The 57,671-nt window shown below is 60.0% G+C and carries 42 protein-coding genes and 10 pseudogenes (2 of these 52 running past the window's edge); 22 read left to right on the plus strand and 30 right to left on the minus strand.

The features are described from left to right. The 6 genes and pseudogenes from LJU32_05675 to LJU32_05700 form a co-directional block, all read left to right on the plus strand. Positions 1–243 (plus strand): annotated as a pseudogene (locus LJU32_05675) (sigma 54-interacting transcriptional regulator); it begins 688 nt to the left of the window's first position. Positions 244–410: 167 nt separating this feature from the next. Further along, positions 411–1,208 (plus strand): MetQ/NlpA family ABC transporter substrate-binding protein, encoded by a 798-nt coding sequence (locus LJU32_05680; GenBank protein WKV89820.1) that lies wholly within the window; start codon positions 411–413, stop codon positions 1,206–1,208. A 590-nt stretch (positions 1,209–1,798) separates the two neighbouring features. Next, positions 1,799–2,464 (plus strand): amino acid ABC transporter permease, encoded by a 666-nt coding sequence (locus LJU32_05685; protein WKV91044.1) that lies wholly within the window; start codon positions 1,799–1,801, stop codon positions 2,462–2,464. Further along, positions 2,445–3,104, plus strand: a complete 660-nt coding sequence (locus LJU32_05690) for an amino acid ABC transporter permease (protein WKV89821.1) — start codon at positions 2,445–2,447, stop codon at positions 3,102–3,104. Before LJU32_05685 ends, LJU32_05690 begins: the two co-directional genes overlap by 20 nt. Further along, a pseudogene (locus LJU32_05695) lies at positions 3,101–3,882 on the plus strand (amino acid ABC transporter ATP-binding protein). Before LJU32_05690 ends, LJU32_05695 begins: the two are co-directional and overlap by 4 nt. Next, on the plus strand, positions 3,879–4,751 hold the full coding sequence (locus tag LJU32_05700; protein ID WKV89822.1) for a transporter substrate-binding domain-containing protein: 873 nt from the start codon (positions 3,879–3,881) through the stop codon (positions 4,749–4,751). The pseudogene LJU32_05695 and the gene LJU32_05700 overlap by 4 nt, the downstream one beginning before the upstream one ends. A gap of 47 nt (positions 4,752–4,798) precedes the next feature. Here LJU32_05700 and LJU32_05705 read toward each other — a convergent pair whose 3' ends face one another. After that, on the minus strand, positions 4,799–5,959 hold the full coding sequence (locus LJU32_05705) for an AAA family ATPase (protein ID WKV89823.1): 1,161 nt from the start codon (positions 5,957–5,959) through the stop codon (positions 4,799–4,801). Positions 5,960–6,082: 123 nt separating this feature from the next. Between LJU32_05705 and LJU32_05710 the strand changes: the two are divergent. The 4 genes and pseudogenes from LJU32_05710 to LJU32_05725 all read left to right on the plus strand — a co-directional run bounded on the left by LJU32_05710 (position 6,083) and on the right by LJU32_05725 (position 13,645). Then, a pseudogene (locus tag LJU32_05710) lies at positions 6,083–7,185 on the plus strand (efflux RND transporter periplasmic adaptor subunit). Beyond that, positions 7,182–8,246, plus strand: coding sequence for an efflux RND transporter periplasmic adaptor subunit (locus LJU32_05715; protein ID WKV89824.1), 1,065 nt, complete (start codon positions 7,182–7,184; stop codon positions 8,244–8,246). Before LJU32_05710 ends, LJU32_05715 begins: the two are co-directional and overlap by 4 nt. Next, positions 8,243–11,304 (plus strand): annotated as a pseudogene (locus LJU32_05720) (efflux RND transporter permease subunit). The gene LJU32_05715 and the pseudogene LJU32_05720 overlap by 4 nt, the downstream one beginning before the upstream one ends. Before the next feature lie 88 nt (positions 11,305–11,392). After that, positions 11,393–13,645, plus strand: a complete 2,253-nt coding sequence (locus tag LJU32_05725) for a glycoside hydrolase (protein ID WKV89825.1) — start codon at positions 11,393–11,395, stop codon at positions 13,643–13,645. A gap of 1 nt (position 13,646) precedes the next feature. Here LJU32_05725 and LJU32_05730 read toward each other — a convergent pair whose 3' ends face one another. From LJU32_05730 to LJU32_05790, 13 genes and pseudogenes are all read right to left on the minus strand, one after another. After that, positions 13,647–14,273, minus strand: coding sequence for a class I SAM-dependent methyltransferase (locus tag LJU32_05730; GenBank protein WKV89826.1), 627 nt, complete (start codon positions 14,271–14,273; stop codon positions 13,647–13,649). A 105-nt stretch (positions 14,274–14,378) separates the two neighbouring features. Then, a complete protein-coding gene (locus tag LJU32_05735) occupies positions 14,379–14,672 on the minus strand; it encodes a hypothetical protein (protein WKV89827.1) in 294 nt (97 codons plus the stop codon). Between the two features lie 474 nt (positions 14,673–15,146). Continuing rightward, positions 15,147–15,790: pseudogene (locus LJU32_05740) on the minus strand (ABC transporter permease). Then, a complete protein-coding gene (locus LJU32_05745; protein WKV89828.1) occupies positions 15,780–16,901 on the minus strand; it encodes an ATP-binding cassette domain-containing protein in 1,122 nt (373 codons plus the stop codon). The pseudogene LJU32_05740 and the gene LJU32_05745 overlap by 11 nt, the downstream one beginning before the upstream one ends. A gap of 2 nt (positions 16,902–16,903) precedes the next feature. After that, a complete protein-coding gene (locus LJU32_05750) occupies positions 16,904–17,764 on the minus strand; it encodes a MetQ/NlpA family ABC transporter substrate-binding protein (protein ID WKV89829.1) in 861 nt (286 codons plus the stop codon). A gap of 74 nt (positions 17,765–17,838) precedes the next feature. Then, a complete protein-coding gene (locus LJU32_05755) occupies positions 17,839–19,197 on the minus strand; it encodes an LLM class flavin-dependent oxidoreductase (protein ID WKV89830.1) in 1,359 nt (452 codons plus the stop codon). After that, entirely contained in the window at positions 19,197–20,390 is a 1,194-nt protein-coding gene (locus LJU32_05760) for an SfnB family sulfur acquisition oxidoreductase (GenBank protein ID WKV89831.1), read from the minus strand. The genes LJU32_05755 and LJU32_05760 overlap by 1 nt, the downstream gene beginning before the upstream one ends. A 25-nt stretch (positions 20,391–20,415) precedes the next feature. Then, positions 20,416–21,656: pseudogene (locus LJU32_05765) on the minus strand (SfnB family sulfur acquisition oxidoreductase). Positions 21,657–21,917: 261 nt separating this feature from the next. Further along, on the minus strand, positions 21,918–22,682 hold the full coding sequence (locus LJU32_05770) for a hypothetical protein (GenBank protein WKV89832.1): 765 nt from the start codon (positions 22,680–22,682) through the stop codon (positions 21,918–21,920). Between the two features lie 457 nt (positions 22,683–23,139). Then, positions 23,140–23,889 carry an L-cystine ABC transporter ATP-binding protein YecC gene (gene yecC / locus LJU32_05775; protein WKV89833.1) on the minus strand — a complete coding sequence of 250 codons (750 nt, stop codon included), beginning with the start codon at positions 23,887–23,889 and terminating at the stop codon, positions 23,140–23,142. A gap of 4 nt (positions 23,890–23,893) precedes the next feature. Continuing rightward, entirely contained in the window at positions 23,894–24,559 is a 666-nt protein-coding gene (gene tcyL / locus LJU32_05780) for a cystine ABC transporter permease (protein WKV89834.1), read from the minus strand. Then, positions 24,559–25,359, minus strand: a complete 801-nt coding sequence (tcyJ, locus tag LJU32_05785; GenBank protein WKV89835.1) for a cystine ABC transporter substrate-binding protein — start codon at positions 25,357–25,359, stop codon at positions 24,559–24,561. The genes tcyL and tcyJ overlap by 1 nt, the downstream gene beginning before the upstream one ends. A 347-nt stretch (positions 25,360–25,706) precedes the next feature. After that, positions 25,707–26,705, minus strand: a complete 999-nt coding sequence (locus LJU32_05790; protein ID WKV89836.1) for a D-cysteine desulfhydrase — start codon at positions 26,703–26,705, stop codon at positions 25,707–25,709. Positions 26,706–26,895: 190 nt separating this feature from the next. Between LJU32_05790 and LJU32_05795 the strand changes: the two genes are divergently transcribed. Continuing rightward, positions 26,896–27,822: a serine acetyltransferase gene (locus tag LJU32_05795; protein WKV89837.1), complete on the plus strand. Its 927-nt coding sequence runs from the start codon at positions 26,896–26,898 to the stop codon at positions 27,820–27,822. A gap of 398 nt (positions 27,823–28,220) precedes the next feature. Beyond that, positions 28,221–30,182 carry a choline transporter BetT gene (gene betT / locus LJU32_05800; GenBank protein ID WKV91045.1) on the plus strand — a complete coding sequence of 654 codons (1,962 nt, stop codon included), beginning with the start codon at positions 28,221–28,223 and terminating at the stop codon, positions 30,180–30,182. Between the two features lie 26 nt (positions 30,183–30,208). Here betT and LJU32_05805 read toward each other — a convergent pair whose 3' ends face one another. Further along, positions 30,209–30,469 carry a hypothetical protein gene (locus tag LJU32_05805; protein ID WKV89838.1) on the minus strand — a complete coding sequence of 87 codons (261 nt, stop codon included), beginning with the start codon at positions 30,467–30,469 and terminating at the stop codon, positions 30,209–30,211. Positions 30,470–30,650: 181 nt separating this feature from the next. Further along, the gene (locus tag LJU32_05810) at positions 30,651–31,688 is read right to left on the minus strand and encodes a LacI family DNA-binding transcriptional regulator (protein ID WKV89839.1); all 1,038 of its coding nucleotides are present in this window, start codon (positions 31,686–31,688) and stop codon (positions 30,651–30,653) included. Between the two features lie 205 nt (positions 31,689–31,893). On the opposite strand from LJU32_05810, the pseudogene LJU32_05815 reads away from it, so the two are divergent. The 3 genes and pseudogenes from LJU32_05815 (at position 31,894) to mgrA (ending at position 36,669) form a co-directional block, all read left to right on the plus strand. Then, positions 31,894–34,118 (plus strand): annotated as a pseudogene (locus LJU32_05815) (TonB-dependent receptor). Position 34,119: 1 nt separating this feature from the next. Beyond that, a complete protein-coding gene (locus tag LJU32_05820; protein WKV89840.1) occupies positions 34,120–35,439 on the plus strand; it encodes an LLM class flavin-dependent oxidoreductase in 1,320 nt (439 codons plus the stop codon). A 192-nt stretch (positions 35,440–35,631) separates the two neighbouring features. Continuing rightward, positions 35,632–36,669: an L-glyceraldehyde 3-phosphate reductase gene (gene mgrA, locus LJU32_05825; protein ID WKV89841.1), complete on the plus strand. Its 1,038-nt coding sequence runs from the start codon at positions 35,632–35,634 to the stop codon at positions 36,667–36,669. 129 nt (positions 36,670–36,798) lie between these two features. On the opposite strand, the gene tauD is transcribed toward mgrA, so the two are convergent. From tauD to LJU32_05860, 7 genes are all read right to left on the minus strand, one after another. After that, positions 36,799–37,641: a taurine dioxygenase gene (gene tauD / locus LJU32_05830; GenBank protein WKV89842.1), complete on the minus strand. Its 843-nt coding sequence runs from the start codon at positions 37,639–37,641 to the stop codon at positions 36,799–36,801. A gap of 144 nt (positions 37,642–37,785) precedes the next feature. After that, a complete protein-coding gene (gene tauC / locus LJU32_05835) occupies positions 37,786–38,619 on the minus strand; it encodes a taurine ABC transporter permease TauC (GenBank protein ID WKV89843.1) in 834 nt (277 codons plus the stop codon). After that, positions 38,616–39,410 carry a taurine ABC transporter ATP-binding subunit gene (gene tauB / locus LJU32_05840; GenBank protein ID WKV89844.1) on the minus strand — a complete coding sequence of 265 codons (795 nt, stop codon included), beginning with the start codon at positions 39,408–39,410 and terminating at the stop codon, positions 38,616–38,618. The genes tauC and tauB overlap by 4 nt, the downstream gene beginning before the upstream one ends. Before the next feature lie 16 nt (positions 39,411–39,426). Continuing rightward, a complete protein-coding gene (gene tauA / locus LJU32_05845; GenBank protein ID WKV89845.1) occupies positions 39,427–40,404 on the minus strand; it encodes a taurine ABC transporter substrate-binding protein in 978 nt (325 codons plus the stop codon). A gap of 257 nt (positions 40,405–40,661) precedes the next feature. Continuing rightward, a complete protein-coding gene (gshA, locus tag LJU32_05850) occupies positions 40,662–42,245 on the minus strand; it encodes a glutamate--cysteine ligase (GenBank protein ID WKV89846.1) in 1,584 nt (527 codons plus the stop codon). Positions 42,246–42,491: 246 nt separating this feature from the next. After that, positions 42,492–42,875 (minus strand): PaaI family thioesterase, encoded by a 384-nt coding sequence (locus LJU32_05855; protein WKV89847.1) that lies wholly within the window; start codon positions 42,873–42,875, stop codon positions 42,492–42,494. Then, a complete protein-coding gene (locus tag LJU32_05860; GenBank protein ID WKV89848.1) occupies positions 42,875–45,199 on the minus strand; it encodes an RNA-binding transcriptional accessory protein in 2,325 nt (774 codons plus the stop codon). The genes LJU32_05855 and LJU32_05860 overlap by 1 nt, the downstream gene beginning before the upstream one ends. A gap of 358 nt (positions 45,200–45,557) precedes the next feature. Between LJU32_05860 and ompR the strand changes: the two genes are divergently transcribed. Together ompR and LJU32_05870 are read left to right on the plus strand one after the other, a co-directional pair. Next, the gene (gene ompR, locus LJU32_05865; protein WKV89849.1) at positions 45,558–46,298 is read left to right on the plus strand and encodes a two-component system response regulator OmpR; all 741 of its coding nucleotides are present in this window, start codon (positions 45,558–45,560) and stop codon (positions 46,296–46,298) included. Positions 46,299–46,412: 114 nt separating this feature from the next. Further along, a pseudogene (locus LJU32_05870) lies at positions 46,413–47,724 on the plus strand (HAMP domain-containing protein). 91 nt (positions 47,725–47,815) lie between these two features. On the opposite strand, the gene rimK reads toward LJU32_05870, so the two are convergent. The 3 genes and pseudogenes from rimK to LJU32_05885 form a co-directional block, all read right to left on the minus strand. After that, entirely contained in the window at positions 47,816–48,721 is a 906-nt protein-coding gene (gene rimK / locus LJU32_05875) for a 30S ribosomal protein S6--L-glutamate ligase (protein WKV89850.1), read from the minus strand. After that, on the minus strand, positions 48,718–49,179 hold the full coding sequence (locus LJU32_05880) for an ATP-dependent zinc protease (protein WKV91046.1): 462 nt from the start codon (positions 49,177–49,179) through the stop codon (positions 48,718–48,720). The genes rimK and LJU32_05880 overlap by 4 nt, the downstream gene beginning before the upstream one ends. 33 nt (positions 49,180–49,212) lie before the next feature. Further along, positions 49,213–49,991 (minus strand): annotated as a pseudogene (locus LJU32_05885) (EAL domain-containing protein). Positions 49,992–50,107: 116 nt separating this feature from the next. Between LJU32_05885 and LJU32_05890 the strand changes: the two are divergent. Then, positions 50,108–50,515: an RNA-binding protein gene (locus LJU32_05890; GenBank protein ID WKV89851.1), complete on the plus strand. Its 408-nt coding sequence runs from the start codon at positions 50,108–50,110 to the stop codon at positions 50,513–50,515. Positions 50,516–50,612: 97 nt separating this feature from the next. Here LJU32_05890 and LJU32_05895 read toward each other — a convergent pair whose 3' ends face one another. Next, positions 50,613–51,413, minus strand: a complete 801-nt coding sequence (locus tag LJU32_05895) for a phosphatase PAP2 family protein (GenBank protein ID WKV89852.1) — start codon at positions 51,411–51,413, stop codon at positions 50,613–50,615. 106 nt (positions 51,414–51,519) lie between these two features. On the opposite strand from LJU32_05895, the gene hslO reads away from it, so the two are divergent. The 3 genes from hslO to LJU32_05910 all read left to right on the plus strand — a co-directional run bounded on the left by hslO (position 51,520) and on the right by LJU32_05910 (position 54,350). Beyond that, entirely contained in the window at positions 51,520–52,422 is a 903-nt protein-coding gene (gene hslO / locus LJU32_05900) for an Hsp33 family molecular chaperone HslO (GenBank protein WKV89853.1), read from the plus strand. A gap of 181 nt (positions 52,423–52,603) precedes the next feature. Then, positions 52,604–54,145, plus strand: coding sequence for a phosphoenolpyruvate carboxykinase (locus LJU32_05905; GenBank protein ID WKV89854.1), 1,542 nt, complete (start codon positions 52,604–52,606; stop codon positions 54,143–54,145). A gap of 13 nt (positions 54,146–54,158) precedes the next feature. After that, complete coding sequence (locus tag LJU32_05910) at positions 54,159–54,350, plus strand: hypothetical protein (protein ID WKV91228.1); 192 nt, start codon at positions 54,159–54,161, stop codon at positions 54,348–54,350. Here the strand turns inward: LJU32_05910 and LJU32_05915 are convergent. The 3 genes and pseudogenes from LJU32_05915 to LJU32_05925 all read right to left on the minus strand — a co-directional run bounded on the left by LJU32_05915 (position 54,322) and on the right by LJU32_05925 (position 56,506). Further along, a pseudogene (locus LJU32_05915) lies at positions 54,322–54,593 on the minus strand (type II toxin-antitoxin system RelE/ParE family toxin). The gene LJU32_05910 and the pseudogene LJU32_05915 sit on opposite strands and share 29 nt — an antisense overlap. After that, a complete protein-coding gene (locus tag LJU32_05920) occupies positions 54,593–55,168 on the minus strand; it encodes a hypothetical protein (GenBank protein ID WKV89855.1) in 576 nt (191 codons plus the stop codon). The pseudogene LJU32_05915 and the gene LJU32_05920 overlap by 1 nt, the downstream one beginning before the upstream one ends. A 195-nt stretch (positions 55,169–55,363) precedes the next feature. Beyond that, positions 55,364–56,506 (minus strand): hypothetical protein, encoded by a 1,143-nt coding sequence (locus LJU32_05925; GenBank protein WKV89856.1) that lies wholly within the window; start codon positions 56,504–56,506, stop codon positions 55,364–55,366. Positions 56,507–56,805: 299 nt separating this feature from the next. Here LJU32_05925 and LJU32_05930 point away from each other — a divergent pair, with 299 nt between their 5' ends. After that, positions 56,806–57,671 carry the 5' portion of a RecQ family ATP-dependent DNA helicase gene (locus LJU32_05930; GenBank protein WKV89857.1) on the plus strand. The gene runs 1,069 nt beyond the window's last position, so only the first 866 of its 1,935 coding nucleotides appear in the window; it begins with the start codon at positions 56,806–56,808; the stop codon falls past the right edge of the window.

Here is a 57,671-nt window from a genome sequence, read left to right on the forward strand (position 1 = left end):
GCGCAGCATGTACTCGAACAGCACAGCTGGCCTGGCAACACCCGCGAGCTGGAAAACGTCATTCACTTCGCCCTGCTGGTCAGCACCGGTGACGAGATTCTGCCGGAACACCTGAACCTGCCCGACGCGTCTGCGCCGCAGGTTCAGATCGAACGTCTGGTAAGGCAGACCCACATCGGCGGCAGCGGTGCAGAGCGTAAGGCATTGAAAGAATGGCTGATTCAGTTGAGCGAGGCGGTGTGAGCCGTTTTCCTCAACATGAACAAAATGGAATATGAAGCTGAATAAACGTTATTGTCCGGGAATAAAAAATCCGGGTATTGTCCGCCTCACGCCAGCGATATCACTTCACTGGCACACGTATTAATGCCGTCGTCGATGACGACCGTGATTTTCGATAAGGACACTGCATGAAAAAGGTTCTGTTGTTTACCGCATTGGCGGCTGCGCTCACGGCTTCTTTCGCCAACGCTGGCGAGAAACTGGTGGTTGCCGCAACGCCGGTGCCTCACGCTGAAATCCTCGAGCTGATCAAGCCGACCCTGGCCAAAGAAGGCGTGGACCTGGAAATCAAAGTCTTCACCGACTACGTGCAGCCTAACGTACAGGTTGGCGAGAAGCGTCTGGACGCCAACTACTTCCAGACCAAGCCGTATCTGGACAGCTTCAACCAGGGTAAATACAAGGACGACAAGGCGAAGTATCTGGTGACCGTGCAGGGCGTTCACGTTGAACCGTTCGGTGGCTACTCGAGCAAGTACAAGACTCTGGCTGAGCTGCCGGACGGCGCGACCATCGCCATCCCCAACGAAGGCAGCAACAGCGGCCGCGCCCTGATCCTGCTGCAAAAGGCCGGCCTGATCGAACTGAAAGATCCGAAGAACGCTCTGGCAACGCCGAAAGACATCGCCAAGAACCCGCACAACTTCAAGTTCAAGGAACTGGAATCGGCCCTGCTGCCGCGCGTGCTGAAAGAAGTTGATCTGGACATGATCAACACCAACTACGCGCTGGAAGCCAAGCTGAACCCGACCAAGGATGCGCTGGTGATCGAAGGCGCCGACTCGCCGTACGTGAACTTCCTGGTGGCCCGTGAGGACAACAAGAACAGCGACGCGATCCAGAAACTGGCCAAGGCCCTGACCAGCCCGGAAGTCAAAGCGTTCATCGAGAAGAAGTACAGCGGCGCGGTGCTGCCGGCATTCTGATCTGACTTGAGTGAACCTGCTTCAGAGTTAAAAACGCCGATGGCCAGTGATGGGCATCGGCGTTTTTGTGTGTGCGTTTCAAGCCGTTGAAAAGATCGTTCCCACGCTTTGCGTGGGAATGCCTCATCGGACGCTCCGCGTTCGGCCCTTAATGGGACGCGGAGCGTCCCGGGCTGCACTCCCACGCGGAGCGGGGAACCATCAATCTTGCCGTTACCTCAGGCCACCTGCGCTTTCAACGCCCGGCGCAACGCCCTGAGCAATTTCACGATGTCCTGCGGATCCAGCCGCTGCGGCACTTTTACGTCCATGTCTTTCTTCCTTGTGATGAATGGGCCGGAGAGTCTGGCCAAAAGCTGCGGTTCCTTGGAGGTCTTTCGTGAAAAAAGATCCGTCCTACAGCGCAAAGAAAAATAGCCGTCTTATTCCTTCCCGGCAAACCCACAGGATAGTTTTTTGGGTGATATCAATATGCTTTAACGGTATTTAAATTCTTGTTTTTATACCTATAAAGTCAGTGCCTGCCGGACAGGTACCCGCTGTCCATGGATTGCATCACCGCCGCTTACCCTGCGGCGTCAGGACGCTTCATGATTTTCGACTACGCCTTTATCCTCAGCACTCTGCCGGCCTTTCTCAAAGCCGTCGGCGTGACGCTGCAGGTCGGACTGATCGCCATCGGCACTTCGCTGCTGGTCGCGCTGCTCAACGCGACGATTCTGGTGTTTCGCACGCCATACCTGCAGAAAATGGTCGGCCTTTATGTAGAGCTGGCGCGCAACACGCCGTTGCTGATTCAGCTGTTCTTCGTCTACTTCGCGTTGCCGGCAGTGGGGATCCAGGTTTCCGGTTTCACTGCCGCAATCATCACCATGACTTTCCTTGGCGGCGCCTATCTCACCGAAGTGCTGCGCGCCGGCGTCGATGCGGTGCCCCAGGCGCAACTGGAATCCGGACGGTCGATTGGCCTGTCTCACGGCCAGTTGCTGCGCTACGTGATCCTGCCGCAGGCGGGGATCCTCAGCTTGCCGTCGCTGTTCGCCAATTTCATTTTCCTGCTCAAGGAAACCACCGTGGTCTCGGCGGTAGCGGTGCCGGAAATCCTCTACACCACCAAGAGCTATATCGCGCTCTACTACAAAACCTACGAAATGCTCGCCGTGCTGACGCTGATCTGCGTGCTGCTGTTCTTGCCGCTGTCGCTGTTGCTCAGCCGTCTTGAAAGGAGGCTCCAGCATGGCCAGTTCGGGTCTTGAGTTGCTCTGGGTGTCGTTGCCGCAGCTGGCAAAAGGCGCCGGGCAAACCTTGTCGATCTCGTTTCTGAGCATCGCCATCAGCACCGTCGGCGGTGTGCTCTACGGTGTCCTGCGCACGTTGAACGTAACGTGGCTGAACGCGATTTTGCGCATCTATCTGGAGCTGTTCCGGGCGATACCGGTACTGGTCTGGTTGTACCTGCTGTTCTTCGGTCTGCCGATTTTCTTTGGCCTGAGCCTGCCGAGCTTCTGGTGCGCGGTACTGGTGCTGTCGCTGTGGGGCGCCAGCGAGGTTGGCGAGGTAGCGCGTGGTGCGCTGCATTCGTTGCCGCGCGGACAGCGTGAAGCGGGGCTGTCGATCGGCCTCAATGCAGCGCAACTGTATGGCTACGTGCTGCTGCCGCAAGCACTCAAGCGCATGACGCCGCCGACCATCAACGTCTATACGCGGATCATCAAGACCAGTTCGCTGGCGGTGCTGATCGGCGTGGTCGATGTGATCAAGGTCGGCCAACAGATCATCGAGCGCACCTACGAATCAGTACTGATTTACGGCGCGCTGTTCCTGTTTTTCTTTTTCATCTGCTACCCGCTCTCGGCCGCTTCGCGCGTGCTGGAGCGACGCTGGACGCAAGCATGAGTGCACTGATCGAGTTTCACGGTTTCAACAAATTCTATGGCGCCCAGCAGGTGCTCAATGGCGTCGATCTGCAAGTACAGAGCGGCGAAGTGGTGGTCATTCTCGGACCCAGCGGTTGCGGCAAAAGCACCTTGCTGCGTTGCCTCAATGGCCTGGAAGAGGCCCACAGCGGCAGCTTGAAGTTCATCGGGCGCGAACTGTTGGACACTGCCATCGACTGGCGCGAAATCCGTCAGCAGATCGGCATGGTCTTCCAGAGCTATCACCTGTTCCCGCACATGAGCGTCCTGGACAATCTGCTGCTCGGCCCGCTCAAGGTGCAGAAGCGCCAGCGCCGCGAAGCACAACAGCAGGCCGAAGCCTTGCTTGAACGTGTCGGCCTGCTGAACAAGCGCGATGCTTTCCCGCGTCAGCTCTCCGGCGGCCAGCAGCAACGCATCGCCATTGTTCGGTCGCTGTGCATGAACCCCGCGTCATGCTCTTCGACGAAGTCACCGCCGCCCTCGACCCGGAAATGGTCAAGGAAGTACTGCAAGTCATTCAGGGTCTGGCCCGCGAAGGCATGACCTTATTGATCGTCACCCACGAAATGGCCTTCGCCCGCGCGGTGGCCGACCGCATCGTGTTCATGGATGCCGGACGCATCCTCGAACAGTCCCCACCCGAGATTTTCTTTACGAACCCGCAAACCGCACGCGCGCAGCAGTTTCTGGAGAAGTTCTCCTTCGTTGCCACATCGCCAGAAACGAATCCGAAAAAGGAACTGGAACTGCTATGAAAACTGCCGCTTTGTTATTGCCCCTGCTTAGCCTCGCCTTGCTTGCCGGTTGCGGTAAAACCGAAGAGCCACCCAAGCCGAAGGTCGCCAGCGAAAGCGCCGCACCCGCCGGTTATCTGGACAAGATCAAGGCCCGCGACAAATTGATCGTTGGTGTATTTACCGACAAGCCCCCGTTCGGTTTCGTCGATGAGGCCGGGCGCTACGTTGGCTTCGACACCGACATTGGCCGGCGCTTCGCCAAAGATCTGCTCGGCGATGAAAACAAGGTCGAGTTTGTTGCCGTAGAGCCGGCCAGTCGCATTCCGTTTTTGCAGAGCGACAAGGTCGACCTGATCCTCGCCAACATGACCGTCACCCCGGAGCGCAAGGAAGCGGTGGAATTCACCAACCCGAACCTCAAGGTCGCCGTGCAGGCACTGGTGCCGCAGGGCAGTTCGGTGAAGAAACTCGATGATCTGGCGACGCGCACCACGATTGTCACCACCGGCACCACCGCGGATATCTGGCTGACCAAAAACCATCCGGACTGGAAACTGCTCAAGTTCGAAAAGAACTCCGAGTCGCTGCAAGCCTTGGCCAATGGTCGTGGCGATGCCTATGCGCAGGACAATCTCGTGCTGTTCAGCTGGGCCAAGCAGAACCCGGGGTATCGCGTGCTTGAAGAAAAGCTCGGAGCCGAGGCGCCGATTGCGCCGGCCGTGAAAAAGGGCAATCTCGAGTTGCGTGACTGGGTCAACAGCGAGCTGGCCAAATTGGGCGAGGAGAAATACCTGCTCAAGCTGTATGACCAATATGTGCGCAAAGAGCTGAGCGATGACACCCGCCCTGAGAGTGTGATTGTTGAAGGGGGCAAGTGGCAGGGGTGATTGCCTGTTGATCGTTCCCACGCAGGGCGTGGGAACGATCGAATGGGCTAGTCTGGCCAATGCCACGCCGGCTCATCCAGCACCCGCTGCCCGACAATCCCGGTCTGCCCCAGCGTCTTCTCCAGCACGATGCAATTGCATTCCGGGTCTTCCTGCAACGCCGAGATCAATCGCCGCGCGTGCGACACCACCCACACCTGACACTGCTCCGAAGCGCGGATGATCAGCCGTGCCAGCGCCGGCAGCAGGTCCGGGTGCAGGCTGGTTTCCGGTTCGTTGAGCACCATCAGCGATGGCGGTCGTGGGGTCAGCAGGGCGGCGATCAGCAGCAGATAACGCAAGGTGCCGTCCGACAGTTCTGCCGCTGACAGCGGTCGCAACAAGCCTTCCTGATAAAACTCGATAGCGAAACGGCCGCCGGCCAACGGCGCAATGTTCAGGCGCGTGCCGGGAAAGGCATCGCTGACCGCTGCGGTGAGTGCTTGCGGATCGCCAATCTCGATAATCGTTTGCAAGGCTGCCGCCAGATCGCGGCCGTCGTGGTGCAGCACGGGCGTGCGTGTGCCCAGTTGCGGCTGACGCACCGGCGCGTCGGCATCGCTGCGAAAGTGATCATAAAAGCGCCAGCGCCGGATGAATTCGCGCATCTGGAACACTTCCGGCGAGCTGCGCAGATTGCCGACCTGATCGAACAGGCTGTCGAAGTTCGGCGTGTGTTGCGCCAGCACATCCCACGCGCGACCTTCGCGGGCGCGGATCATCGGGCCGTTGCGGTCGACCAGCAGGCTCGCCGGGCGAAACACCGGGCCGGCCCAGATGCATTCACGTTTGATTTCCGGGTCGAGGGCAAAGCATGAAGTGCTCGGCTCCGGCAGACCCAGGCCGATGGCGTAGCTGAAGTCCTCGCCGGCGAATCCCAGGCGCAACCTTTTCACGCCATGGCGCACGGTCGGCTCGATCGCCACCTCACCGTTGCGCATGCGTCGACTGATGGTTTCCGGTCCGGCCCAGAACGTGGAGTCCAGCCCGCCTTCACGCGCCAGCGCGTTGACCACGCCGCCCTGCGCGGTTTCGGCCAGCAGGCGCAAGGCGCGGTAGAGGTTGGACTTGCCGCTGCCGTTGGGCCCGGTAATCAGGTTCAGGCGCCCGAGCGGAATCACCAGTTTGTTGATCGAGCGGTAATTGGCCACGGCCAAGGTATGAAGCATGGAATTCCTCTCTTCGGCAGCTTCCACACGGAAATGTTGTGATCGCTCAGGCGAACGTTGAACCCTGTTCTAAGCTCACAGTCGTATCGTCACTTGCACGTTCGTACACAGGAAGGAGTCTGCATGGCAAGTCCCGGAATGAAAACAGCGGTCATGCTGAGTCTGTTCACTTTGCTCACCGCTTGCGGCGACAAGAAACCTGCTCAGGAATACCTGCCGCGGGTTTTTGTCCAAGAGGTCGAGCCGGCCAACTACGCCGCCGCGGTGACCCTCACCGGTGATGTGCAAGCGCGAGTGCAGACGCAGTTGTCGTTCCGCGTCGGCGGCAAGATCATCCAGCGCATGATCGACGTCGGCGACCGCGTCACCGCCAAACAGGTGCTGGCCAAACTCGATCCGAAAGATCTGCAGACCAACGTCGATTCCGCTCAAGCCCAGGTCGTCGCTGAACAGGCCCGCGTAAAACAAGCGGCGGCCGCTTTCGTGCGTCAGCAAAAACTCTTGCCCAAGGGCTACACCAGCCAGAGCGAATACGATTCGGCGCAAGCGGCGCTACGCAGCAGCCAGAGCGCATTGAGCGCGGCGCAGGCGCAATTGGCCAACGCCAGGGACCAGCTCAGCTACACCTCGCTGATCGCCGATGCGCCGGGCGTGATCACCGAACGCCAGGCCGAAGTCGGCCAGGTGGTGCAGGCCACCGCGCCGATTTTCAGCCTCGCCCGTGATGGCGACCGCGACGCGGTGTTCAATGTCTACGAATCGCTGCTGGCCGAGCGTCCGTCCGATCGTTCGATCGTGGTCAGCCTGCTCGACAATCCCGAGATCAAAACCACCGGCACCGTGCGTGAGATCACGCCATCGGTGTCGGCGCAATCGGGCACCGTGCAGGTCAAGGTCAGCCTCGACAAGCTGCCGCCGGGCATGCAGCTCGGTTCGGTGGTCAGTGCCACCGCCAAGGGCACCGGCAAATCGGCGGTGGAACTGCCCTGGTCGGCGCTGACAAAAACATCAGCGACCCGGCGGTGTGGCTGGTCGATGACAAAGGCGAAGCGCAGTTGCATACGGTCACGGTCGGTCGCTATCTGACCGGCAAAGTGATCATCAGCGAAGGCCTCAAGGGCGGCGAGAAAGTCATCGTCGCCGGCGGTCAGTTGCTGCACCCCGGCATGAAAGTCGAGATTGCCGAAAACACCTACAAGGATCTGCAACCGGGAGCGCAGCCATGAAGCGCCTCGGCCTGTTGTGCATGGCGCTGCTGCTGGGCGCCTGCTCGGAAAAGGAAACACCGCCGGAACCGGTACGCCCGGTGCTGTCGGTCACGGTCAAAGCGCTGAATGAAGAAAGCCTCGGGCGCTTCGCCGGGAGCATTCAGGCGCGCTATGAAAGCAACACCGGTTTCCGCGTCGGCGGACGCATCGCCAGCCGTAACGTCGATGTCGGCGCCGAGGTGCAGAAGGGCACCCTGCTCGCCACCCTCGATCCGTCCGACCAGCAGAACCAGTTGCGTTCGGCCCAAGGCGATCTGGCGAGGATCCAGGCGCAACTGATCAACGCCCAGGCCAATGCACGTCGGCAGCAAGCGCTGTTTGATCGCGGCGTCGGTGCGCAGGCGCAACTGGACGTTGCCAACACGGACCTGAAAACCACCCAGGCTTCGCTCGATCAGGCTCGGGCGGCGGTCAGCCAGAGCAAGGATCAACTGAGCTACACCGAGCTACGCTCTGATCACAAAGCCGTGGTCACCGCGTGGAACGCCGAGGCCGGGCAAGTGGTGACGGCCGGGCAACAAGTGGTGACGCTGGCGCAACCGGACATCAAGGAAGCGGTGATCGATTTGCCCGATACCCTGGTCGATCAGTTGCCCAGCGACGTGGTGTTCTCGGTGGCTGCGCAACTCGACCCGAGCATCAACACCACGGCAATCATCCGCGAGATCGAACCCCAGGCTCAAAGCGCCACGCGCACCCGCCGCGCACGCCTGACCCTGTCGGATACGCCGGACGGTTTCCGCCTCGGTACCGCGATCAGCGTGACCCTCAGCTCGGCGATCAAGCCGCGTATCGAACTGCCGCTCACTGCGTTGCAGGAAGTCGATGGCAAAACCCGGATCTGGGTGATCGACACGCAGAACAAAACCGTCAACCCCCGCGACGTCAGCGTGGTCAGCCGTGGCGACAACAGCGTGGTGCTGGCCGGCGGTGTGCAAAACGGCGAGCGCGTGGTCAGCGCCGGCGTCAACAGTCTCAAACCCGGACAATCGGTAAAACTTGACGAGGACAGTCAATGAAAGGCTCTTTCAACCTCTCCGAATGGGCCCTCAAGCACCAGTCTTTCGTGTGGTACCTGATGTTTGTCGGGTTGCTGATGGGTGTTTTCTCCTACTTCAATCTGGGCCGCGAAGAAGACCCGTCGTTCACCATCAAGACCATGGTGATCCAGACCAAATGGCCGGGCGCGACACAGGAAGAAACCCTCAAGCAGGTCACCGACCGCATCGAGAAAAAACTCGAAGAGCTCGATTCCCTCGACTACGTGAAAAGCTACACGCGCCCCGGCGAATCAACGGTGTACGTGTACCTGCGCGACACCACCAGCGCCAAGGACATCCCGGAAATCTGGTACCAGGTGCGCAAGAAGATCGACGATATTCGCGGCCAGTTTCCTCAGGGTATTCAGGGGCCGGGATTCAACGATGAATTCGGTGACGTGTACGGCTCGGTCTACGCCTTCACCGCCGACGGCCTGACCATGCGCCAGTTGCGCGATTATGTGGAGCAGGCGCGCGCAGAAATCCGCAACGTGCCGGGGCTGGGCAAGATCGAAATGGTCGGCCAGCAGGACGAAACGATTTACCTGAATTTCTCCACGCGCAAACTCGCAGCGCTGGGTATCGACCAGCGCCAGGTGGTGCAGAGCCTGCAATCGCAGAACGCCGTGACCCCGGCCGGGGTGATCGAGGCGGGGCCGGAGCGGATTTCCGTGCGCACGTCGGGTCAGTTCGAATCGGAGAAAGATCTGGCCGAGGTCAACCTCAAGCTCAACGACCGCTTCTATCGTCTGGCCGACATCGCTGATATCAGCCGTGGCTATGTCGACCCGGCGACACCGGAATTTCGTTTCGACGGCAAACCGGCGATCGGCCTGGCGATTGCCATGCAGAAGGGCGGCAACGTTCAGGAATTCGGCAAAGCACTGCACGAGCGCATCGACCAGCTCACCGCTGACCTGCCGGTCGGCGTCGGTGTGCACACCGTTTCCGATCAGGCGGTGGTGGTGGAAGAGGCCGTCGGCGGTTTCACCAGCGCGCTGTTCGAAGCGGTCATCATCGTGCTGGTGGTGAGTTTCATCAGCCTCGGCGTGCGCGCTGGTCTGGTGGTGGCCTGCTCGATTCCGCTGGTGCTGGCGATGGTCTTTGTGTTCATGGAATACAGCGGCATCACCATGCAGCGGATTTCCCTCGGCGCGCTGATCATCGCCCTCGGTCTGCTGGTGGACGACGCGATGATCACCGTGGAAATGATGGTTACGCGCCTGGAAATGGGCGAGAGCAAGGAGCAGGCGGCGACGTTCGCCTACACCTCGACGGCGTTCCCGATGCTCACCGGTACGCTGGTGACCGTCGCCGGTTTCGTGCCCATTGGCCTCAACGCCAGCTCGGCCGGTGAATATACCTTCACGCTGTTCGCGGTGATTGCCGTGGCGATGATCGTCTCGTGGGTGGTGGCGGTGTTCTTCGCGCCGGTGATTGGCGTACACATCCTCAGCGACAAGGTGAAGGCCCATGACGCCGAGCCGGGTCGCGTCGGTCGCGCCTTCAACGGTGGTCTGTTGTGGGCCATGCGCAATCGTTGGTGGGCGATCGGCGTCACCGTGCTGTTGTTCGTGCTGGCGGTGTTCTGCATGCGCTTCGTGCAGAACCAGTTCTTCCCCGCTTCCGACCGCCCGGAAATTCTCGTCGACCTGAACCTGCCGCAAAACGCCTCGATCGACGAAACCCGCAAAGCGGTGGACAAGCTCGAAGCGACGCTCAAGGGCGACCCGGACATCGTGCGCTGGAGCACTTACATCGGTCAGGGCGCGATCCGTTTCTACCTGCCGCTGGACCAGCAATTGCAGAACCCTTACTACGCGCAACTGGTGATCGTCAGCAAGGACTTCGAAGCCCGCGAGGCACTCAGCCAGCGCCTGCGCGAACGGTTGCACAAAGACTTCGTCGGCATCGGCAGCTACGTGCAGGCTCTGGAAATGGGCCCGCCGGTGGGGCGTCCGATTCAGTATCGAGTCAGCGGCAAAGATGTCGATCAGGTGCGCAAACACGCCATCGATTTGGCAACCGAGCTGGACAAGAACCCGCACATCGGCGAGATCATTTACGACTGGAACGAGCCCGGCAAAGTCCTGCGCATCGACATCGCTCAGGACAAGGCGCGGCAACTCGGGTTGTCCTCCGAAGACGTGGCGAATTTGATGAACAGCATTGTCAGCGGCTCGCCGTTGACCCAGGTCGATGACGACATCTACCTCATCAATGTGGTCGGTCGCGCGGTGGACTCCGAACGCGGCACCCCGGAAACCCTGCAGAACCTGCAGATCGTTACGCCGAGCGGCACCTCGATTCCGCTGCTGGCGTTCGCCACCGTGCGCTATGAACTGGAGCAGCCGCTGGTGTGGCGTCGCGATCGCTTGCCGACCATCACCATCAAGGCCTCGGTGCGCGACGAGATTCAGCCGACCGATCTGGTGAAACTGCTCAAGCCCTCAATCGATGCTTTTGCCTCGAAACTGCCGGTCGGCTACAAGGTCGCCACCGGCGGTACGGTCGAGGAAAGCGGCAAGGCCCAGGGCCGATTGCCAAGGTGCTGCCGCTGATGCTGTTCCTCATGGCGACGTTCCTGATGATCCAGTTGCACAGCGTGCAGAAGATGTTCCTGGTCGCCAGTGTGGCGCCGCTGGGGCTGATCGGCGTGGTGCTGGCGCTGGTGCCGACCGGCACGCCGATGGGCTTTGTGGCGATCCTCGGGATTCTCGCGCTGATCGGTATCATCATCCGCAACTCGGTGATTCTGGTGACGCAGATTGATGAGTTCGAGCAGAAAGGCTATGCGCCGTGGGATGCGGTGGTCGAAGCTACCGAACACCGGCGCCGGCCGATCCTGCTGACCGCAGCGGCGGCGAGCATGGGCATGATCCCGATTGCCCGCGAAGTGTTCTGGGGGCCGATGGCCTACGCAATGATTGGCGGCATCGTGGTGGCGACGCTGCTGACGCTGCTGTTTCTGCCGGCGCTGTATGTGGCCTGGTACAAGATCCGCGAACCGCAGAAGGATGAAAAACCGGCGCAGTGAGATAGCGCTGCGATATTTGGGAAAGGTCTGACTTACAGCGTGAGAGGACTGCGCTAACGTCCCTTCTTCATTCGAGGAGGGACGTGCCATGTCGACTGTTTCCGGCTGGTTACGCGGATGGTTGCTGCTCGCTGGCTTGAGCCTGTCGCCGGCAGCACTGGCCGAAGTGCTGCTGGAAAACCAGCTGTGGCGGGTGCAGGTCGATCCTGCGACGCTGGCGGTGCGGGTTGAATCGGCCGGCGCGCCACCAGTGCAAGCTTCGGCAGGCGTGCTGCGGCACAAGGTCAGCGACATGGTCAGGCATGGCAATCGCATTGATTGGCAATGGGACGATGGGCGCTGGTTGCTCAGTGTTGACCTGGGCCAGCGTGACCTGACGTTTTCGATTACGGCTAACTCGCCCTCGCAAATCGAGTTTATTCATCAGCCCGCCAGTGCAATGGGCCAGGCGCTGATCTGGCCGCTTGCCGAAGGGCGCTACGTGCCGCGCGGTGACCGGGCGTGGCAAAAATTCCTGCTCGCGCAGGGCGCGCTCGATACTACCCAGGACTTGAGCCTGCCGCTTTGGGGGATGGAGTACGAGAAGTTCAGCCTGCACTGGTTGCTGACCAACCCTTACAACAATCAACTGCGCTTCAAGGCCAATGGCGATGCGCTGGGGCTGTCGGCCAGGCACCGTTTCACTACGCTTGAACCCTCGAAGCCGCTGACCTTCAGCCTGTTTCTCGGCGCTGCCGATCCGTTGGCCGGGGCCAAGCGCTACAAGCAGTGGCTCATCGATAGTGATCAATTTGAAAGCTTGGCGAACAAGCTGATCAAGACCCCGCAAGCCGCCAAGCTGATCGGTGCCGCGCATGTCTATCTGTGGGGCAACGATCTGCTCGGCCCCGACGATGTGCGCAACTGGCCGCTGCTGATTGCCCGATTGCGCGGCCCGGGTGTGCTGGTCAGTGAACTTCGGGCGGCGATGGATCCTGAAGCGCTGCGGTTGCTCGCCAGCGAGACCGTACTCAATCGCTATCAACAGACTGTGATGCTGCGCAGTCTCAATCGCGCGCTGAACACTCAGGCGCGCAAAACCTGGCAGGCGCGGGCGGTGCCGGACATGCAGGCGCTGGTCAACGGGTACGCTGAGGTGCGCGAGCAGCTGGCCGTTGTTCTGAAGGGTACGCTGGCGCCTGATCCTTCGCGCTGGGGGCGTACCTTGTCGCGGCGAACCATTGAACGATTGCAGAGCGCTGGACTTTCGCGTTTATGGCTTGGGCTCGGCGAGGGCTGGGAAGGTGGACTCTGGCATCCCGAGGCGGTGCGTGCCGCCGTCTCGGCGGGGTATCTGATTGCCCCCTATGACTCCTACGAAACCGCGCTGCGCCGGGATGAAAATCCGGACTGGACCACCGCGCACCTCGGCGATCGGGCCAATACCGAGTGTGCGATCGTGGAGCAAAACGGTGCGCTGAAAAGCGGGTTTCAGCAGTCCGGTCACTATACCGATCCGCGATGTGTGCGACCGTTGTTTGAGCGGCGCATCGATGCAATCCAGAAGGTTGCCGGCTTCAACAGTTGGTTTCTCGATGCTTATGCCGCGGGGATGCTTTTCGACAGTTATCGTCCCGGCGCACCGATGACCCAGGCGCAGAATGCCGCGGGCAATGTTGCAGCATCGCGCTGGATCAACGAGGTGTTGCAGCTGCCGAGCGGCTCCGAGGATGGCAATGCCGCCACCGCTCGGGGAGTCCTGTTCGCCCATGGCATGCAGACGCCAGTGATCGGTTGGGGCGATCGCGACATGCATCAGCCGGGCACAGCGGACTTGTTCGTCGGCCAATGGTACCCACCGGAGCAGCCTGCGGTGTTCTTCAAACCGACCCGATTGAAGGCTGACTACCGACGCGTGCACTTCGCCCCCGCCAGCCGTTTACCGCTGTATCAGGCGGTATTTCACGGCTCTGTCATCACCAGTCATCACTGGTTGTTCGATAACCTGAAACTGAGCGACGTGCGGGTGGAAAACGAGCTCACGCAGTTGCTCTACAACGTACCGCCGCTGTACCACCTGAGTGCGGCCAGCCTTGATCAGCGCTTGCCGTTGATCGTGCGTCAGGATCGATTCTTTCGTCCGCTGCACGAACGTCTGGCGACGCAAGCGCTGACCGCTTTTGACTGGTTGAGCGAGGACCGCCTGGTACAGCAGACGACGTTTGCCGACGGCACGCGACTGCTGGCCAATTTCGACGCCGCTCCACGCAATTGGCAGGGCCGGACGTTACCGGGACACAGCCTGACTGCATTGTTCGCGGACGGCAGCGTCAGCCAATATCAGGTACAGGCAGCGCCCTGACTCAGACTTTGCGCCACACGCTCGCCAGCCAAGGCTGCTGTTCGCGCGGCAACCCCGCTGGCCGGTAGTAATGCTCCAGCTCGACGAACCCCGCCGCCGTCAGCAACCCGCGCCAGGCTTCGAGATCGTGATACGAGCCGTAGCGCGGCCCGTTCCAGCCCTCTTGGTTGTCGCCACGCGGATTGGAACTGAACAGCACGCCACCCGGTTTCAAGGTGCCGTGCAGTTGCCGTAGCACTTGCGGCAACACCTGCAACGGCACATGAAACAGCACGGCATTGGCGAAGATGCCGTCGAAGCGCTCGGCGGGTAGATCAAGCTTGAGAAAGTCCTGCTGCCAGACTTCGCAACCGCTGTCCTGGCGGGCCATGCGCGCGAATTCCTGTGAGCCATCGAGGCCGATCGCGACGTGGCCCATGCGCGTGAAGGTTTGCAAATCCCGGCCCGGCCCGCAGCCGAAATCAAGAATCGTGAAAGGCGCTTCACCGTGAATGTGCCGTAGCAGGGCCTCGATGTTCTGGCTGACATCGTGGTCGCGAGTGCCTTCGCGAAAGTCCTCGGCCACCGAGTTGTAGTGACCGAGGGTAGTGGCGGTGATCTGTTCGAGGTCGCTGGGCGTCTGCTTCATGATCGATGCTGTATTGGCAATGTGAGGTCGGACTATAAGCTTTTTCACCGGCAAAAAACGCCGCCTGCGCTGGCGCCAGCGCAGGCGGCGATGGGTGCCAGGGCGTCAGTGCTGCTTCGCCCCCAGGCAATCGATCGAACGGTCCATCATCGCCTTGGCCATTTCCAGCAGGTGCCAGACCGAGAACACCATGGCTCGATCCGCGCCCCCGAGCTGGTCACCGCATTGATGGACGGTCACCGATGCGCAGCGCAACAGGTCGGCGACATATAATTGGGCGTCCTCCAGCGTCACATCCTCGCTGATGCTGTAGACGCGTTTCTGTCCCGCCAACGTGACCTGAGTGCCGGCCAGATGCGAGTCAACGGCGCGGCACAATGCAGAGCGATCCTTGAGCAAATCCTCGGTGAACCGCTTGCTGGAAGAAAGGCTGAGTGGCGGATCGGTGAGATTTTTTCCATGGGTAAACTCCTGACATCAAGTGGGAGCCAACCATTTCGCGACTAAACGAGCAGGACGGCGGCTGCACGCAGATCAGTCGCCGGCCGCCGGTTATCGATGCACCCGAAAGTGCCCTGCACACAGCCAACATCGGACAGCTAAAGCCTCTGCCGAGGTCAGGCCTGACTGTACGCCCAGCGAATCCGGACAACTGAATCCGGTCACCGCAAAACAGTGACGACCGGAGATTAGCTACCGGATATTTCGGGTACAAGCAGGCAAATTATTCTAGGAATCGTCCTGCAAACCCGCGTGGTTCGGGCTGGCGAAACGCTAAAAACCGTGTAGGAGACATCTGATTTTCACTAAGGGCGATGCCGAAAATAGTGCGATCACATGGGTCTGGTTGATGGCCACCTGCCGCTATCGACATTAGCGCTTATTCAGCCCTCGCGCCAGCCTGTCGCCACCTAACTGAATCACCGCCACCAACGCCACCAGCAAGACAATCACCGTCAACATGATCTGGCTGTCGAAACGCTGATAGCCGTAGCGATAAGCGATATCCCCCAGCCCACCGGCGCCAATTGCCCCAGCCATGGCCGACGAATTGATCATCGTCACCAGCGTGATGGTGAACCCCCGACAATTCCCGGCAGTGCCTCGGGCAGCAGCACATGCCAGACGATATGCCATCGCCGGCAACCCATGGCCTGTGCAGCTTCGATCAGGCCATGATCGACCTCGCGCAAACTGACCTCGGCAATACGCGCAAAGAAGGGTGTTGCGGCGATTGTCAGCGGTACCACCGCGGCCCACACGCCGTAGGTGGTGCCGACGATCAGGCGGGTGAACGGAATCAGCGCGACCATCAGAATCAGGAACGGGATCGAGCGGAACAGATTGACGAAGGCGCCCAGCGCACGGTTCAACAGCGGCGCTTCGTAGATTCCGCCCTTGTCGCTGGTGACCAGAATCACCGCCATGGGAATCCCCACCAGCAGCGCGATCAGCGACGACACGCCCACCATCAGGAAGGTGTCGATAAAACCCTGCAGCAAGCGATCAAACCACATAGCCCAATACCTCCACTCGTTGCGCCCATTGCCCGGCGCGTTCGCGCAATTGTTCGGCGCTGAAAGTCGAGCCGCTGACCGCCAGCAACAGCTGCCCCAGCGCATGACCCTGGATCCGTTCGACGCCACCCTGCAGCAGCTTCACTCGGCCACTCAACGCCGCAAACAACGCGGCCAGATCCGGTTCATCAGCGGCACTGCCGGTGAACTGCAAACGCAATACCACAGCGGCACCTGACGCCGTGGATTGCGCCTGCAAACGGCTTTGCAGTTCTTCCGGCAAGGTGTGTTGCAGCGGTGCGAGCAGGGTCTGGCTGACTGCGTGTTGCGGATCGCCGAACACTTGCCACACCGGGCCTTGCTCGACCACATGGCCGTGCTCGAGCACGACGACGCGATCGCAGATCTCGCGGATCACCGCCATTTCGTGAGTGATCAGCACAATGGTCAGGCCCAGGCGTTTGTTGATCTCGCGCAGCAGGCCGAGGATCGACTGCGTGGTTTCCGGGTCGAGCGCCGATGTCGCTTCATCGCAGAGCAGGATGTCTGGGTCATGCACCAGCGCGCGGGCGATGCCGACACGCTGTTTCTGTCCGCCGGAGAGTTGCGCCGGATACGCCTTGTGCTTGCTTTGCAGGCCGACCAGTTCGAGCAGTTCGCGAACCTTGTTGTCGCGCTGCTCCTTCGGCACGCCGGCGACTTTCAGCGGCAACTCGACGTTCTGCCAGACGGTCTTGGCCGACATCAGATTGAAGTGCTGGAAGATCATGCCGATACGCCGGCGCAGAGCGACGAGGCGGTTTTCATCGAACTCGCCGATATCGACCTGATCGATCAACACCCGCCCTGACGTTGGCTGCTCCAGGCGATTGATCGTGCGAATCAGCGACGACTTGCCGGCACCGCTGCGGCCGATGATGCCAAACACTTCACCACGCTGAATCGCCAGGTCGATGCCCTGCAACGCTGCGACCGGACCTTGCCGGCCGTTGTAGGTTTTGCCTACGCCGATAAAGCGTACGTGGGCGCGATTCAACTCGGGATGCAGCTCGGTTTGTTCGGCATGCTGTGGCTCTGGAAGCTCCAGTCGCCGTTGGATCGCGGCAGTCATGCTCAGCTTTCCCAACCGGCTTGGTAGAGCTTGCCGTGGGCCTTGTCCAGTGCCGCGCGAACGGCTGGCGAATGCTGATAGATGTCGACGAACTTGATCAGGCGCGGGTCGGTTTTGCTCTTCGGCTGGATGACGAACTGGATCACGTATTCCTTGTGATCGAGACCGTCAAACAGCAGCGCCGAGCCGGCATCGAAGGTCTTCGCCAAGCGAATATAAGCTGGATAACCCTGGACCAGATCGGCGTCGTCGTACGCGCGCACCAGTTGCACGGCTTCGACCTGCAGGATCCTGATCTTCTTCGGGTTGGCGACAATGTCGTCCTCGGTAGCCTTGTAGCCAACGCCCGGCTTCAGCGTGATCAAACCGGCCTTGGCGAGCAATTGCAGACCGCGACCGCTGTTGATCGGGTCGTTGGCGATGGCGACGCTGGCGCCTTCGGGCAGTTCATCGAAGCTTTTGTATTTCTTCGAATACAGGCCGACGTTGTTGATGATCCCCGGGGCGAACGGCACCAGGTCGAAACCGGAGGCGGCCTTGGCGTTTTCCAGAAACGGAATGTGCTGGAAGTAATTCACGTCGATGTCGCCAGCGGCGAGGCTGACATTGGGCGCGATCCAGTCGGTGAATTCCACCAGCTCGACTTTCAAGCCCTGTTTGGAGGCCTCTTCGACGGCGGCTTCCAGCGGAATCGCAAACGCGGCGGTGGTGCCGATTTTTAGCGGCGCATCGGCAGCGAACACTGCCGAGCTGAACAGGCCGAAGGCCAGGGCCAGTGCTTTGACTGGGTGGGACAGGATTTTTTGGTCATGATGAGTTTTCCAGTCAGTGCATAAGATTTGTGGTGTCTGTTGTGGCCTCATCGCTGGCAAGCCAGCTCCCACAGGTTTTGTGTGCGCCGCAGACCCTTGTGGGAGCTGGCTTGCCAGCGATGCTTTTAGCGTCGGTACGAAGAGCCAGCATGTTGCTCAGGCAACTGCGCCTCACCGTGAAACAACTTCTCGCGCAAGCTGCCGCTGTCATACGCAGTCTTGTAAGAGCCGCGCCGCTGTAACTCCGGAATCACCAGTTCGATGAAATCGACATAGCTTTCCGGGGTGACGATGCGGGTCAGGTTGAAGCCGTCCAGACCGGTTTCGGCGATCCACGCTTCCAGCTCATTCGCCACTTGCTCGGGCGAACCGACCACGGTGATGTAACGGCCACCGAGGGCGTGCTGGTCAAGCAATTTGCGTCGGGTCCAGTCGTTGTTCTGCAGGTTTTTCGTTGCCGATTGAATGGCGTTGCTCTTCACGTACTGGATCGGCTCATCGATTTCGTACTGGGCAAAGTCGATGCCGGTGGAGGCGGAAAAATGCGCCACGCCGGCCTCGGCACTGGCGTAGCTGAGGTACTCGGCATGCTTGGCCCACGCCGCCTCTTCAGTGGCGCCGACGATGACGTTGAGGCCCATGAACACCCTGATGTCTTCAGGGTTACGCCCGGCCTCGACGGCACTGGCGCGGACCTTGTCGACCTGTACTTTGGTCGACGGTTTGTTCTGGCCGCTGATGAATACGCACTCGGCGTGTCGCCCGGCAAACAGCAAGCCGCGATCGGAGCTGCCGGCCTGAAACAATACCGGCGTGCGCTGTGGTGACGGTTCGCAGAGGTGGTAGCCCTCGACCTGATAGAACTCGCCTTGGTGCTCGATCTTGTGCACTTTTTTCGGATTGGCGTAGATGCGCTGTTCGCGGTCGTTAAGCACCGCGCCGTTTTCCCAACTGCCTTCCCAAAGCTTGTACAACACCTGCAGATATTCTTCGGCCTGGTCGTAGCGGCGGTCGTGCTCGACCTGTTCGCGCAGACCCATGGCTTTGGCGGCGCTGTCCAGATAACCGGTGACGATGTTCCAGCCAACGCGGCCGCGACTCAGATGATCGAGCGTCGACATGCGCCGGGCGAACAGATACGGCGGCTCGTAAGTAAGGTTGGCAGTGAGGCCGAAGCCAAGGTTTTTGGTCACTGCAGCCATCGCCGATACCAGCAGCAACGGGTCGTTGACTGGCAACTGGATCGACTCTTTCAGCGTGACGTCGACCGAGTTCTGGTAGACGTCGTACACACCAACGATGTCGGCGATGAACAGGCCGTCGAACAGTCCGCGCTCCAGCAACTGCGCCAGTTCGGTCCAGTACTCAATCGTGTTGTAGCGGGTCGAGGTGTCGCGCGGATGCGTCCACAGGCCATGATTGATGTGGCCGATGCAGTTCATGTTGAACGCGTTGAGCAGAATCTTCTTTTTCGCAGCGCTCATCAGATTGTCCCCCGCAGCGGAGGGTTTTCATTGTTGAGGTAGTAATTGCCTACTGCGTGATATTTCCAGCGCACCGGGTCGTGCAGGGTGTGCACGCGAGCGTTGCGCCAGTGGCGGTCGAGGCCGTGCTCGCTCAGGGTGGCCTGGCTGCCGGCGAGTTCGAACAGCGTGCTGCCAGCGGCGAGGGAGATTTCTGTGCTGATCGCTCGCGCTTCGGCGACCGCGATCGAGGCGGCGGCGACGGTTTCGGCGTTGGTTTCGGCTTGCGCGGCATCAAGAAATTCGCCGGCACGTTCGAGCAAGGCTTCGGTGGCGTGCAGGCGGATGCTCAGGTGGCCGAAGCTTTTCAACGTCAGCGGGTCTTCGGTGGCTTTGTCGTTGCCGGAATCGATCCATGGGCGGGTCTTGCTGCGCACGAAATGCAGGGCGTCTTCGTAAGCGGCGCGGGCGATGCCGGTGTCGATGGCGGCGTGAAGAATCTGCGCCAGCGGGCCGACCGTGGTCGGGCGCTCGAAAGCGCTCTGGAACGGCAGCACATCTTCGGCCGCCACATACACATCTTCGAACACCACCGAGCCGCTGCCGGTGGTGCGCTGGCCGAAGCCGCTCCAGTCGTCGATCACCGTCAGGCCCTTGCTCTCGCGCGGGACGAAGGCCAGTTGCTGTACGCCGTTTTCATCGACCACCGACGTTGGAATGCGCTGCGCGTAAATCGCCCCGGTCGAGTAGAACTTGCGACCGTTGATGCGATAACCAGCGCCGTCGCGTTTGAGACTAGTGACGCGGTCGTGGGCGGTTTTGGTGCCCAGTTCTGCCAAGGCATTGCCAAAGCGTTGGCCGGCGAGGACCTCGGCGTACAGGCGCTGTTTCTGTTCGTCGCTGCCATTCACGCGCAGCACTTCCAGTGCGTAGAAATGGTTCTGCGGAATCTGCCCGAGCGAGCCGTCGGCCTGGGCGATCAGCGCGATGACTTTGGCCAGGGTGACATTGGATACGCCCGCGCCGCCATATTCTTTCGGCACGCTGATGCCCCACAGGCCGGAACGGGAAAACACTTCCAGTTCTGCCAATGGCAGGCGGCGTTCGCGGTCGCGGATCGCGCTGTCGCGTTTGAAGTCTTCGGCCAGGTCGCTGGCAACGATCAGGGCTTGCTCATCGCTGGTGATGACCGCGACGTGATGGGAAAGCGTCATGTTTTTCTCCAGATGTCTGGTCGTCTCAGATCCAGGAATGGCGAGCCGGTAAAGTGCCGTTGAGGCGATAGGCGCCGACCGCGTGATACTTCCAGCGCACCGGGTCATGCAGGGTGTGCACGCGGGCGTTGCGCCAGTGACGGTCGAGATTGAATTCGGTGAGGGTCGCGCGACTGCCGGCCAGTTCGAAGAGCTTTTCGCTGGCCAGCAGCGAAATCTCGGTGGTCAGCACTTTCGCCTCAGCCACGGCAATCGAAGCGCGGGCGGCGGCTTCGGCAGTCAGCGGTGCGGCGTGGACCTGATCGAGCACTTGTCCTGCCCTGCGCAACAGCGCTTCGGCGGCGTGCAGTTCGATTTTCAGTTTGCCGATATCGGCGATCACGTAGAGGTCATCGCTGGCGCGCTCGACCTTGGCGTCGATCCATGGCCGCGCGCGGGTTTTGACGAAATCGATGGCGTCGTCGATAGCACCGCGTGCGATGCCGGCGTCGATCGCCGCTTGAATCAGCTGCGACACTGCACCTTGGGTGTTCGGCTTGTCGTTGATCTTCCAGTTGTCGATAACCAGGCTCGACTCGACGCGTACGTTGTTCAGCAGGATCGTGCCGCTGGCAGTGGTGCGCTGGCCGAAGCCCGACCAGTCATCGACGATGCGCAAACCCGGCGTGCCGCGACGGACGAAGGCCAGTACTTGCTTGCCGTCATCATTGAGCGCTTTCACCGCGACCCAATGCGCAAACAGCGCGCCGGTGGAGTAGAACTTCTGGCCGCTGATCACGTAGTCATCGCCGTCGGCGGTGATTCGCGCTTTCAGTTGCAGGGTATTTTTGTGCCGCGTTCCGGGCCGGCATTACCGATGCGCCAGCCTTCCAGAACACTCTGGAACAATTGCTTTTTCTGCGCTTCGGTGGCGCTGCCGAGCACCAGATTGATGATGCCGAACTGGTTCTGCGGAATCTGCCCGAGCGCCGGGTCGGCGGCGGAAATGATCGCGAAGACTTCGGCCAGCGTGACGAAGGAAACCTGCGGGCCGCCGTACTCACGCGGGATCGCAATGCTGCCGAGGCCGCTGCGGGTGAACTGTTCGATTTCCGACCATGGCAGTTTGCGTTGGCGGTCGCGTTTGGCCGCCTGCACGCGGGCGACTTGCGCCAGTTCGTGGGCGGCCTTGATGGCTTGAGCGTCGTTGCGCAGTACTTGCGCGGGCAACAACAGCGGGGCGATGTCCTGATCGGACTGCAGATTCGCATCTGCCAGCCTGGACATCAGTGCCGCTCCCTGGCTGCACGCAATGCCCTGGCGATCTGCACTGGGGTGATTGTGTTCCGGACCATACCTACCTCACATCTCATGAAAAACGCCGCGAAGTGCGACGATTGAAAGAATGTCCGGTGGTCCGGTGCATATACCCTAAGCGTGTATAAAAATTAAATAAACTAACTTTTAGGAATATGTATAGAAGGGGATGTCAGCATTGGTTAGTGAGTTTCAGGTGAGAGGTCACTGACCTCCCATCCTGAGCAGGTCTCACTTGGTGCGCGATTCAGCGGCCTTGAATTCGGGCTTCAAGGGGACTTTCACATACGGATTCACGCAACCGATTTTCAACGTGCGCGGCGGCGCCCAGCGCGAGTTGTTGCCGACCCGGTCGAGGATGCAATACGTCACGTCCAGCCGCAGATCCTCGCCCGCTTCGACGATGACTGCCGGTGGTACCCAGACCTGAATCGGCAGTCCGACATCCGCTGCTGTAACAGGCGCCAGATCCATGCGCACGTCGCCCCAGCGCAGGGTGATGGCATCGTCCTCGGCCATGTTCAGGTACGGCTCGATGGTCAGCGGCACGCCGCGTTTGATCTGGTTGGGATTTACTCCCTGACGGCGAATCGTGTCAGGGATGACCACCGGCGCCAGTTGCTGATTTTCGTCTTCGCACTGCGCAGTTGGCTGGCCTCCGGGGCAATCGAGTTTGACCTGCACACGGGTGGCTGGCGATAACGCCGGACCCTGGCCGACCTGCATCACGCGGTAGTGAATGCGCGCGGTACCGTTGGCAACGAAACTTTCCGGCACCCGCAGGCTGACTGACTTACCGACATCGGCCGTGCCGAGGACTTTTGAGGCGACATAGCATTTGTTCCAGAACAGTTCGATCAGATCACCATCATCCATGCCAGGGTAGGACGGCACATCGATCAACAGGTGAGCTGCTGTTGTCAGGTTGATGCCGGTCTTCTGTGCGCATGCCAGTGTTGGCGCTGCAAGTTCGGGGGTGTGCGAAGTGCGGGTCATCGGTTTCTCTCCTTGAAGTCTTGCAGCGAAATCCGTTTCTGGAAAACAAAAGGCGCGAATCAACTGGCAATAAAAGCGACAACTATTTGTTCGATTTTAGTGCGGGTTGTTTTAACTAAGGGCGCCGGTTGCCGACTAGATAAAAGTCTGCGGAGAGGAGTGTCAATAGCGGGGCTTAGTTAATCCGTGAATTACAAGTTAATCAGAAAGCTCCTACGTCATCGAAGCACGATGCCTAGGCTTTGGCGCGAAACCAGCTACAGATAAACGGCTATTCCCCAGCGTTTGGTGAGGGTTTGCTCGCGGGCAAACGTATGGAAATATGACGACATCGAGGATGTGAGTGGCCGTTGCGCAATGTAATATTTGCGCCCGCAAGTAACAAAGTAGAAAAATTGAAATGACGGGAGAGGTGACTTCCATCCGTGGAAGTTGAGAGGTCCTGCAAAGGAAGTTCTCAGGCGTGATTCAGAAACTTGCTGAGAAACTGTTGGGTGCGTTCTTCTTTCGGGTTGGCAAACAGTGCCTTGGCTTCACCCTGTTCAACAATTACGCCCTTGTCGAAAAACACCACGCGATTGGCCACGTCACGGGCAAAACCCATTTCATGGGTGACAATCACCATGGTGCGATTTTCTTCGGCAAGACCGCGAATGGTCGCCAGCACTTCACCGACCAGTTCCGGGTCGAGCGCGGAGGTCGGTTCGTCGAACAGAATCACTTCCGGCTCCATCGCCAGCGCCCGGGCGATCGCCACGCGCTGTTGCTGACCACCGGACAGACGACGCGGATAAGCGTCCTCCTTGCCGGCAAGCCCCACTTTGGTCAGCAGCTTTTTGCCCAGGGCAATCGCTTGGTCGCGCGGCATCTTCTTGACCACGATCGGACCTTCGATGACGTTTTCCAAAGCGGTGCGATGGGGGAACAGGTTGAAGTTCTGAAACACGAAGCCGACGTGCTGGCGCAGGTTGCGCACCAGACTCTGCTGCTGGTTCAGCGGGCGGCGGGTATCGATTTCGATATCGCCGACCTTGATCTGGCCGCTGGTGGGTTCTTCGAGGAAATTCAGGCAGCGCAGGAACGTCGTTTTTCCCGAGCCGCTGGGGCCGATGATCGCGACGACTTCGCCTTCCTTTACCTCAAGGTCGATGCCGTTGAGCACGACCTGACCCTTGAATTGCTTGGTCAGTTTTTCCACGACAATCATCGCGTCAGGACTCCTGGTCGTGCCGATTGACCCGCTCTTCCAACTTGTTCTGCAAGTGCGAAAGCACCGTGGCCAGAATCCAGTAGATCAGTGCGGCGGCAAGATACATGGTGAAGACTTCGAAAGTCCGGGCGGTAATCAGCTGCGCCTGACGGAACAGCTCCGGCACCTGAATGGTCGCGGCCAGCGCCGTGTCCTTGACCAGCGAAATGAAGCTGTTGCCCAGCGGCGGCAAAGCCGTGCGCATCGCCTGCGGCAGGATGGCCCGGCGCAGGGTCTGCGCGCGGGTCATGCCGATACTCGCAGCGGCTTCCCACTGACCACGTTCGATCGAACCGATTGCAGCGCGGAGGATTTCACAGGCGTAGGCGGCCATGTTCAACGAGAAACCGATCAGCGCTGCTGGCAGCGGATCAAGCTCCATGCCCAGTTGCGGCAAGCCGTAATAGATCACGAACAGCTGCACCAGCAACGGCGTGCCGCGAAAGAACGACACATAGATGCGTGCCAGCCAACTGACTGATTTGAAGCGCGACAGACGCATCAGCGCGAGGCCGAAGCCCAGCAGCAGACCGAAGAACATCCCGCCAAGGCTGAGAACTACCGTGTAGTACGCGCCCTTCAACAGAAAGGGCGCGGAATCCAGCGCGAGTTGGAAAGCCTCTTCCATTATTTAGTGACGTCTGCGTTGAAGTATTTCTTCGACAGTTTCTCAAGAGTGCCGTCGGTACGCAGTTCGTCGAGCGCCTTGTTCACCGCAGCCAGCAGTTCAGGCTCGCCTTTGCGCAGGGCGATACCGGATTCCTGACGGGAGAACGCTTCACCGGCAGCCACGGTTTTCGGGGCTTTCTTGGCATATTCGAGCGCAGCCAGACGGTCGATCAGGATGGCATCGGTACGACCGTTGTTGAGGTCGGCGAACTTGGTCGGATCATCATCGTAGGTGCGCACGTCAGCACCGGGCACGTTGGCGCGAACCCACTGCTCGTAGTTGGTGCCCAGGCCGACACCGACTTTCTTGCCGGAGAGGTCAGCGGCGGTCTTGATGTTCAGGGCCGACTCTTTGCTTTTCAGCACGAGAGCCTGAATGCCGGAGACGGTGTACGGTTCAGAGAAGTCATACTTCTTCTTGCGCTCGTCAGAGATGGTCACTTGATTGACCACCAGATCCAGACGTTTGGATTCCAGGGCAGCGAGGATGCCGTCCCACTTTGTCGGCTGGATCTTGGCCTTGACGCCGAGCTTCTGCGCCAGTGCTTCGGACAGCTCGACTTCGAAACCGGACAGCTTGCCGTTCTCATCGACGAAGCTGAACGGTGGGTAAGTGCCTTCCAGGCCGACGTTGAGCACGCCTTTGTCCTTGATCTGTTGCAGCTGCTCACCGGCCACTGCCTGACCGATCAGGCCGGCGCTAAGCGCAAGACCCAGCGAACCGACCAGCAGAGTGCGACGTAGTGCGGAAAAATTCATGACAAGCCCCTGTGTTTTCTTATGGAAGACGCTTAAGGAATGTAGGCAAATGGGTGATTTGGACGACAGCGCTATCCTGCCTTAAAGCAGCTTAAGCGTCTCGCCCGAAATTCGCCTGCGGCGAGACTATAAGATGTCTGTTTTAGACTTGAAAATACTAGATTGTGTTTCTTTTATAGTTTTTTGGAATATGTGCCCGTTCAGTTGTGGCGAGGGGATTTATCCCCGTTCGGCTGCACAACTGTTGCAAAGTCCTGCGACGTTGTACTCACTTGCGAAAGCAAGGGGCCGCTCCGCGACCCAACGGGGATAAATCCCTCGCCACAGATATCTGCAATCTGCAGTGATCATCTTGTCAGAAAATCCTTGTAGGCAAACAACGCCGGCGCGCCACCGGTGTGCAGGAAGATGATAGGACCATCATCGAAGCGCTGCCGGCCGATCCCGTCGAGCAGACCGGCCATGGCCTTGCCGGTGTAGACCGGGTCAAGCAACAGACCTTCCTGAGCCGCCAACAGTTTCACCGCCGCCAGCGTGCCGGCATTCGGCTCGCCATAACGCGGGCCGAAATATTCGTCCCACAGCTCGACCTTGAAGCTGGCCGGCAACTCGACGCCCAGCAGCTCTGCGGTGCGTTCGGCCAAACCCTGGACCTTCGGCCGCTGGTCTTCTTCACTGCGCGAAACGGTCACGCCGATCACCGGCAGTTGCGGCAACGCCTCACTCAGCGCCAGCCCCAGACCACTGTGAGTACCGGCACTGCCTGAAGCCAGCACCACAGCGGCGAAATCGAGGCCGCTGTCCTTGATCTGCTCAGCCAGTTCCAGTCCGGCGCGGACATAACCCAGAGCACCGAGCGCGTTGGAGCCGCCAATCGGCACCAGATACGGCTTCTTGCCGTTGCTGCGCAGGCGCGCGGCGAGGGCGGCCAGTTGTTCGTCAGCATTATCGAGGTTGTCGACCAGTTCGACCTTGGTGTCGAACAGGTCCAGCAACAAGCGGTTGCCGTTGCCGGTGTAGTTGCTGTCGTCGGTGCCGAGCGGATTTTCCAGCAGCGCCACACAGCCCAGGCCGAGTTTCGCGGCCAGCGCGGCGGTCTGGCGAACATGGTTCGATTGCAACGCACCGGCCGTGATCAGCGTGTCAGCGCCTTGCGCGAGCGCGTCGGCGGCGAGGTATTCGAGTTTGCGCAGCTTGTTGCCGCCCATTGCCAGCGGCGTCAGGTCATCGCGCTTGATATACACCTCGCGACCGAGCCAAGCGGACAAGCGTTCGAGTTTTTCCAGCGGCGTGGGGTGGCTCAGCAGTTCGAGACGGGGAAAGCGTTGCAGCTGTTGTTTGATCATGAGTCCGTACTGGCGCAGAAGAATGAATGGACTATAGGCAGGCGCATTTGCCCGGGCAACCGCCAATCGCTTATAGCCAAATGGACTGACGCCAGCACTATCGGTTCTTAATTCGTCGGTAGAGGCATGCCGTAAAGTAGGCGCCGTTGACGCGGCCAGACAGTCCGGCCGCCCGTAAGGAGTCTTTACCGTGAGCGAGCGTTCCAGCCATTGGCAATTGCAGACCATCGTCAGCCAGCTGCGCAGTGCGCGGGATCAGTGGCGTGCGCAGAACGGCCGGGCATCCGGCGAGCAGGGTGGGCGCGAATTGCCATCGCGAGCGGCAATGGCGGAAATCCTTGAAGCGCTGTGTGGCGCGCTGTTCCCTATGCGTCTGGGACCTGTGGATCTGCGTGAAGAAAGTGAAGATTTCTACGTCGGCCATACGCTTGATGTTGCGTTGAATGCGTTGCTGGCGCAGACGCGCCTGGAGCTGCGTTACGTTGCCCGCCACAGCGCGCAGGACGACAGTGAAGTCGAGGCGCGGGCCATCCAGATCGTGCAGGATTTCGCTCTCGCGTTGCCGGGTCTGCGCACGCTGCTCGACACCGATGTGCTGGCGGCGTATCACGGCGACCCGGCGGCACGCAGCGTTGATGAAGTGCTGCTGTGCTATCCGGGCATTCTCGCGGTGATTCACCATCGCCTGGCGCACCATTTATACCGTGCCGGGCTGCCGCTGCTGGCGCGGATCAGCGCGGAGATCGCGCATTCGGCGACGGGCATCGATATCCACCCGGGCGCGCAGATCGGTCGCAGTTTCTTTATCGATCACGGCACCGGTGTAGTGATTGGCGAAACCGCGATCATTGGTGAGCGGGTACGGATTTATCAGGCGGTGACCCTGGGGGCCAAGCGCTTCCCGGCGGATGAAGACGGCCAGTTGCAGAAGGGCCATCCGCGTCATCCGATCGTTGAGGATGACGTAGTGATTTACGCCGGGGCGACGATTCTCGGACGGATCACCATCGGCAAGGGTTCGACCATTGGCGGCAACGTGTGGCTGACGCGCAGCGTGCCGGCGGGGGCGAATCTGACGCAGGCGAATCTGCAGCATGATGATGGGACGCAGAAGTAGGTCTTGAATCTGTGTTGTTGTATCGGGCCTCTTCGCGAGCAGGCTCGCTCACAATTGGAATGCGTTGCAAATGTGGGAGCGAGCCTGCTCGCGAAAGATTTCCAGGCCGGATCAAGGTAGTGGCCTTAAGCCAATTCATCAGTGAACGAATCTCTCCAAACCCGCGTCATACCCCTCTTTGGGCGCTGTAGGAAACCTACCGCCCAGCCCTGCGATTAGTCCTTACCACCCCATTCATGTTTAACTTGAACGTTCATTCAAGTTAAACCGGTGGTTCGCTGCCCGCTCACAACAGGAGGCTTGCCTTTGCTGAGTCCGATCATTTCAGCCACGTTTCAACCCTTCGAGGTGCACGTTTCATGAGTGCATCGTCTACCCCCGCCAGCGGTCTGGTACGCATGAATCCGCCGGTGTTCTACTTCGCCGCGACGGTCATTCTGCTGTTTGGTCTGGTCGTCATCGCCATCCCCGAGCAGGCCGGCGCCTGGTTGCTGGAAGCGCAAAACTGGGCGGCCAATACGGTCGGCTGGTATTACATGCTCGCGATGACCCTGTATCTGGTCTTCGTGGTGGTCACCGCCTTATCCGGCTACGGCAAGATAAAACTCGGTGCCGACCACGACGAGCCCGAATTCAGTTACCTGTCCTGGGCCGGCATGCTGTTCGCCGCCGGGATCAGCATCACGCTGTTCTTCTTCTGTGTCTCCGAACCGCTGACGCACATGCTGCAGCCGCCACAAGGCGAGGCAGGTACTGCCGATGCGGCACGCCAGGCGATGCAAATTCTGTTTCTGCACTGGGGCCTGCATGGCTGGGGCGTGTTCGCCTTTGTGGGCATGGCGCTGGCCTATTTCGCTTATCGGCACAATCTGCCGCTGGCCCTGCGTTCGGCGTTGTATCCGCTGATCGGCAAACGCATCAACGGCCCGATCGGCTACGCAGTCGACGGCTTCGGCATCATCGCTACGGTGTTCGGCCTCGGTGCGGACATGGGCTTCGGTGTGCTGCACCTCAACTCGGGCCTGGATTATCTGTTCGGCATCGCCCATACCCAGTGGATTCAGGTCGGCCTGATCACGCTGATGATGGGCGCGGCGATCATCGTTGCGGTGTCCGGTGTCGATAAAGGCGTGCGGGTGATGTCCGACATCAACATGCTGCTGGCCTGCGGGCTGCTGCTGTTCGTGTTGTTTGCCGGGCCGACGCAGCACCTGCTCAACACCCTGATCCAGAACGTCGGCGACTACCTCGGCGCGTTGCCGATGAAGAGCTTCGATCTTTACGCCTACGATAAACCGAGCGACTGGCTCGGTGGCTGGACCGTGTTCTACTGGGCCTGGTGGATCGCTTGGTCGCCGTTCGTGGGCCTGTTCATCGCGCGGATTTCCCGTGGCCGCACCATCCGTGAATTCGTCTTCGGCGTGCTGTTGATTCCGCTCGGTTTCACCCTGGCGTGGATGTCGATCTTCGGCAATAGCGCCTTGGATCAAGTGCTCAACCACGGCATGAGCGCGCTGGGTATGTCGGCCATCGATAATCCGTCGATGAGCATTTATCTGCTGCTGGAAACCTATCCGTGGAGCAAGACCGTCATTGCCGTGACGGTGTTCATCAGCTTCGTGTTCTTCGTGACGTCTGCGGATTCCGGCACCGTGGTGCTCTCGACCCTGTCGGCCAAGGGCGGCAACCCGGATGAAGACGGGCCGAAATGGCTGCGGGTGTTCTGGGGCGCAATGACCGCGCTTATCACCAGTGCGCTGCTGTTCTCCGGCAGCATTGATGCGCTGAAGTCGGCGGTGGTGCTGACGTCGTTGCCGTTCTCGTTGATTCTGCTGCTGATGATGTGGGGCCTGCACAAGGCGTTCTATCTGGAATCGCAGAAGCAGATCGCGCAGCTGCATTCGCTGGCGCCGGTCTCCGGTTCGCGGCGTGGCACCGGCGGCTGGCGCCAGCGCCTGAGTCAGGCCGTGCACTTCCCGTCCCGCGACGAGGTGTACCGCTTCATGGAAAGCACGGTGCGTCCGGCGATCGAGGAAGTGACCGCCGTGTTCGTCGAAAAAGGCCTGCACGTGGTCACTCAGCCGGATCCGGCGCATGACAACGTCAGCCTGGAAATCGGCCACGGCGAGCAGCATCCGTTCATCTATCAGGTACAGATGCGCGGCTACTTCACGCCATCGTTCGCGCGCGGCGGCATGGGTTCCAAGCAACTCAACAATCGTCGCTACTACCGCGCCGAAGTGCACTTGAGCGAGGGCAGTCAGGACTACGATCTGGTCGGCTACACCAAAGAGCAGATCATCAACGACATCCTCGACCAGTACGAACGGCACATGCAGTTCCTGCATCTGGTGCGTTGATCCAACGGCTGAGCGCCGAGACGTTTTTACGCCTCGGCGCTCAGCACCATGAACAACACCATTGCCGCCATCGGCACGCCGAATACCGCACTGCCAATCGCTATTTCCGACCCTACGGACTGGCCGGCATGCACCACCCCCACCGTGCCATTAATCACCGTCAACGCCAGCCACAGGGCGGCGAAGCCGAAGGCCATGGTCTGGCGGCTGAAGCCGATGCGCTCGCCGATGTAGAGCATCAGGGCGAGCAGGATCAGGCCGAAGAAGATGATGATGGCGGTGTGCATGAGTGTGCCTGCGGGTTATGCGGTGTTTGATCGGGCCCTTCGCGGGCAAGCCCGCTCCCACAGGTTTTTGGTTGAATACAAAATTTCTGAAACACGCAAATCCCTGTGGGAGCGGGCTTGCCCGCGAAGGGCCACTTCGGTGTCCTTTAGAGCATAGTCAATCCAGCCTCCGTCATATTCATCAGGTGCTTTCGCGTTCTATGACTTGGCACTGCAGCAGGTTCAGCCGCTGCACCTCGTCGCTCGGCAACACGCCAAGGCTTTCCAGCACGCGTGTTGCGGCGAGTACACCAATCTCCAGTGCCGGTGGTTTGATCGTGCTCAGACTTGGCAAAAGCATCTCGGCGAACGGGTAATCGCCGAAGCCAAGAACGGCGCAATCTTCGGGGATTTTCAAACCTGCGCGTTGCCCGGCGAGCAGGCCGCCGGCGGCGAGGTTGTCGTTGGCGAAGATGATCGCGTCGGGGCGTGGTGAGGCATTCATCAGGGCGTCCATCGCCTGTTTGCCGGCCTCGAATGGCGCGCGATCAGCGTCAGGGGCGTAGACCCAGGGTTCCAGGCCGGATTCTTTTAAAGTCGCCGCGTAACCATCGCGACGTTCCAGCGCGCTGAAATCACCCGGTGCGCTGTTCTGCACGAAGGCGATACGTTGGTAGCCTTTTTCCAGCAGATGTTTTGCCGCCGTCACACCCACTTCAAAATGCGAAAAACCGATCTGCATCGGCTCACGTTCCGGCTGGAAATCCCATGTTTCAATCACCGGAATATCTGCCTCGGCGATCATCTTTTCCGTGCCGGCACTGTGAAAGTGACTGGTCAGTACCAACGCCGCCGGCGACCAGCCGAGAAACGCACGCACGGCATTTTCTTCTTGTTCAGTGCTGAAGTAACTCGACGCCAGCAACAGCTGATAGCCATGGCGGCTAAGCGTATCGCTGAAGCCTTGAATGGTATTGGCGAAGATCGGCCCGGAAATGTTCGGGATCACCATGCCGACGATTTTCCCTCGTGCCGAGGCCAGCCCGCCGGCAACCAGATTCGGTACATAGCCCAACTCCGTCACCACCGCCGCAATGCGCTCGCGGCGCTCGGGCGAAACCTGCTCCGGCTGGTTGAAGTAGCGTGACACGGTGATCGCTGAAACCCCGGCCTCGCGCGCGACGGCATTCAGGGTCACGCGTCCGGCGCCACGGCGTTTGCGGGGTTTTTCTTCGCTCAAGGCGCCATCCCTCTTAAAAACCAAATCGCATATAAAAGTAATTTTTCAGTATTGGACGCTCTATGTGCGGCTTGCCAATACTGGCGATGTTAGCGCTAACAAAGCGCGCTGTCTGCTACTCGCTCGAGCGAATGCCCAAGACACCGATTCAGGCGTTGTCGTCGCAGAACGGCAGCGGTTAAGGGCCAATTTCGAGCGGGCAAACATGCACAATATTCCTGGGGCGACACACACACTGGCGCAGTCGATTCGCGCTGCAGGCTGGTTATTCACGGGATTGGCGGCGCTGTCGTTGCCCAACGCATTTGCTGCCGAGAGCAGTGATCAAGAGCCGACACTCAAATCCGTGACCGTTACGGCCACGCGCCGCGAAGAGTCGTTGCAAAAAGTGCCGGTGGCGGTCTCGGTGATCGATGGCGAGCAGCTTGAGCGTGACAACCGCAACGGCGTGGCGAGCATCGTCCAGCAAGTGCCGTCGCTGAATTTCCGTACCGGCGCTTCGAACAAGGACCCCTCATTGTTCGTGCGCGGCGTCGGTACGATTTCCACCTCGCCGGGCGTCGAGCCGACCGTGGCGACGGTGATCGATGGCGTGGTGTATGCGCGGCCGGGTCAGTCCACGCTCGATCTGCTGGATCTGAAACGCGTCGAAGTATTGCGTGGCCCGCAAGGGACGTTGTTTGGCAAGAACGCTTCGGCCGGTGTACTCAACATCACCAGCAAGGCGCCGACCGCTGAGACCCACGGCTACATTGATCAGTCGTACTACAGCGGCAACGAAAGCCGCACCCGTTTCGGCATCGGCGGCAGCCTGATACCGGACACGTTGAAAGGCTCGATCAGTACGCTGTTCGGCACCTACGACGGCAATGTCGACAACCAACACAACGGTCAGGAGGTCAACGGTTACAACCATCGCGGGGTGCGCGGCAAACTCGAATTCACCCCGAATGACGACGTCACCTTCACCCTGATCGCTGACTACATGCAGTCCCACGACGACGCGCCCAATGGCGTCGTCAGCCAGGCGCTGACGCCGGCCTTCGCCAACGCGCTCAGTCCGGTGAATGCGACCAGCCACAATCGCGATATCAACACCGATACCCGCTCTCACATCGAGGACGTCAACAAAGGCCTGTCCGGCCAGCTCGACTGGCAATTGGGCGATTACACCCTGACGTCGATCACCGCATGGCGCGGCTGGGACAACACCCAGTATCAGGATGGCGATCGCCTTGGCACCGTGACCGCCGCGTTTCCCGGCACGGCGGACAAGGGCGATCTGGCTTTCGACCAATACTCGCAAGAGCTGCGTCTGGCCTCGCCGAAAGGCGAGTTTCTTGAGTACGTCGGCGGCCTGTTCTACATGCATGGCAAGGACGACGAGACCTATCAGCGCACCCTCACCACGACCGCTCGCACTGACCGTGGTGTCGCCGATTACAGCACCACCAATGACAGCCACGCGGTGTTTGGCGAGAGCACGCTGAACTTCACTTCGGACTTTCGCGGCATCGCCGGCCTGCGCTATACCCACGACGATCTGGAATACGATCACCGCCGCGTTTCCACGTCGGCGACCACGGTCAGCGGCATTCAACCGGCGACCAGCAGCTCAGGCTCGGTGGACGAAGATGGCTGGTCCGGCCGCCTCGGTTTGCAGTACGACCTGAGCGATACCGTCACCACTTACCTGACCTATTCGCGCGGTTACAAAGGCCCGGCCTACAACGTGTTCTTCAACATGCAACCGCGCGATACCGAAGCGCTGAAACCGGAGACGTCCAACACCTGGGAGGCGGGGATCAAAGCCACTTCCTGGAACAATCGCCTGACCACCAACCTGACGATCTTCCACAGCGAGTACGACAACTATCAGGCGAACTTTTTCGACACCGTCGCCGGGCAAGTGGTGACGCGGTTGATCAACGCCGGCAGCGTCACCAGTGAAGGCGTCGAACTCGACTACGCCCTGCAAGCCACCCAGCAACTGAAGTTCTCCGGCGCACTGGCCTATACCCGCGCACGCATCGACGAGTTCGCTTGCCCGGCCGGCGCGGCGGCGTCGTGCAACGTCAACGGCAAACCTCTGCCATTCAGCCCGGACTGGAAAGCTACGTGCGTGCCGACTACACCATCCCGCTGGACAACGGTCTCGATATCGAACTGGGCACCGACTACAGCTGGCAAAGCGAAGTGCAGTACGACATCAGCCAGAACCCCGATACCAAACAGGGCGCCTATGGGCTGTGGAACGCCAGCGTCGCCCTGGCCGATTACAGCAATGGCTGGCGCGTCGCGCTGCTCGGCAAGAACCTCGCCGACAAGTCCTATTCGCCATTGCTGGCCAGCGGCGGCAGCTACATCTATCGCGCCGTGCCACGGGATGACGAACGCTACTTCGGCGTGCAACTGCGCAAGGATTTCTGAGATGAGCAAGCAGATGAAACTCGGTGCGTTTCTCATGGCCACCGGGCATCACGTAGCGGCGTGGCGTCATCCGGATGTGCCGGCGAATGCGGGGCTGGATTTCGCCCATTACAAACGTCTGGCACAGATCGCCGAAGCGGCAAAGTTCGATGCGCTGTTTGTCGCCGACAGCGTCGCCGCACCGACCGATGACATCGCCAGCCGCATGGCGCGCTCCGATCACTTCGAGCCGCTGACCTTGCTCTCGGCACTGAGTGCATTGACCGAGCACATCGGCCTGATTGCCACAGCCACCACCAGTTACAACGAGCCGTACCACGTGGCGCGCAAGTTTGCTTCGCTCGATCATTTGTCGGGCGGACGTGCCGGATGGAATCTGGTGACTTCGGACAACGCCGCCGAGGCGCTGAATTTTGGCCGCGATGCACACATCGGCCATGCCGAACGCTACAGCCGTGCCCGCGAATTTCATCAGGTGGTTACCGGGCTCTGGGACAGTTGGGAGGACGATGCCTTCCACCGCGACAAGGCCAGCGGCGCCTATTACCACCCGCATAAGCTGCACGTGCTCGACCATGTCGGTGAACATTTCCGGGTCAAAGGCCCGCTGAATGTCGCGCGCTCGCCGCAGGGACAACCGGTGATTGTTCAGGCCGGATCTTCCGAGGCGGGGCGGGAGTTGGCCGCACAAACCGCTGAAGTGGTGTTCACCGCGCAGACTTCGTTGGCCGCCGCACAGGCGTTTTATGCTGATATCAAGGGACGCTTGGCCAGGTTCGGGCGCAGCACCGATTCGCTGAAAATCATGCCCGGTGTGTTTGTCGTGGTCGGTGCCAGCGAGGCTGAAGCGCAGGAAAAATGTGAAACGTTTCAGCAATTGGTCGAACCGGAGGTGGGCGTCGCGCTGCTTGGGCGTATGCTGGGCAACTTCGATTTATCGAAGTACCCGCTGGACGGCCCTCTGCCAGAGTTGCCGCTAACTGACAGCGGCCAGCGGAGCCGACAGAAACTGCTGACTGAGCTGGCGGGGCGGGAGAATCTGACCCTCGCCGAACTCGGGCGCAGGATCGCTGGCGGACGTGGGCATTACAGCTTGGTCGGGACGCCGGCGCAGATTGCCGATCGCCTGCAGGAATGGTTCGAGCAAGGCGCAGCGGATGGCTTCAACGTGCTGGTGCCGCACCTGCCGGGCGGGCTGGAAGATTTCGCCAGTGGCGTGGTACCGGAACTGCAACGGCGTGGCTTGTTCAGAACTGAATATGAAGGCCGCACGTTGCGGCAGAACCTGGGGCTCGCCCGACCTGTAAACCGCTTCGCATGATTGATGGGGCCTTTGTGGTGAGGGATTTATCCCCGTTCGGCTGCGAAGCAGTCGTAAAACCAGCGCACTCGGTACACCTGATTCACCTAGGTTTCAGGTTTTGGGGCGGCTTTGCCACCCATCGGGGATAAATCCCCTCGCCACAAAGGTGTCCGGTTTCTGATGACTAAAAGACAGACAAGAGAGGATTCGATGACTTACACCGCTGCCGAAAACCGCTATGACTCCATTCCCTACCGCCGCGTCGGCCGCAGCGGTCTGGTGCTGCCGGCCTTGTCACTGGGGCTGTGGCACAACTTTGGTGACAGCACACCGATCTACACCCAGCGCGCCTTGCTGCGCACGGCGTTCGATCTGGGCATCAACCATTTCGATCTGGCCAACAACTATGGCCCGCCCTACGGCAGCGCCGAGATCAATTTCGGTCGCCTGCTGCGCGAGGACTTCAAGCAATATCGCGACGAGCTGATCATCTCCAGCAAGGCCGGTTGGGACATGTGGCCCGGCCCTTACGGCCAGGGCGGCGGTTCGCGTAAATACGTGCTGGCCAGCCTCGACCAGAGCCTGCAACGCCTCGGCCTCGACTATGTGGATATCTTCTATTCGCACCGCTTCGACCCGGACACCCCGCTGGAAGAAACCGCCAGCGCCCTCGCCACCGCTGTGCAGCAGGGCAAGGCGCTGTACATCGGCATCTCGTCCTATTCCGGAGTGAAAACCCGCGAAATGGCCGCGCTCCTGAAAGAGTGGAAGGTGCCGCTGTTGATCCATCAACCGGCGTACAACCTGCTCAATCGCTGGGTGGAAAAGGATTTGCTCGATACCACCGATGAGCTCGGCACGGGCGTGATCGCTTTCACTCCGCTGGCGCAAGGTCTGCTTACCGACAAGTACCTCAACGGCGTGCCAGCGGATGCGCGAGTCAATCGCCCGGGCGGCGGTTCGTTGCAGGCTTCGCACTTGTCCGAAGCAAACATTGCTCACGTGCGAGCGTTGAACGAGATCGCCCAGCGTCGCGGCCAGAGTCTGGCGCAACTGGCACTGGCGTGGACGCTGCGTGATCCACGAGTGACCTCGGCGTTGATCGGCGCGAGCCGGCCGGGGCAGATCATCGAGAACGTGGGGGCGTTGAAGAATCTGGATTTCAGCGCTGAAGAGCTGGCGGAGATCGACCGGTTTGCCCAGGAGGGCGGGATCAATCTTTGGGAGAAGCCTTCGACAGCCGAATAAGCCGCTGAGAGGATCGTTCCCACGCTCTGCGTGGGAATGCCGCCGGGACGCTCCGCGTCCCATCTAAAGCCGAACGCGGAGCGTCCGTTGATGCATTCCCACGCAGAGCGAGGGAACGATCATCAGCTATCACTTGAAGAACGGCACATCCCCCAACACTGTCGCCCGCTGCATCACCCGCCGCGCCGGGCGGTAATCGTCCACCGCGTAATGCTGGGTCACGCGGTTATCCCAGAAGGCGATGTCGTCTTTCTGCCAGCGCCAGCGGATAGTGAATTCCGGCCGGGTCGCGTGGGCGAACAGAAACTTCAGGATCGCCTCGCTCTCGGTTTCCGAGAGCTCGTTGATTTTCGAGGTGAACCCTTCACTGACGAACAGCGAGCGCCGTCCGCTGACCGGATGGGTGCGAATCAGCGGGTGCGACAGCGGTGGATTCTTGCGTCGTGCCTCTTCCCACTGCGCCAGCGCTTCAGGCGTGTTGCCGTAGCGCTCGAGCGGAAACGAACGAGTGAAATCGTGGGTGGCGGTGAGGCCTTCGAGCAGGCTTTTCATCGGCGCCGACAACGCTTCATACGCAGCAATCCCGCTGGCCCACAGCGTGTCGCCACCGAACTCCGGTAGCAACTTGGCGCTGAGCACCGCGCCCATTGCCGGCGTCGGCAGGAAGGTCACGTCGGTGTGCCAGATTGCGTTGTCGCGCACGTCGGTGACCGCGGTGTCGAGGATCAGCACTTCCGGTTGTTCCGGCACGTTCGGGTAGATCGGATGAATGTGCAGGTCGCCGAAATAATGCGCGAAGCGCGCCTGCTGTGCCGGCTCGATCGGCTGGTTGCGAAAGAACAGCACCTGATATTTGAGCAACGCCTGCTCGATGGCGTCGCGGTGCTCCAGGCTCAGCGGCTGGCTGATGTCGACGCCGCTGATCTGCGCACCGAGGGCCGAGCTTAACGGGGTGATGTTGAGGGTGCTCATGGTCGTTCTCTTCGAATTCGGAGTGTCATGCTTTTGTGGGAGCGAGCCTGCTCGCGAATGCAGAGTGTCAGGCGACAGTGCAGTGACTGATCTGACGCTTTCGCGAGCAGGCTCGCTCTCACAGGGGAATTTTCACAAATCGATTTAGTGCGCCTGGCCGTGCCATGGCACGAGTTTGCGCTGCAGGGCACGCAAGCCCATTTCCATGGCGAAGGCGATCAGGGCGATGACCAGAATCCCCAGCACCACCACGTCGGTGACCAGAAATTGCGCCGCCGACTGCACCATGAAGCCCAGGCCGCTGGTGGCCGCGATCAGTTCAGCGGCGACGAGCGTCGACCAGCCGACGCCCAGACCAATGCGCACGCCGGTGAGAATGTCCGGCAGAGCGCTCGGCAAAATCACATGACGAATCAACTGCACGCGCGTCGCACCCAACGACTGCGCCGCGCGCAGTTTTGCCGGATCAACGGTGCGCACACCCGTTGCAGTGGCGATGGCAATCGGCGCGAAAATCGCCAGATAGATCAGTAGCACTTTCGACAACTCGCCGATCCCGCACCAGATCACGATCAGCGGCAGATACGCCAGCGGCGGGATCGGGCGGTAGAACTCGATCAGCGGATCGAGGACACCACGGGCGATGCGATTGGCGCCGATGGCAATGCCCACCGGCACGGCGGTCAGAATCGCAAAAGCGAGGCCCAGACCGATGCGGCTGAGGCTGGCGCCCAGGTGCTGCCACAGCGTCGAATCCATGTATCCCGAGGTCGCGAGTAACCAGCCTTTTTGCAGCACGGCAGAAGGCGGTGGCAAGAACAACGGTTCGATCACGCCGGTCGCGGTCACCGCCCACCAGATCGCCAAGAGGCCGAACAGCGTCAGCAGGCTGATCCAGCGAGTGCTGAGGCTGCGGCGCACCGGGATGCTCACCGAAGGTGTTTTCACCGCCGCAGCGGAAACGTCGTAACTGCTCATGCGCGCTCCTGCCGGGGTACGGCGCTGCGTTGCGAGAAGACTTTGCTCAGCACGTGCTCGCGGGTTTCGATAAAGCGCGGATCGGATTTGACCGCACGGGCCGACTCGCCAGCGGCATAACGCTGACCAAAATCCAATTGCAGCCGCTCAACGATCTGCCCCGGATTCGGTGCCAGCAGAATCAGGTCCGTGGCGAGGAACACCGCTTCTTCAATGTCGTGGGTAATAAGAAAAACCGGTTTGGCAGTGCGCTGCCAGACTTGCAGCAACAGCTCCTGCATCTGCTCGCGAGTGAATGCATCAAGCGCACCGAACGGCTCGTCCATCAGCAACACGCGCGGGTCGGCGGCAAGGGCGCGGGCGAGGCCGACGCGTTGTTTCTGGCCACCGGACAATTGCCAGATGCGCCGGTCTTCGAAACCGGCGAGATCGACCAGCGCGAGCATTTCCCGGGCGCGCTGTTCGCGTTTGTCCTTGGTAACGCCGGCCAGTTCGAGGCCGAAGGCGACGTTGGCCAGTACGTCCTGCCAGGGCAGCAAGGCGTCATCCTGGAACACCACGCCACGTTCGGCGCTCGGACCTTTGACCGGCACGCTGTCGAGGGTGATGCGCCCGGCGCTCGGTTCGACGAAACCGGCAATCAGGTTCAACAGCGAAGTCTTGCCACTGCCGGACGGGCCGAGGGCAACCAGCAGTTGCTGCGGCCCCAGGGTCAGGGAAATATCCGCCAGCACCGGCTCCGGGCTGCCCGGGTACTGTGCGCTGATGCGCTCCAGCTGTAGCAAGGCCATCGCTGTTATCTCCCGATCAGTTGGTGATGTATTTGGCGCTGACGTACGGCGCGTAGTCCGGCAGCACGGCTTCGACCTTGTCTTGCTCCTTGAGGAACGCGGCGGTGTCGGTGATGGCTTTGGTGGTCGGCGCGCCGAGGTCGCTCACCTGATCCGCCGCCAATGGGTAGACGTTGCCCTGCAGCAGCAATGGAATGTCGCTGGCCTTGGCGCCGGAGAGTTTGACCAGTTTGTCGACGTTGCTCTGGTTGGCCAGCCAGGCCTGCGGATCCTTGCGGTAATCGGCGTAGGCATCGAGGGTGACCTTGGCGAATGCGGTGACGATTTCCGGGTGCTTGGCGGCGAAGTCCTTGCGCACGATCCACGCATCGAAGGTTGGTGCGCCGAACTTGGCCAACTCGCCGGAGGTAATCAGCACTTTGCCGTTTTCCTTGGCGACGCCCAGTGCCGGATCCCACACGTAAGTGGCGTCGATGTCGCCGCGCTTCCACGCCGCGATGATCGCTGGCGGCGCGAGGTTGAGCACAGTGACTTTCGACGGGTCGATGTTCCAGTGCTTGAGCGCGGCGAGCAGGCTGTAGTGCCCGGTGGACACGAACGGCACGGCGATTTTCTTGCCGATCAGATTCTGCGGAGTCTTGATGCCGGAGCCGTCGCGCGCGACCAGTGCTTCAGCGGCGCCGATCTGCGTGGCAATCAGGAAGGTTTCTACCGGTACCTTGCGGGTGATCGCGGCGGTCAGTGGACTCGAACCGAGGTAGCCGATCTGCACATCGCCGGACGCGATGGCGGCGATGATGTCGGCGCCGTTATCGAACTTGCGCCAGCTGATATCGGCCTTGGTGGCTTTCTCGTAGGCGCCGTCGGCCTGAGCGACTTTGGCCGGGTCGACGGTAGTCTGGTAGGCAACGGTGAGGTCGGCCGCCTGGGCGAGGAAGCTTGCAGCGGCCAGCGAGGCGGCGGCGAGCAGGCGAAGCGGGAAATTCAGTTTCAATTGAGAGCTCCAGATCAGGCGACCGAATGTCGGCGTGAACGGAGACTAAATGATCTAAGAATTCAAAAATAAATAACTTTTTCGAATGAGCTTATGAGCGGAAAAATCTAAGGCAGGAGAGGATGTGAGCTTTTGACTGATCGTTCCCACGCTCTGCATGGTAACGCCTCAAGGGACGCTCTGCGTCCAAAGCGACGCGGAGCGTCACAGGCTGCATTCCCACGCAGAGCGTGGGAACGATCATGGCCGGGGCGGCTTTAATTGCTGATGGCGAGGATACTCGCCTGATACGCACCAACAAAGACGTCGAAATCGCCGACTTCGTTCTGCTCAAGCTCGGTCTGCTGCGCCAGCGACGCGCGCGCCAGTTCTTCAAACTTCGCTTGCTCGTCAGCTGCCAACGGCTCGCTGCGGAAGAACTCGGCATGGGCCTGGCTCTGACGCAGGGAGAACTGCGCAAAGCTTTCCTTGTGCTCGGCCATGGCGGCCAACACCTGCGCCGATGGCGTCAACGACGGGTCGTTGACCTTGGCCAGTTGCGCATCCAGCGCCTTGCTGTGGGCATCACCGCCAACGCTCTGATCAAGCATCGCCGCCAGCGGAGCAATCTGCTCCAGCAGCTCGGCCGCCCACTGTTTCATCTCGACCGGCTGACCGTCACGCTGCAATTGCAGGCCCGGACGGCGGCCTTCCTTGACCACGCTGAGGAAGTTCGAGGTGGCATTGCCGCACGAAGTGTTGGTCAGCAGCGGGCTGTCGTTCAGCGCGCAATACAGCAGGAAGGCGTCGATGAAGCGCGACTCGGTGATATCGATGCCCATCGGCAGGAACGGGTTGATGTCCAGGCAGCGCACTTCGACGTACTGAATGCCGCGCGCCATCAGCGCCTGGATCGGCCGCTCGCCGGTGTAGGTCACGCGTTTCGGGCGGATGTTGGAGTAGTACTCGTTTTCGATCTGCAGGATGTTGGTGTTGAGCTGCACCCACTCACCATCCTTGTGCGTACCGACTTCAACATACGGCGCATACGGCGTGGCCACGGCTTCGCGCAGGCTGTCGGTATAGCTCGCCAGATCGTTGTAGCACGGTGTCAGGCCGGCCTGGGCGTTGCTCTGATAACCGAGATCGCTCATGCGCAGGCTGGTGGCGTACGGCAGATAGAGGGTGTCCGGATCGAGTTGTTCGAGCTGATGCGAACGCCCGCGCAGGAAACCGGCGTCCAGCGCCGGCGAAGCACCGAACAGGTACATCAGCAGCCAGCTGTAGCGACGGAAGTTGCGGATCAGGGCGATATAGGACACTGACTGGAAATCGCGGTCAGTGCCGACGAAACCTTCGGCTTCGCGCAGCAATGGCCAAAGCTGTTCCGGCAGGGAGAAGTTGTAGTGAATCCCGGCAATGCATTGCATGGTCTTGCCGTAACGCAGGGCCAGGCCCTTGCGGTAGACGTACTTGAGCTGACCGATGTTGGAGGTGCCGTAATAGGCGATCGGAATGTCTTCCTCGGCCGGCAACGGGCACGGCATCGATGGACTCCACAGGTACTCGTTGCCGAGTTTGCTGTAGGCAAAGCGATGAATCTTGTCCAGGCTCGCCAGCGTGTCGGCAGGATCCGGCAGGGCAGGCGTGATGAATTCCAGCAGCGACTCGGAGTAGTCGGTGGTGATCTGTTCGTTGGTCAGCGCGGAACCCAGGGCTTCGGGGTGCGGCGTCTGCGCCAGGCGACCTTCACTGGTCACGCGCAGGCACTCACGTTCGATACCGTGCAGGCACTGCTTGAGCAGAGAGAGGTTAGCGCGCTCGCCAAGCAGAGCCAGGCGGCGGTTGAGAAGTTCGCTCAATTTGGATTCCTTCACGCGTCAGTCGCCCCAATATGGGGGTGGGCAGGACGGTCTACAAGGGTGAAGTTGAAACTGGCGTTATCGCCTGGTTTTCTAGCCTGTCAGCCGCACACATAACCCGTAGGAGCTGCCGAAGGCTGCGATCTTTTGATTTTGTTTTTTAACACCAAGATCAAAAGATCGCAGCCTGCGGCAGCTCCTGCAGGATTCGTTGCGCCGAAATTAACTCAAAATGATGAGCAACATCTACAGGACAGCGAAGGTGCCTTGCGCTTTTGCGACCAGTTTGTCGCCCTGCATCACCTCGGCTTCGACCACCAGCGTGCGCCGGCCCGGGTGGATCACCCGCGCCGTGCACAGCACCTCGCCCTCGGAAACGGCGCGGATGTAGTTGATCTTGCATTCGATGGTCGCGCTCTGCTGATCGAAGCCATGGCTGCTGGAGCAAGCCAGGCCCATGGCAATGTCGACCAGGCTGAACAGCGCGCCGCCGTGCAATTTGCCGCCACGGTTGCGCAGTTCGGGCTCAAGCACCAGGGCGACTTGCGCCACCCCGGTGTCGAGGCTGTGCAGGCGGCAGCCCAACAGCTTGAAAAACGCGCTCTCGACGAGCCCGGCCGGCATGTCCATCAGCGTTTCTTCAATTGCTTGGCGTTGGCGAACAGCGAGGCCATCGCGTTGTTCACCGGTGCGGCGGTCGCAGTTTCCTTGCGTGGCGCATTGCCCGAAGACTGGCGCGGTGCCGAGCCCGGACGCGAGCCACGGGCGCCGTCGACCTTCTCGCCCGGCGTGTCGCTCATGCGCATCGACAGGCCGACGCGTTTGCGCGGAATGTCGACTTCCATGACCTTCACTTTCACCACGTCACCGGCCTTGACCGCTTCGCGTGGGTCCTTGATGAACTTCTCCGAGAGCGCCGAGATGTGCACCAGACCATCCTGATGCACGCCGATGTCAACGAACGCACCGAACGCCGTAACGTTGGTCACCACGCCTTCAAGGATCATCCCCAGTTGCAGGTCCTTGAGGTCTTCGACGCCTTCCTGGAACTCGGCAGTCTTGAACTCCGGACGTGGATCGCGACCGGGTTTTTCCAGTTCTTGCAGGATGTCGGTCACGGTGGGCAGACCGAAGGTTTCATCGGTGAATTTCTTCGGATCCAGACGCTTGAGAAACGCGGCATCGCCGATCAGCGAGCGGATGTCGCGGTCGGTTTCAGCGGCAATGCGCTGCACCAGCGGATAGGCTTCCGGGTGCACCGCCGAGGAATCCAGCGGGTTGTCGCCGTTCATTACGCGCAAGAAACCGGCGGCCTGTTCGAAGGTTTTTTCGCCCAGGCGCGCGACTTTCTTCAGTGCTGCACGGGTTTTGAATGCGCCATGTTCGTCACGGTGAGCAACGATGTTCTGCGCCAGCGTTGCGTTGAGCCCGGAGATCCGTGCCAGCAAAGCCACGGAGGCGGTATTCACATCCACGCCCACGGCGTTCACGCAATCCTCGACCACAGCATCCAGACCGCGCGCCAGTTTCAGTTGCGAGACGTCGTGCTGATATTGGCCGACACCAATGGATTTCGGATCGATTTTCACCAGTTCGGCCAGCGGATCCTGCAAGCGACGGGCGATCGACACGGCGCCACGGATCGACACGTCGAGGTCCGGGAATTCCTTGGCCGCCAGTTCCGAGGCCGAGTACACCGAGGCGCCGGCTTCGGACACCATGACCTTGGTCATTTTCATCGCTGGATATTTTTTTATCAGTTCGATCGCCAGCTTGTCGGTCTCACGGCTGGCAGTACCGTTGCCGATGGCGATCAGATCCACCGAGTGCTTGGCGCACAGCGCGGCGAGAATGGCGATGGTCTGATCCCATTTGTTGTGCGGCACGTGCGGGTAAACCGTGGCGTGATCGAGCAGCTTGCCGGTCGAGTCGACCACGGCCACCTTGCAGCCGGTACGCAGGCCCGGGTCGAGGCCCAAGGTCGCGCGCGGGCCGGCCGGAGCGGCCAGCAGCAGGTCGTGCAGGTTGTGCGCGAAGACGTTGATCGCTTCGGTTTCGGCGCCATCGCGCAACTCGCCCAGCAGATCGGTTTCCAGGTGGGTGTAGAGCTTGACCTTCCAGGTCCAGCGCACCACTTCGCCCAGCCACTTGTCCGCCGGGCGGTTCTGGTTCTGGATGCCGAACTGCTGGCCGATCATGCCTTCGCACGGGTGCATGGTGCCGGGCAGCTCATCGCCGACTTTCAGCGCGGAGCTGAGAATGCCTTCATTGCGGCCGCGGAAAATGGCGAGGGCGCGGTGCGACGGCATGCTTTTCAGCGGCTCGTCGTGCTCGAAATAATCGCGGAATTTGGCGCCTTCCTCTTCCTTGCCGGCGATGACGCGGGCACTGAGGATCGCTTCCTGCTTGAGGAAATTGCGCAGCTTTTCCAGCAGGCTGGCGTCCTCGGCGAAGCGCTCCATCAGGATGTACTTGGCGCCTTCCAGTGCAGCCTTGACATCGGCCACGCCTTTTTCGGCGTCGACGAAGCGCGCGGCTTCGGTTTCCGGCGACAGGTTCGGGTCGTTGAACAAGCCGTCGGCCAGTTCGCCGAGGCCGGCCTCGAGGGCGATCTGGCCCTTGGTGCGGCGCTTCTGCTTGTACGGCAGGTACAAGTCTTCGAGACGGGTTTTGGTGTCGGCGAGCTTGATGTCGCGCTCGAGGGCAGGAGTGAGTTTGCCTTGCTCTTCGATGCTGGCGAGGATGCTGATGCGCCGTTCGTCGAGTTCTCGCAGGTAGCGCAGGCGCTCTTCCAGATGACGCAACTGGGTGTCATCGAGGCTGCCGGTGACTTCTTTCCGGTAACGGGCGATGAAGGGAACGGTAGAACCTTCATCGAGTAGCGCGACGGCCGCTTCGACCTGTTGTGGGCGTACGCCGAGTTCCTCGGCAATGCGGCTGTTGATGCTGTCCATAAAACCACCTGACATAGTTTGAAAGCAGGCTCTCAGGCACGCAGATAAAGGCCTGGAGGCTGATTGAGCGGCTAGTAGATTGCCGCTGCCTGGATCAAGAGGCAGCCCATTGACCCGTAAAATCGAACAGTTGCTGCACAGGGCCGGAAAAAATACCGGCCACTTACGGTAACGATTCAGACGTTGCCTGGCGCAAAACGCCGCGCATTATAACCAGCGTTCTGTCATTCGGGGGCGTTGCAGCCTGTAGGCATAAACCCCGGTTTTCTGGCAGTGAAGGAAAAATCTGCTAACAATGCACACGGTGCGTATAACGGCAGCTACGCCATAATGCGCGCCGAGCTAAAAGGAGCATCCAATGAGCAGCACTGCACAAACGGCTGAAGGCGAAAAAATTCTAATCGTTGATGACGATCCGGGGCTGAGCAGCCTGCTGGAGCGTTTCTTCGTCAGCAAGGGCTACCGTGCCCGTACCGTTCCGAACACCGAGCAGATGGACCGTCTGCTGGCGCGTGAAGTGTTCAATCTGGTCGTCCTCGACCTGATGCTGCCGGGCGAAGACGGCCTGACCGCGTGCCGCCGCCTGCGCGGCGCGAACAACCAGATTCCGATCATCATGCTCACCGCCAAGGGCGATGAGCTGAGCCGCATCAAGGGCCTTGAACTGGGCGCCGACGATTACCTGGCCAAGCCGTTCAACCCGGACGAGCTGATGGCACGGGTCAAAGCGGTATTGCGCCGTCAGGCCGCACCGGTACCGGGCGCACCGGGCAGCGAAGACGAAAACGTCACCTTCGGTGATTACGTGTTGTCGCTGGCCACCCGCGAACTCAAGCGTGGCGATGAAGTGCACATGCTCACCACCGGTGAGTTCGCGGTACTCAAGGCGCTGGTGATGAACGCTCGTCAGCCACTGACCCGTGACAAGCTGATGAATCTCGCCCGTGGCCGTGAATGGGATGCGCTCGAGCGTTCCATCGACGTGCAGATCTCGCGTCTGCGCCGGATGATCGAACCCGATCCGTCGAAACCGCGTTACATCCAGACCGTCTGGGGCGTGGGTTACGTGTTCGTACCGGATGGCACCGCCACCAAGTGATCGGTGATTTGTAGGAGCGGGTCTGCAAGGCTCTGGCCGCACGGCCATTGCCACAGACTCGCAATCCGCAATATGCGAGCATTGCTCGCTCCTGCAAGTGTGTAGCGGTTAAAGATGAAAACCCCCGTCTGGTTCCCCCAAAGTTTTTCTCCCGCACCCTCTGGCTGGTGCTGATCGTCGTGCTGTTTTCCAAGGCGCTGACCCTGGTTTATCTGTTGATGAACGAGGACGTGCTGGTGGATCGCCAATACAGCCATGGCGTCGCTCTGACGCTGCGCGCCTATTGGGCCGCCGACGAAGAAAACCGCGCAAAAATCGCCGATGCCGCGACCCTGATCCGCGTGGTTGGCGCCGGTGTGCCGGAAGGCGAACAACACTGGCCGTACAGCGAAATCTATCAGCGCCAAATGCAGGCCGAACTGGGGGCCGACACTGAGGTGCGCTTGCGCATGCACTCGCCGCCGGCATTGTGGGTGAGGGCGCCGAGCCTGGGCGATGGCTGGCTGAAAGTACCGCTGTATCCGCATCCGCTGCGCGGCCAGAAAATCTGGAACGTGCTCGGCTGGTTCCTCGCCATCGGCCTGCTATCGACGGCGTCGGCATGGATTTTCGTCAGCCAGCTCAACCAGCCGCTGAAGCGTCTGGTGTATGCCGCGCGACAACTCGGCCAGGGCCGCAGCGTGCGCCTGCCGATCAGCGACACGCCCAGCGAAATGACCGAGGTTTACCGCGCCTTCAATCAGATGGCCGAGGACGTCGAACAGGCCGGGCGTGAGCGTGAGCTGATGCTCGCCGGCGTCTCCCATGACTTGCGCACACCGCTGACGCGCTTGCGCCTGTCGCTGGAACTGATGGGCGATCACACCGACCTCACCGACGACATGGTTCGCGACATCGAAGACATGGATGCGATTCTCGACCAGTTCCTCGCGTTCATCCGCGACGGTCGCGATGAGTCTGTAGAAGAAGTCGACCTCAGCGATCTGGTGCGCGAAGTTGCCGCGCCATACAACCAGAATGAAGAGAAGGTACGTTTGCGCCTGGAACCGATCCAGCCGTTTCCGCTACGTCGAGTATCGATGAAACGCCTGCTTAATAACCTGATCGGCAACGCCTTGAACCATGCCGGCACGGGTGTTGAGGTCGCGGCTTATGTGTCAGGAGATACCAGCGCGCCGTATGTGGTCCTGAGTGTGATGGACCGTGGCGCCGGTATCGATCCGTCCGAGCTTGAAGCAATCTTCAACCCGTTTACCCGAGGTGATCGGGCTCGCGGTGGCAAAGGTACCGGGCTGGGACTGGCGATCGTGAAAAGGATTGCGGCGATGCATGGCGGCAATGTCGAATTGCGCAACCGGTCCGGGGTGGACTGGAGGCGCGGGTGAGATTGCCGCTTGGATTGATGTTGCCCCGAGATGCGGTCTAGAAGCAGCTGCAAGCTTCAAGCTGCAAGTTGCAAGTTGCAAGCAAAGCGCTGTTCACTTGCCGCTTGAAGCTTGCCGCTAGCACCTGCTTTTCTAGCCCTTGCCCTTGGTGCGGGTCATATTCGGCCCGCCATTCTTTTCCAGATGCTCGATGATGATCCCGGCGACATTCTTGCCGGTGGTGGTCTCGATCCCTTCCAGTCCCGGCGACGAATTGACTTCCATCACCAGCGGCCCGTGATTGGAGCGCAGGATATCCACACCCGCCACTGCCAGGCCCATTACCTTGGCCGCGCGCAACGCGGTCATGCGTTCTTCCGGGGTGATCTTGATCAGGCTGGCGCTGCCGCCGCGATGCAGGTTGGAACGAAACTCGCCCGGCTTGGCCTGACGCTTCATTGCCGCGATCACCTTGTCGCCGACCACGAAGCAGCGGATATCCGCGCCGCCGGCTTCCTTGATGTATTCCTGAACCATGATGTTCTGCTTCAGGCCCATGAATGCTTCGATCACCGACTCTGCCGCCGTCGCGGTTTCGCACAGCACCACGCCGATGCCCTGAGTGCCTTCGAGTACCTTGATCACCAGCGGTGCGCCGTTGACCATGGCGATCAGATCGGGAATGTCGTCCGGCGAGTGGGCAAAACCGGTGACCGGCAAACCGATTCCGCGCCGCGACAGCAGCTGCAGGGAACGCAATTTGTCCCGCGAGCGGGCAATGGCCACCGACTCGTTGAGCGGGAACACGCCCATCATTTCGAACTGACGCAACACCGCGCAGCCGTAGAACGTCACCGACGCGCCGATCCGCGGGATCACCGCATCAAAACCTTCCAGCGGTTTGCCGCGGTAATGGATCTGCGGCTTGTGGCTGGCAATGTTCATGTAGGCGCGCAAGGTGTCGATCACCACCATTTCATGCCCGCGCTCGATTCCGGCTTCGACCAGACGGCGGGTGGAATACAGACGCGGATTACGCGACAGCACAGCGATCTTCATGCAACACCTGTGGAGGAGGTAGATACCGGGAACACCGGCTTGTCTTGTACATACTTGATGCCCGGATTGACCACCAGTTGGCCATCGATCAGGGCTTTGGAACCGAGCAACAGGCGATAACGCATGGACTTGCGGCAGGCCAAAGTGAATTCCACTGGCCAGACCCGATCGCCCAAAGCCAGCGTGGTACTGATCACGTAGCGCACCTGCGCATGGCCGTTGGAGCTCTTGATGGTTTTGCGCGTGACCAGCGGCGCTTCGCAGCGCCGGTGACGCAGTTGCACCACCGTGCCTAGGTGCGCGGTGAAACGCACCCATTTCTCGCCGTCGCGTTCGAACGGTTCGATATCGGTGGCGTGCAGGCTGGAGGTGCTGGCGCCGGTGTCGATTTTTGCGCGCAGGCCCGCGACTCCCAGGCCCGGGAGCGCCACCCACTCGCGCAGACCGACAACGGTCAAATGATCAAATGTCTTCAAAGAAAAAACCAAGGGTTAACGCTTCCAGGCTTCGTCTGGCACCTGGGGCAACGCTTTGAAAGCAGGTTTGGCGAACCAGTAGCCCTGCATCAGAAATATTCCACAGTCCGCGAGGAAGTCCCGTTCCCCGGCGCTCTCGATGCCCTCGGCAATGACTGTAACGTTCAACTCCGCACACATTGTGACAATCCCCCGCACGATTACCTGACGGACACGGTCTTGATCGATATCGCGGATCAGCGCCATGTCGAGTTTGATCAGGTCCGGTTGGAAATCAGCCAGCAGATTGAGCCCCGAATAACCGGCACCGAAATCGTCGATGGCGGTCTTGAAGCCGAATTCGCGGTATTCACGCAGAATATTGGTCAAATGGCGATAATTATCTACGTGCTCGATCTCCAGGGTTTCGAAAATCAGCCGGTCGATCGGAAAGTTGTGTTTTCGTGCGGCCTCCAGTGTGCTGCGAATGCATAACTCTGGACGGTAGACGGCGTTGGGCAAAAAGTTGATCGACAAGTGTGTCTGCATATTAAGACTGGCCGCGCCTTCGATGGCGCGAGTCCGGCAGAGCTGGTCGAAGCGGTAGCGGTTGTCTTCTGTAACCTGATTTAACACGGACAGCGCCCCTCACCGGCCACACCGCGCACCAGCGCTTCATGGGCGAATACCGATTGGTCGCGCAGATCGACGATCGGCTGGTAGGCGAAGGCAAAATCGAAGTCCAGCGGCTCGCTCTGCTGGCAGCCCTGGCAACCGCCCTTTGGCGAGGTCAATGAAGTCGGAAATTTTGTCACTCGATCACTCCAGGCCGGTCAGGCGGCGAAGATCACAGTCTATCTGGTGGGCCGAGTTCTTGCGCCCGACAGAAACGGTAGTACAGTTCCGACTACTGGCTGAGCGAGGAATTCATATGGGACAGAAGCAGGAAGAGGACGACAAGGTCCGTCTCGATAAATGGCTGTGGGCGGCGCGTTTCTACAAGACCCGTGCGCTGGCCAAAGCAGCCATTGAAAGTGGCAAGGTGCATTGCCGTGGCGAGCGCTGCAAACCGGGCAAGGAACCACGCATCGGTGACGAGTTCGAGATTCGCACCGGCTTCGAAGTGCGCACGGTGAGGGTCGAGGCGTTGTCGATCGTGCGTCGGGGCGCACCCGAGGCGCAGACCCTGTATGCCGAGACCGAAGCGAGTATCGCCAAGCGCGAAGCAGCTGCGGCGATGCGCAAGGCAGGGTCGTTGGGCGTGAGCACCGATGGCAAGCCGAGCAAAAAGCAGCGGCGTGATTTGTTCAAGTTTCGCGGTAGCAGCAACGAAGATTGAAACGTTATGCCGGCCTCTTCGCGAGCGGGCTCGCTCCCACATTTGATCGAGTCGTCTGTGGCAGCGAGCATGCTTGCGAATCGACTACGACGCGGAATCAGGCGCTACGCACCACACTCATCCGCGACACCAGCGGCAACTTGGCCAGCAATGCGAAAACCGGGGCGGTCAGCTTCAACCAGAAGTTCGCGGCGTGAAAGGCAAACGGCGTGTAGTAGCCCCAGCCCAACGCCCATACCGCCAGCAGTACGCCACCGATGTAATCGTCCTGGCCCCAATGCGCGCCGGCCACCAGACGCGGCAGCATGAACAACACTGCCAGACCCCAGGCCGTCAGAAATTGCCCGACCGTGCGGCTGAACACGCCCATGAACAGTGCCCAGATCAACAGCACCGAAGCGTGATCACCCGGGAAGCTCTGGCCCGAGCGATCCTTCAGCTCCCAGGTTTTTTCCAGGTGCGGAAAGTAATCACTGATGTGTACGGCGCCCTCAAGCACCATCGACGGGCTGCTGTGCTGCCAGCCCATATGGTCGGCGAATTTGGAAAACAGCGCGCGAATCACCACCATCAACAGCAGGATGGAGAAAAAACCGAAGAATGCGCGGCGCACGTCGATCGCCCTGAAGACCCAGTCGCCCTTGATCAGCAGCGTCAGCAGAATCAGTCCGACGACGATGTCGAACGGGCGCAGACTTGCAATTGCCCAGATGTGGAGCCATATCGGGTTGCTGGCCAGCGGTGCATTCAGTGAGCGGAACAGCCACTCGTCGAAAATCACACACAGCATCTGGCCGGTAGGCCATAACCAGAAAGCCAGTAGCGCCAACGGCACTACGTTACACAGAACCAGCCGGCCGAGGTTCCACCTTGATTGGAACAAACCCGGATTGTTCATAAAATGCCTCCCATGGCGAAAAAGCGCCGGCACCAAAAAAGTGCCAGCAAGCGCAAATTTTCACGTTTTGTAATCATTTTGTCATCACATTCAGATACCCAGACCTATGACCGACCTAGCGGATACCGATTTCACTCAACGCTTCATCTTCGATGACAGCGACACTCGCGGCGAACTGGTAGCGCTGGAGCGCAGCTACGCCGAAGTCCTCGCCAAACACCCGTACCCGGAGCCGGTCGCACAGTTGCTCGGCGAACTGATGGCGGCCGCTTCGTTGCTGGTCGGCACGCTCAAGTTCGATGGCCTGTTGATTTTGCAGGCGCGCTCGGAAGGGCCGATTCCGCTGCTGATGATCGAGTGCTCCAGCGAGCGCGAAATCCGTGGCCTGGCGCGCTATGACGCCGAGCAGATCGCGGCCGACGCTACCCTCAGCGACCTGATGCCGAACGGCGTTCTGGCCCTGACTGTCGATCCGACTGTGGGCCAGCGCTATCAGGGCATTGTCGATCTCGACGGCGAAACCCTGTCCGATTGCTTCACCAACTATTTCGTCATGTCGCAGCAGGTCGGCACACGCTTCAAGCTGTTCGCCGATGGTCGTCGTGCACGCGGCATGCTGCTGCAACAACTCCCTGCCGATCGCTTGAAAGACGAAGAGGACCGCGCTGCTAGCTGGCAGCATCTCACCGCGTTGGCCAGCACTCTGAGCGCCGATGAATTGCTCAGCCTCGACAACGAAACCGTGCTGCATCGGCTGTATCACGAGGAGCAGGTACGTCTGTTCGATGTGCAGCATCTGCGCTTCAGCTGCAGCTGCTCGCGGGAACGCTCCGGCAATGCGCTGGTCAGTCTTGGGCTGGAGGATGCGCTGGCGCTGGCCGCCGAGCAGGGTGGCAAAGTCGAGATCGATTGCCAGTTCTGCAATCAGCAGTACCTGTTCGACGCGGCTGATATCACTCAATTGTTCGCTGGCGCGGGCGTCGATACGCCGTCAGATACCCGTCACTAAAACGGTTCAGCGCAGGTAAATTCACTGCGCAATGACGGAATATCGCCGTTACGACGGGAGGACCCTACTCTTTTTGGGCTTTTCTGGCATAATCCGGCCCACTTTTTTCGCGGTAGTAGTGCACGACTTTCTACTACAAAACGTTTGGAGCACACTCGGCCGCTGGCCGACGGGGAACCTCATGACGCAAGCCAATAACGCCGTGTACACCGATCTGAGTGTTGATGATCTGGTAAAAGAAGCCCTGAATCGCGGTGAAGGCGAGCTTGCCGATACCGGCGCCTTGGTTGTTCGCACCGGTCACCGCACCGGCCGTTCGCCAGTCGACCGTTTCATCGTTGAAGAGCCTTCCACCCAGGCCGCTATCGCCTGGGGCCCGATCAACCGCAAGTTCCCGGCCGACAAGTTCGATGCCCTGTGGGCTCGCGTCGAGGCTTTCAACAACGCGCAAGAGCACTTCGTTTCCCACGTCCATGTAGGCGCGGCGGAAGATCACTACCTGGCCGTGAAAATGACCACCCAGACTGCCTGGCAGAACCTGTTCGGTCGTTGCCTGTTCATCAATCCGGCCCAGTACAACCCGGCTGGCCGTGAAGAATGGCAAGTGCTCAACGTCGCCAACTTCGAGTGCGTGCCTGAGCGTGACGGCACCAACTCCGATGGTTGCGTGATCATCAACTTCGGGCAGAAGAAAGTGCTGATCGCCGGCATGCGTTACGCCGGTGAGATGAAGAAGGCCATGTTCTCGGTGCAGAACTTCCTGCTGCCGGCCGCTGACGTGCTGCCAATGCACTGCGCTGCCAACATCGGCGAAGACGGCGACGTGACCCTGTTCTTCGGTCTGTCGGGCACCGGTAAAACCACCCTGTCGGCGGACGAAAGCCGTTACCTGATCGGTGACGACGAACACGGCTGGGGCGAAGGCGTGGTGTTCAACATCGAAGGCGGTTGCTATGCCAAGTGCATCGACCTCTCCGAGAAGAACGAGCCGGTCATCTGGAAAGCCATCAAGCACGGCGCGGTGCTGGAAAACGTCGTTATCGACGACGCCAAGCACGCCGACTACGCCGATGTCAGCCTGACCCAGAACAGTCGCGCCGCCTACCCGCTGGAGCACGTTGCCAAACGTTCCGAGAAGAACCTCGGTGGCGAGCCAAACGCGGTGATTTTCCTGACCTGCGACCTGACCGGCGTGCTGCCGCCAGTGTCGATCCTCAACGAAGAGCAAGCGGCCTACCACTTCCTGTCCGGCTACACCGCACTGGTGGGCTCGACTGAAATGGGTTCGGGCAGCGGCATCAAGTCGACCTTCTCCACCTGCTTCGGCGCACCGTTCTTCCCGCGTCCGGCTGGCGAATACGCCGAACTGCTGATCAAGCGCATTCGCGGTTTCGGCTCCAAGGTCTACCTGGTCAATACCGGCTGGACCGGCGGCGGCCACGGTGTCGGCCAACGCTTCAACATCCCGACCACCCGCGCAGTGATCGCAGCGATCCAGAGCGGCGCACTGATCGGTGCTGCCACCGAACACCTCGACACCATCAACCTCGACGTGCCACTGGCCGTTCCGGGCGTTGATACCAACCTGCTCAACCCACGCAACACCTGGGCTGACAAGGCTGCGTACGACGAGGCAGCGAAAGCACTGGCCGGTCTGTTCATCGAGAACTTCAAGAAGTTCGAAGTGAGCGACGCGATCAAGGCGGCTGGGCCGAAGTTGTAAGTAGTGGTTTGCAGTGAATAAAAAAACCGCCCTTTGGGGCGGTTTTTTCATAGGCGAAGATTTGGGTAAGCTGATTTCAACGGGGTTCTTCACTTGCCATGTAGCAATATCCATTCATTTTTGGCGTGATACGGCCAGAATCATTCCATTAACAGTACTGCAACATGATCCTCTAACTAAGGCCATTGCCGCCGTGCATGCATGACACGCAGCACTTCCCCCGGTCTTTTTTGATTGCGTAGACGATGACGTAGTTGGCGGCCGCAACGATTTCACGTGTTCCGAGGACCCTGCCCTTTCGGTACAAGGTTGGGCGCTGTCTTGCTATTTCCCCTTTTGATTCGAACATCTCATCGAGATCCGCAGCAGCGTCTGGGTTGTCCTGACCGATTCGATCCGTTATCCGGTCTCGGTCAGCAAGCGCTTCCGGGCGCCAGACCAACCTCATCAGCGCCCTCGTTGACGCAGGGCATCACGCTTGGCGGCGAATATTCGGCGAGCATCTTCATCGCTGATGCTTGGCCTTGGATCATCGATGCTGATCTGCACCTGTCGCTTGAACCATTCCTCATAAGCGGCCGCTTCATGGGCTTGTTTCAACGCTTCAGAGCGATCGGGCCGGGCGTAGGTTTTCAGTTGCTGCGGGTCATAATCGGAGGCATTCACGTTGAATTGGCTGATGCCCAAGCCCTGCAGATAGGTCACCAGCGTCTCCAGCTTCTTGAACAGGCGCACCTGACCACTGCGTTGTGCTGTCAGCGCGCATTTGCGGCTGCCTTGCCGAACCTCGACCGACCAGCCTCCTGGTTTCGCGACGATGTTTGTGCCGCTCACAGAACCGTTTTCGACCAAGCGAACGAGGGTGCTGTGATCGATGATTTCAGTGCTGGCCATAAATGCGAGCCCTTCGTTGAGTGATGGCTCCCATCGTACGCAATCAATAGTAGTTTGCAAATTTTGACTCCTGGTGCTGGACACGGCGTGTGCAGCGATGATGTTTCGTTTGTTACTGGGCCGGGGCATCTGACTTGCAGCAGGTCGCAGCCGTTCTGTGTCAGCAGGTACAGGGCGTGGGTGATGTGGGTGTCGCTGACCAAAGCAGCGACACCATGACTATAGGTTCGCACCACCCGCTCGCGATAGCCGACAAGGCATCGGGTGAAGTAGGAACGGGACGAACAATGTGTCAGACAGTCACTACTGTCGCTTCAACGCCTTTCAACGCAGATGCTGGTAGCCGGAAATATCCAGCAGGCTCGTGGTCAGTCCGGTTGCCGGGCGGTAGATCGTGCCTTTGACCGCGGAAAACGGCACGCCTTTGCTGCCCAGCGAGACATAGCGCTCGCCTTTATCCAGTTCGGTGAAATAGGTGTAGGACTGGCTGTGCATCTTCTTGTAGCGGGCTTCGTCGCTGACGATGGCGCCGGTGAAACGAAGCAGGTCGGCATCGCTCAGGTTAAGGGTCTTGCTCAATGGCACGCCCCAGCGCTTTAGGCAGGTCTCGGCAAGATGGCGAACGATACGGCCGGGTTCGATCAGCGCGTTGAGGTCGCTGCTGCTGCTCGGCTCGCCGCCGAGTGCCGTGGCGTTGCCGGCGAGGGTGGCGTGGCGACCGGCCATTGGATAGATCGAGGTTTTTGTGCCGGTTGCGGTTTGCGGAATCACGCAGCTGAAGCCCTTCGAACGCTCATCGCGGGCATAGAAGGCGATGTATTCCTTGACGTTGGATTCGAGTTTCACGCGGTTTTCCTGGAAGTTGCCGATTCCCGGAACCGGGTCAACCGCAAAGATATTCACGGGAATATGTTTGAGTGCAGCGTCCTTGAACATTGCGTTGGCGAGCATATGGCAACTGATACCGCCACGGCTCCAGCCGACCAGATTGACTCGTGTCGGAATAACGCCGTCCTTGCGGAAAGTCTTGATGATTTGTTCCTGTAATTTCTGTTGGGTAATACTACGATCGCCATAGTTGTACTGGCGCCAGAACCAGGAGCCTTCAACTTTCACATCGTCAATCGGAATGCCTGCGGTTTTAAGGCGGTTATATTCTGTCTCAGTCAGTTGTTTGCGCTGCCAGTCGCATTTGCCTTTGATAATGTTCACGGCGTGTTGCACGTTTTCGTCCCAGCCTTTACCGAACAGAGTACCGGACAAGCCGTATTCAGAGGTCTTGGTGAACAGGTCATCGGCTTGCAGATTGCCGCTGCCCGGGCCGTCGACGACGATCCACTCTGCAAATTCCCGTCCGCTGTGGTGCGCAGCAAGCGTAGAAACGATTTCGCCATCCCAGAAGCTTTTATGTTTGTCATCAAACTTGTTGGAGCCGGTGCCGCAGAAAAATATCGTCAAAGTTGTCATTTTGTTGCTCTCGTTCTATTTGGAAGAGCAAGCAATCTAGTTGCGGTTGATTGGATTGATAAAGTTTTTCGTTGTTTCGATTCTTGTAGTTTTTAATAAATCCATTGTTGTTTGGTCTGTAATAAAATTTTTATTGCAGGAATTTTTAGTTGTCTGGAGACTTCATCTACCTGATGAACCCTCGTCTGCGCTTGATACCCTGTATTATTCCGTATCGATTTTACCTCCAACCTTTTCTCGACTCGCTGCAATCGCCCGCTAGTCTTTGGACATGGCAGCAGTCAAAGGAGTGACAGCAAATGCACGACACCCTGAAACAGGTTTTTGGTTATCCCCAGTTTCGACCCGGTCAGGAAGCCGCTGTCAGCGCGGTGCTGGCGGGGCGTTCGGCAGCGGCGATCTTTCCCACCGGCTCCGGCAAGTCCCTTTGCTACCAACTGCCGGCACTTTTACTGCCACACCTGACTTTGGTGGTTTCGCCGTTGCTGGCGTTGATGCAGGATCAACTGGCGTTTCTCAAGCGCCACGGCATTTCGGCCGGAAGCATCGATTCGGCGCAGAGCCGCGAGGATGCCAGCGATGTCATGGCCCGTGCGCGTTCGGGTGAATTGAAGATTTTGATGATTTCCGTCGAGCGCCTGAAAAATGAGCGCTTCCGCAATTTCCTGCAGCAGGTGCCGATCTCGTTACTGGTGGTCGACGAGGCGCACTGCATTTCTGAATGGGGCCACAACTTTCGGCCGGATTACCTGAAACTGCCCGACTACCAGCGTCAGTTCAACATCCCGCAGGCACTGCTGCTAACCGCCACAGCCACGCCGAAAGTCATCGCCGACATGCAGGCCAAATTCACCATTGCTCCGGACGATGTGGTCACCACCGGTTTCTATCGGCCCAACCTCAACCTATTGGTCGAGCCTGTACGCGGTCAGGACAAGCGCCGGCGTCTGGTCGAATGGATGACCGAACGCCCAGGGCAACCGAGCATTGTCTACGTGACGTTGCAGAAGACCGCCGAGCACATCGCCGAGCACCTTCAACGCAATGGAATCCAGGCCGAGGCTTACCACGCAGGTTTGCCGCATGATCAGCGTGAAGGCATTCAACGCCGCTTCATGGCCGGGCAGTCCAACTGCATTGTCGCCACCATCGCTTTCGGCATGGG

This window comes from Pseudomonas sp. B21_DOA (assembly GCA_030544685.1).
Lineage (GTDB): Bacteria > Pseudomonadota > Gammaproteobacteria > Pseudomonadales > Pseudomonadaceae > Aquipseudomonas > Aquipseudomonas fluorescens_AO.

Coding starts and splice junctions, on each gene's coding strand:
- LJU32_05680 (WKV89820.1), top strand. CDS start 411: ATGAAAAAGGTTCTGTTGTTTACCGCATTGGCGGCTGCGCTCACGGCT.
- LJU32_05685 (WKV91044.1), top strand. CDS start 1,799: ATGATTTTCGACTACGCCTTTATCCTCAGCACTCTGCCGGCCTTTCTC.
- LJU32_05690 (WKV89821.1), top strand. CDS start 2,445: ATGGCCAGTTCGGGTCTTGAGTTGCTCTGGGTGTCGTTGCCGCAGCTG.
- LJU32_05700 (WKV89822.1), top strand. CDS start 3,879: ATGAAAACTGCCGCTTTGTTATTGCCCCTGCTTAGCCTCGCCTTGCTT.
- LJU32_05705 (WKV89823.1), bottom strand. CDS start 5,959: ATGCTTCATACCTTGGCCGTGGCCAATTACCGCTCGATCAACAAACTG.
- LJU32_05715 (WKV89824.1), top strand. CDS start 7,182: ATGAAGCGCCTCGGCCTGTTGTGCATGGCGCTGCTGCTGGGCGCCTGC.
- LJU32_05725 (WKV89825.1), top strand. CDS start 11,393: ATGTCGACTGTTTCCGGCTGGTTACGCGGATGGTTGCTGCTCGCTGGC.
- LJU32_05730 (WKV89826.1), bottom strand. CDS start 14,273: ATGAAGCAGACGCCCAGCGACCTCGAACAGATCACCGCCACTACCCTC.
- LJU32_05745 (WKV89828.1), bottom strand. CDS start 16,901: ATGACTGCCGCGATCCAACGGCGACTGGAGCTTCCAGAGCCACAGCAT.
- LJU32_05750 (WKV89829.1), bottom strand. CDS start 17,764: ATGAGGCCACAACAGACACCACAAATCTTATGCACTGACTGGAAAACT.
- LJU32_05755 (WKV89830.1), bottom strand. CDS start 19,197: ATGAGCGCTGCGAAAAAGAAGATTCTGCTCAACGCGTTCAACATGAAC.
- LJU32_05760 (WKV89831.1), bottom strand. CDS start 20,390: ATGACGCTTTCCCATCACGTCGCGGTCATCACCAGCGATGAGCAAGCC.
- LJU32_05770 (WKV89832.1), bottom strand. CDS start 22,682: ATGACCCGCACTTCGCACACCCCCGAACTTGCAGCGCCAACACTGGCA.
- yecC (WKV89833.1), bottom strand. CDS start 23,889: ATGATTGTCGTGGAAAAACTGACCAAGCAATTCAAGGGTCAGGTCGTG.
- tcyL (WKV89834.1), bottom strand. CDS start 24,559: ATGGAAGAGGCTTTCCAACTCGCGCTGGATTCCGCGCCCTTTCTGTTG.
- tcyJ (WKV89835.1), bottom strand. CDS start 25,359: ATGAATTTTTCCGCACTACGTCGCACTCTGCTGGTCGGTTCGCTGGGT.
- LJU32_05790 (WKV89836.1), bottom strand. CDS start 26,705: ATGATCAAACAACAGCTGCAACGCTTTCCCCGTCTCGAACTGCTGAGC.
- betT (WKV91045.1), top strand. CDS start 28,221: ATGAATCCGCCGGTGTTCTACTTCGCCGCGACGGTCATTCTGCTGTTT.
- LJU32_05805 (WKV89838.1), bottom strand. CDS start 30,469: ATGCACACCGCCATCATCATCTTCTTCGGCCTGATCCTGCTCGCCCTG.
- LJU32_05820 (WKV89840.1), top strand. CDS start 34,120: ATGAGCAAGCAGATGAAACTCGGTGCGTTTCTCATGGCCACCGGGCAT.
- mgrA (WKV89841.1), top strand. CDS start 35,632: ATGACTTACACCGCTGCCGAAAACCGCTATGACTCCATTCCCTACCGC.
- tauD (WKV89842.1), bottom strand. CDS start 37,641: ATGAGCACCCTCAACATCACCCCGTTAAGCTCGGCCCTCGGTGCGCAG.
- tauC (WKV89843.1), bottom strand. CDS start 38,619: ATGAGCAGTTACGACGTTTCCGCTGCGGCGGTGAAAACACCTTCGGTG.
- tauB (WKV89844.1), bottom strand. CDS start 39,410: ATGGCCTTGCTACAGCTGGAGCGCATCAGCGCACAGTACCCGGGCAGC.
- LJU32_05855 (WKV89847.1), bottom strand. CDS start 42,875: ATGGACATGCCGGCCGGGCTCGTCGAGAGCGCGTTTTTCAAGCTGTTG.
- LJU32_05860 (WKV89848.1), bottom strand. CDS start 45,199: ATGGACAGCATCAACAGCCGCATTGCCGAGGAACTCGGCGTACGCCCA.
- ompR (WKV89849.1), top strand. CDS start 45,558: ATGAGCAGCACTGCACAAACGGCTGAAGGCGAAAAAATTCTAATCGTT.
- rimK (WKV89850.1), bottom strand. CDS start 48,721: ATGAAGATCGCTGTGCTGTCGCGTAATCCGCGTCTGTATTCCACCCGC.
- LJU32_05890 (WKV89851.1), top strand. CDS start 50,108: ATGGGACAGAAGCAGGAAGAGGACGACAAGGTCCGTCTCGATAAATGG.
- LJU32_05895 (WKV89852.1), bottom strand. CDS start 51,413: ATGAACAATCCGGGTTTGTTCCAATCAAGGTGGAACCTCGGCCGGCTG.
- hslO (WKV89853.1), top strand. CDS start 51,520: ATGACCGACCTAGCGGATACCGATTTCACTCAACGCTTCATCTTCGAT.
- LJU32_05905 (WKV89854.1), top strand. CDS start 52,604: ATGACGCAAGCCAATAACGCCGTGTACACCGATCTGAGTGTTGATGAT.
- LJU32_05920 (WKV89855.1), bottom strand. CDS start 55,168: ATGCCCCGGCCCAGTAACAAACGAAACATCATCGCTGCACACGCCGTG.
- LJU32_05925 (WKV89856.1), bottom strand. CDS start 56,506: ATGACAACTTTGACGATATTTTTCTGCGGCACCGGCTCCAACAAGTTT.